The organism is Hydrogenophaga sp. PML113 (assembly GCF_001777155.1).
In the GTDB taxonomy this organism is placed as follows: Bacteria; Pseudomonadota; Gammaproteobacteria; order Burkholderiales; family Burkholderiaceae_C; genus Hydrogenophaga; species Hydrogenophaga borbori.
Genome location: NZ_MIYM01000012.1, coordinates 1 through 55,723 on the forward strand (window position 1 = coordinate 1; position 55,723 = coordinate 55,723).

Below are 55,723 nucleotides of genomic sequence, written 5' to 3' on the forward strand. Positions count from 1 at the left end.
CGGCCTGTTTGAGGAAGCCGATGATCTGTTCCTCGGTGAATCTGCTCTTCTTCATGTCCGTCATTCTCCTGGTGGTTGACGGACTTCACGAACTTCAGACTGGTACGGCTGGTGGGGGGCAGGTCATTCCTTGCAGTTGCCGGGATTGATCGGTCCGTGAACCACCCGAAGCACATGCGCTGTTTGCGTGGCGTCGGCGCTTCCATCGATGGTCGAAAACGCGCCTTGCGCTGTGGAGGCCATTGCAGCGATTTGGTCACCTCCAAAGACGTTCAGCGCGACGATCTGCTGCAGTCGACCATTCCATAAAGTCGCACATTCCATGGCATCCCGTCGTTGGCGCAGGTGCTTGGTCAACGCAATCCAAAGCCCCATGCCCACACTCTCGAAGAACTGCTTGCGAGCCGCTTCTGCGCGCAACGGAAAGTGCTGCGTGTCGTTGACCGATAGGACCGCAATGGCACGGATGACCGCCAAACAGTCTCGCGTGGACCAAGTCGAAAGCTTTGCGTCCCGCTCAGCCTCCATCGCCAAGTCGATGCACTTGAGGAGTGTTTCAGCTACCGATGCGGGAACCAGAAGTTTGGGCGGCGCACTCGCCGAAGCCGTCTCTGCGAGCACAAGCCTGGGCAGCCCATAGTTGCCCAGCGACGTCGGCGCCACTTGCCATGCACCATGAGCGAGCGCCAGATCACTCATGGCCAACTGGACCATGGCGAACGCCTCAAGCAGATAGGCGTTTCGCGTGTTTCGGCCCATCTCGTGCAGCCACTCGTTGCGAAAATTCCGAACGCTGTCATCATCGAGCTCAAGGGCCTCGAGCTCTTCGAGGACCCTGATGGCAAGTTCTGAACGCCTGGGGCTCTCCACAGGGGATGAGAGCGCTCGTCTGATCAGGCGTCGAAACGCGCCGAATCGCCGAGGTGCGTTGTTCGTGTCCGTTGCGATGAGCAGCAACGGGTGGCGGAAGCCTCGTCCGCCAATGAGTGAAGAAGTGGGTCGAGCGTCGGTGCGCTCCTTGGCATCTGCAACCATGTTCGCCTCCAAAAAGGTGGAACGGTTGCGGTGCAGGTCCTGCGGTGTTGCAGGACGTTCGGAGAGCAACCCCCGAGTCGTGGGACAAAGCGCCCACGAAGTCAGGCTACGTCACGTTGCATCGCGAAGCAAGCTTCGAGTTCGAAGTGGCCGACGAACGCGAGCGGACGACGAATTTGCGCTATCGGATACTCCGTACACGACTTCGGATATGCCGCAAATTCTGAGAGCGCGAGACACTTGTTGTCGCTCCGTTCTTTTGCCCACCTCAGACGAGGCTGCGGGCGAATTCATCGACCGTCATCACCTCGGTGCCTGCCGCGCGCGCCCGGTCGAACAGGTCGTCGGCGAGTGATTCGAATCCGGGCACCGGGCTCATGCAGTCGCGAAGCAGGACCACCCGGGGCGTGGCCGCGGGCGTCCTCCTGCCCAGGAACCGCATGAACTGGTCGTAGCTGGCCGCCACGCAGTGGCTCGAGGCCTGGCCCGCGATCGCGATCACCTCGGCACCGTCGGCCAGTGCGGTGGCCAGCGTGGTGTTGAACTGCGTGGCCGGCACCGAGGCCACGGGCGCGTCGGCCTCGAACACACCGAAGTGCTCGCTCAGTGGGTATTCACCCTTGAGCACCTTGGTGACGGCGCGCTGGTGCGCCATTTCCCAGGCCGCGAGGCTGCGCGCCAGATCGCCCTGGATGTTGTGGCCCCAGGTGCCGGTGACGCAGTGCACCGGCCAGACCACCATGCCCGCCTTGCCGGCCGCGGCCAGTTGCTCGAGCATGCCGATCACCTGTTCGGTCAGGCGGGCGTCGCGCGGCCGGTAGGAGCCGGCTCGCACATCGTCCGCGGTGATGAAGCTGAACGGCGCCACGGGCTGTCCGTCCGGGCCGAGCCAGAAGGTGGTGCGCTCGACCGCCACGCTGGCGTGCGAGTCCAGCGTGACCGTGATGCCGCCGATGCGGCTTGCGTTCGAGTCAATGAGGCCGGCCAGGCGCTTGAGGTCTTCGTTGGCGCCGGCCACCGGCAGGGCGGCGCCCTCGATGTCGCAGAAGTCGTTCTGGGGATCGATGATGAGCAGTTGGGTGCGCATGGCAGTCACTCCTTGCTGGCAGGCGATTCGACCGATCGGAAGGTGCGCGGAAAGACCGCGGCGCGCTCGCGGTCGAGGATGCGATAGCCCATGGCCGCACGCCCCGCGTCGCCCGCGATCGAACCCGCCTCGAGCAGGAACTGCGCATCGAGCATGCGCTTGCGAAACGCGCTCTTGTCCATGGGGCGGCCGAGCACGATCTCGTAGGTGCGCTGCAACTGCGGCAGCGTGAAGGGCTCCTCCAGCAGGAAGGCCGGCAGCGAGGTGTACTCCACCTTGCCGCGCAGGCGCTCCACCGCCGCGGCCAGGATCTCCGCGTGGTCGAAGGCCAGGCGCTTGCGCAGGGCCGCGTTGACCTCGATCCACTCCGACGCCGCCGACGCCATCTCCTCGCTGTCGGCGGGCGGTGGGACCAGGGCGAAGTAGACATGGGTGGTGCACCACCCGCGGGGGTCGCGCGTCGCACTGCCCCAACTGCCCAGTTGTTCCAGGTAGGGCGCGCTGAACCCGGTCTTCTCGCCCAGCTTGCGCAGCGCACAGTCGGCCAGGCTGGCGTCCAGGTCCACGTTGACGAATCCGCCCGGCAGGGCCAGGCGGCCCGGGAATGGATCGGTGGCTGCCTCCGGGCGGCGCACCAGCAGCACCTTCAACTGCTCGTCGAGCACCGTGAAGATCACGACGTCGACGGTGACCAGCGGTCGCTCGAAGTCGGGTGCCGCAACGCGAGAAGGGGATCGTTGGCTGGCCATGCTTGACATCTCCGGTTTGAGTTGTACTATACAACCCATAAGAGTTGTACAGTACAACTCAATAAGGAGCCCCAAATGCTTGGCATCCGCTTCATCAAGTCGCAGCCCACCACCCACCTCATGCAGTTCCGCGGCGGCAAGCTCGTGCGCGAAGGGGCCGGGCTGTCCTTCTTCTACTACGCACCCACCACTTCCCTGGTCGCGGTGCCGATCGCCAGCCGCGACGCCGGCTTCATGCTGGACCTGGTGACCAGCGACTTCCAGGGCGTGACGGTGCAGGGCGAGCTCACCTACCGGGTGGGCGACCCGGGCCGCATCTACAAGTTGATGGACTTCTCGCTCGAGCCCGACGGCACCACCTACGCCTCGGAGGACCCGGAGCGCCTGCAGGACCGGGTGGTGATGCAGGTGCGCGCCATCGTGCAACAGGTGATCCAGGGCCTGTCGCTGCGCAACGCGCTCAAGGCCACGGCCGAGGTCGCGCGCGCCGTTCAGGAGCAACTGGGCCGCCAGCCCGAGGTGCAGGCGCTGGGGCTGGAGATCCTGGGGGTGGCGGTGGTGGCGATCAAGCCCACGCCCGACATCGCCCGCGCGCTGGAGGCCGAGGCGCGGGAGGCCAATCTCAAGGCGGCCGACGACGCCATCTCGCAGCGGCGCATGGCCGGCGTGCAGAACGAGCGGGCCATCCGCCAGAACGAGCTGGACACCGAGATCGCGGTGGAGGTGAAGAAGCGCGAGATCCAGGAGACACAGATGGAGGCCCGGGCCGCGGCCATGCGGCGCCAGAACGAGTTGCGCGCCGAGCAGATGGGCGCCGACATCGAGCTGGAGAACCAGCGCAAGGCCTTCGTGGCCAGCGAAGCCGAGAACACGCGCCAGGCGGCCGAGGCCCAGGCGCACAAGGTGCGCGCCGTGATGGACGCGCTGGAGAAGGCCGACCCCCGGGTGGTGCAGGCGCTGGCGGCCGTGGGCATGCAGCCGGGCCAGCTCATCGCCCAGGCCTTCGGCGGCATCGCCGAGCGGGCCGAGCGAATCGGGCAGCTCAACCTGTCGCCCGAGTTGCTCAACTCCCTGTTGGGCGCGGGCGGTGGGGCCGCGGCGTCGGCGGTCACGCGGAGGTCGGCGTGACCACCGCCGCCAGCGATCGGCGGGTGGTGCTGGTGACGCGGCGCACGCGGCTCGATACCCTCATCGCGCGCCACAACACGCTCGGGCAGGCGAGGTTCTATGTGGAGCACCTGGGGGCCGACTTCTCGGACTACCTCAAGGAGAACGAGGCCTACGCGGCCAGCCTGCGGGTGACGGTGCAGGCCCTGCAGGCCTGGGGGCGCTACCAGATCGTCGACCGTTCGCTGCTGGCCAACTTCGTCTTCGCGCCGAGCGACATCGTGGTGGCCCTGGGCCAGGACGGCCTGGTGGCCAACACCATGAAGTACCTCGAGGGCCAGCCGCTGGTGGGGCTCAACCCCGAGCCCTCGCGCTGGGACGGCGTGCTGCTGCCGTTCCAGCCGGCCGATCTCGCCGCCATCCTGCCGGGCGTGGCGGCGGACCGGCGCGACACCCGCACGGTGACCATGGCCGAGGCACGACTGAGCGACGGCCAGGTGCTGCGCGCGGTGAACGACCTGTTCGTCGGTCCGCGCAGCCACACCTCGGCGCTGTACGAGCTGTCGCACGGGTCGACCACCGAGTTCCAGTCCTCCTCGGGGTTGATCGTCTCCACCGGCCTGGGCTCCACCGCCTGGCTCAAAAGCATCGTCACCGGGTCGCTCGCGATCGCGCGCAGCCTGGGCGCCAGCACCGACGACGAGGACTACCAGCCCATGCCCTGGGAGGAGCGGGCCCTGGTGTTCGCGGTGCGCGAGCCGTTCCCCACGCGCACCTCTCAGGCCACGCTGGTGCACGGGCGGGTGCTGGCGGGCGCGCCGCTGCGGGTGCGCTCGCGCATGCCGGACAACGGGGTCATCTTCTCGGACGGCATGGAGGCCGACCACTTGCAATTCACTGCGGGGATGGAGGCGAGGATTGAGCCCTCGAGGACGACCGGCAAACTGGTGCTTTGAGCAGTGTTTGGGTATCGGTGTTGAGCAAATGAGGGTCTTGTCTAGTGGGGCAGAGATGGGCCCTCATCGGGGGAATCGAGGCGCATTGCCGTGCGGCTGCCTCAAGCCAAGCCGCATCATCGTGGCCTAGAAGTGACGCTGCAGATACCGAGCTTTGCAGCACCCAGGTATTCGGACTCGGCGAGATTTGTTGGCGCTTGTCAGTGGGCGCGCGCGCCAACGCCCGGCGCGCCGCTGATCTACTTCATTGCGCCTCGTGCCTTCACCCTCGAGGCCGGTAACCTGTTTCTGGACTCCAATGGCATCAATGTCGTCTCCGGCGCCTTGCTCGCGCCTTCGCGGCTGAGCTGTGCCACACGCCGGCGCAGTTGCTGGTGCAGACGCACTGGACGCAGGACCGCATCGCCAGCCGCAGCGGTTTCCGTTCGGTGGACGCGCTGCAGCGCGCGTTCGCGCGCCAGCACGCCGTCACGCCGCAGGCCTATCGCGACGGCGCGCGGCGCCACTGAGGCTGACACGCGCTGCTTCCATTACAGTAGCGCTGGCACCTGTCCGCGCTGACTGACCTTAGGGAGGCAAGAGCTGTCATGACAAGGAAGACAAACGATGCCGTGTGCCACCCGGTGCGGGGGCAGCGTCGCGATGGATCCTTGCGCCACCGGCGCTCGCGCCTGTCGACGGCGGTGCTGGCCCTGGTCTGCGCGACCCTGGGCGCCCCATGGCGCAATCGATCACGGCCATCGGTGACGTGAATCCGGCCCCTGTCTCGACGCCGACCTGGGACGTGCCGGGTGGCGAGATCTATGTCGGCGACACCGGCGGCGTGGGCACCTTGACCATCCAGGGCGGCGCCACGGCGAGCAGCGCGACCGGCGCGCTCGGCTACACCGGGGGCGACGGCACTGTCACCGTCACGGGCAGCGATGCCAGCGGCAGCGTGTCGAGTTGGACCATGCCGGGCGATCTGGCCGTCGGCGCGGGCGGCACGGCGTCCCTCTCCATCCTGAATGGCGGCCTGGTGAGCAACGCGTTCGGCAACATCGCCTCGGGCGGCGGCACGGCATCGGCCACCGTCTCGGGCGTTGACGTCCATGGCAACCGCTCGACCTGGATCAATGCCGTTACCCTCACCGTGGGCAATGCCGGCGCGGGCTCGCTGCTCATCGAGAACGGAGGCCTGGTGCGCAGTGTCCAGGGCGCCATTGGCGGCACCACCGGCGTGGGCCCGGGCGTTTCCAGCGGTACGGTCACGGTCAGGGGCAGCGACGGCAATGGCCGCGTCTCGACCTGGGAACTCGGCAACAACCTGTATGTGGGTTTTCTGGACCCTGGTGACTTGTTCGTTGAAGACGGCGGTGCGATCACGGGCCACACCGCCTACATCGGTTACCAGGTGGGCGGCAACGGCACGGCCACGGTGTCGGGGCAAGACGCCGTCAGTGGGCGCGCGTCGAGCTTCGATTTCTCCGCGCAACTGAACGTCGGCTACGAGGGCACCGGCGAACTGACCATCGAAGACAGCGGCACGGTGCGAACGTCACTGGCCCGCATCGCCGTTCAGGCCGGCTCCACCGGCACGCTGCACCTCAACGGCAATGCGCTCGCGCGCGGCGTACTTGAAACCGACGTGGTGATCCGGGGCGACGGCGCCGCCACGCTCGACCTCAACGGCGGCATCCTGCGGGTGACCTGGGACGAGTCGGACTTTCTGCGCGGCTTCACCACACTGGCCGGGGGCGCTGAGGGCGTGTGGCTCGACACGAACAACCATGCGGTGGGCATCGGCACCGCCTTCACCGGCGCGGCCAGCTTCAACAAGCTCGGCCTGGGGGCGCTGACGATGTCCGGTCTCAGCACCTACGCGGGCGCCACCACCATCACCGCCGGCACCTTGCGCGCCGGCGTGGCCAACGCCTTCAGCGCGGCCTCCGCGCACACGGTGGCGGCCGGCGCCACGCTCGACACGGCGGGCCTGGACCAGACCGTGGCCAGCCTGGACAACGCGGGCACCGTCGCGCTGCTGGGCGCCGCGCCGGGCAGCCGGCTGACGGTGAGCGGCGCCTACGTGGGCCACAACGCGCTGCTGAGGATCGGCACCGCCTTGGGCGACAGCAGCAGCGTCAGCGACCGCCTGGTGCTCGATGGCGCCGGTGCCAGCGCCAGCGGCACCACCACCGTGCAGGTCACCAACCTCGGCGGCCTGGGCGCGTTGACCACGGGCGACGGCATCGAGGTCATCAGCGCCATCAACGGCGCCACCACCACGGCCCAGACCACCCGAGACGCCTTCCGGCTCGCGGGTGATCACGTCGACGCAGGCGCCTACGAGTACCGCCTGTACGCGGCGGACGCCAACGGCGCGGGGGAGAACTGGTTCCTGCGCTCCAGCGCGCTGGCGGCCGATGCCGCCACGCCCGCCTACCGCGTGGAGGTGCCGCTGTTCGCCGCGCTGCCCGAGCAACTGCGCCTGGGGAACGCCGTGATGCTGGGCAACTGGCACCAGCGCATCGGCGATGGCATCGCCCGCGGCGCCGAGCGTCAGACCTGGGCGCGCATCATCAGCGCGGAGCGCACCATCAGCCCCAGTTCGTGGTCAAGGTGGCGCAGCAATTTTGGGGGCACGACCCGCACACTGTTCAAGGACCGGCCGCTCATGAGCGCGAAGCCGATCTGCAGTGCCAAGCCCAGCTTGAGGCTGCCGCTGCGCCATCGCGCCAGCAACTAGTGCTCGGTGCACTGCAGCTGAAAAACGCCTGCAACTCGAACTCGCTGAGTTCGCACGCGATGTCGCGCAGGCACAGGTAAGACGTTTGCAAGCCTTGCATGGCCGCGCTCCTCGACGATTTGGGGGCCGAAAACGATTCGCTGCGGCGAAGTGAACAGCAATGTTCGAACAATCAATGACTTACCGACCACCCCCCCGCGTCAGTACTGGAGAGTTATACGTCACTTTTTGCACTGAAATCAAAAGGACCCCTTGATCGGAACCTTCGCATCTGCCGACCGGCCTCGCGCGGTGGCTGCCCAGATTCAGCCAATCGAACAGACCTATCGTCCGTGCGAAATCCTCGCCATGCTGCCCGGAGCGATGTGGCGCATGGAGTATCGAAGTCGCGCACTCGTTGACATCATGATTGCTAGCCTGAGATTGGAGAGTAGCGCGACCTTCACGACTTCAGTGCATACCATGCGACGCCGTCTCCACTCACGGCGCATTCCACGGCGCTTTCCGCGATGAGGTAGTTCATGCAAGCCACGGCCTCGCCCGTGGCGAGACTCAGTTGCTGTCCATCCTGCGCCCCTATGGCGCGGTGAAAGAGGGCGGGGAACACGTCCACGATCCGTTGCGGCCCGTTGCATAGCGATTGGCGCAGCCGCTCCAGCGCCTGGTCCTGGCTGGCCCTGAGCGAGTCCAGGCGTTGGTGCAGCCCGTAGAAGGGCTCGTTGTGGGAGGGCAACACCAGCACATCGGCGGGCACCTCCCGCGCCAGCTTGTCCAGCGACTCGTACCACTCCTTGAGCGGATTGGCCTGAGGTTCGGTGGCGAACACCGATACGTTCGACGAGATTCGCGGCAGCACTTGGTCGCCCGCGATCAGCAAATTCAGGTTGTGGCAGTACAGGCAGGCATGCTCCGGCGAATGGCCGCCGGTGGTGATGACCCGCCAGTCGTGCGGGCCCAATGGCACCAGATCGCAATCCTGCAGGCGCCGGAAGCTCTCGGGTAGCGCGTGGATGTGCTTGCCGAAGCTGCCAAAGCGGCTGCGGTAGCCTTCGATGGCCGCTTCCGACCAGCCGGCGCGGCGGTGGAACAGCACGCCGTCGGGCGGCGCCTCGCGATTCGTGTCGGCATGCATCACGCGGCAACTCAGGTATTCCAGCCGGCTCATGTGCAATGGTATGCCTGCACGGCGCGTGAACCAGCCGGCCAATCCGATGTGGTCGGGGTGCATGTGCGTGGCGTACACCCCCTGCAGGGGGCGCGCCAGCGGACCCTGCGCCATGAGGGCCAACCAGTCGGCCACGGTGGCGGGATCGTTCAGGCCGGTGTCCACCAGCACCCAGCCATCGCGCGTGTCGATGGTCCAGACGTTGATGTGGTCGAGCCGGAATGGCATCGACAGGCGGATCCAGCGCACGCCGGGGGCGAGTTCGACCGTGTGGCGCGGCGCGGGCGGCTCGAACGGGTAGGTCAGCGCAGCAGTGTCGGGCTTCGTCATGGTGCAAGGTCAGATGCCGGTGAGCCCGCCCGTGCACAGCAGGGTCTGGCCGCTCACGTAGTCAGACTCAGGAATGCAGAACAGGTAGGCCGCGCCGGCGGCCTCCTCGGGCGTGCCGGCCCGGCCCAGCGGGATGCTGCGCTCAAGCATGGCCATCAGGTCCGGGTTCACGCCCACCTTGATCGCGCGTCCATCGACCTGGATGGCGGCGCCGGCATCGGTGGTGGCCTCGGTCATGCGGGTCCCGATGAGGCCGTAGGCCACGCAGTTGACCGTGGTGTTCAGGCGACCCCACTCCTTGGCCAGCGTCATGGTCAGGCCCACGATGCCGGCCTTGGCGGCAGAGTAGTTGACCTGCCCCACGTTGCCGAAGACACCCGCGACCGAGGAGATGTTGACCACCTTGCGCACCACGCGGCGGCCGGCCTCGGCGTCGGTCCGGCTCAGCGCCCGGATCACCGGCTGCGCCGCCCGCAGAATGCGGAACGGCGCGGTCAGGTGCACGTCGATCATCGCGTGCCATTGCTCGTCGGTCATCTTCTGGATGACGTTGTCCCAGGTGTAGCCTGCGTTGTTCACAAGAATGTCCAGCCCGCCGAACGCGCTGGTGGCCGTGCCGATCAGCCGGTCCGCGAAATCTGCGTCCGCCACGCTGCCGCAGCAGGCCACCGCCTCGCCGCCCAGCGCGATGATTTCCTCGCGCACGGCCATGGCGGGCTCGTTGTCGAGGTCGTTGAGGACGAGCCGGGCGCCTTCGCTCGCGAGCTTGAGGGCCATCGCCCGGCCGATGCCCCGGCCCGATCCGGTGACCACGGCCACCTTGCCCCGCAATTTTTCCGACATGGTGTGCTTCTGTGTTTACCGGGCGGTTGCCGCCTCGGCGTCGTAGGCGTCAACGCTGCCTTGCTGGCGCAGGACGGCGCGCTGGATCTTTCCGGTCGCCGTCTTCGGCAAGCTGTCCATCTGGCGCAAGTAACGCGGCTTGGCAAAGCGCGGCAGCTGAGCGCTGGCCTGGCGGACGATGTCCGCCATGTCCAGCACCGCGCCTTCGCGGGGCACCAGGGCCAGCATCACCTCATCCTCCCCGCCCGCGCCCTGCGCCGGAACGGCGTAGGCCGCCACTTCGTGGATACCCGGCAACTGGCCCACCACGGCCTCGACTTCTGTGGCCGAGATGTTCTCGCCACGTCGGCGAATGCAGTCCTTGATGCGGTCCACGAAGGTAATGAGCCCCTGCGCGTCCCGCGTGCCGGCGTCGCCCGTGTGAAACCAGAGGTTGCGCCATGCCTCGACCGTTTTCGCCGGGACGTTCAAGTAGCCCGCCATGAAGCCGAAGGGCACCTTGGGCCGCACCAGGATTTCGCCCACCTGCCCGACCGGCACGGGTACGTCGGTCTCTGGGTCGGCGATGCAGATCTCGAATCGGTCCTCGTGCGCCCAGCCGGCCGCGTTCGGCGCCGGCTGCCCGATGCGTCCCCAGATGGGAATGCCGACCTCGGTCATGCCGAACCCGGACAGGACGTCCTTCACGCCGAAGCGCTCGCGGAACACGGCTTCGTGCTGGGCGGGGTTGGGTGCGCTCAGGCTGGCGCGCAAGCGGTGGTTGCGGTCCTGCTCCGTGGGCGGCTGATTGATGACGAACATGGCTGTGGTGCCGAGGTGGTTGGTCAGCGTGGCACCGGATTCCCGGATGTCGGCCAGCCAAGTGCTGGCGCTGAAGCGCTGCTTCAGGAAGGCCGGGATGCCCGCCAGCACCGTGGCCCCCAGTTGCAGGAACAGGCCGTTGGCATGGAACAGGGGCAGGCAGATGTAGTACTTGTCGGTTTCGGTGATTTCCAGGCTGCGTATCGACCCCAGCCCAAGCAGTGCGCAGTGGCAGTGCGGCATCAGCACGCCCTTGCTCGGCCCGGTGGTGCCGGAGGTGTACATGATGCAGAAGATGTCCTCGGGCCTCGGCGCGGGGCCCTCCCAAGGCGCGCAGGCGTTGCTGTCCGTCCAGGCCACCTGGCGCAAGTGCTCGGGCACGGCGGCGGGCGCATCGCCCACCACGATCAGGGTGCGCAGGTGGGGCAGTTCCTCCGCCAGGATGGCGATGTGTTCGACCAGCGATGCGTCCACCACTATGGTGGCCAGTTGGCAGTCGTTCAACTGGTGACGAAGGAATGAGGAGCGCAGCTCGGTGTTGAGCATCACCGCTGTGGCCCGCAGGTAGCCGATGCCGAACGTGGTCGCCACCATGGCGCAGCTGTTGAACATGAAGACGCCGACGCGCTCCTCAGGCTGCACGCCCAGTTGGTGTAGGAAGCCGGCAAACCGCTGGCTGCTCGCGAAGGCCTGCTCCGCAGTGAGGGTGCTGCCCCGGCTGTCCTCCAGCCAGGGCGCGCCAGGGTGGCTGGTGGCCCATTCGCGCAGGGCATCGGTCAGCGTGCATGCGTGGGGTTCGTGGATACGGCTGTACATGGGTCTCTTTCTCCATTCCTTGGAATATCGATGTGGGGCAGGCTCAGACTTCCAGGTTCTTGAGCCAGGGAACGTGGGCCAGCGCCTCCGAGGGAACTGGCTCCAGCACCGATCCCATCAGGCCGTTCCAGCGGTTGAACCATCCGACCATGGCCACGCAGGACACGATCTCGACGACTTCCTCCTCGGTGAAGACCTGCCGGGCCTGCCCGATGGCCTGGGCTGGTTCGCGCACCGGCAGGGTGCCGCCCGCGGTGGCGATGGCCAGCGCCTTGCGCTCCTGCCCGGTGTACCGGGGATCGTCCAAGTAGGACGGCAGCGCGGCCAGCTTGTCCCAACCGATGCCCAGGTGGTGGGCGGCATGGACGAGGTGTGTCGTCGTATAGCGGCAACGCGCGCCGCGCGCGGCTTCCGCGGCGACCAGGAAGCGCAGTGGCTCCGTGAGCAGGCCGTCGCCGCGCAGCGTCACGCCTAGCAGCTTGAGCAGCGCGGGCACCACGCCGGGCTTGCGCGCCATGGTCAGCAGCGCATTCGGGCGATAGCCGACGAAATCCACCAACTCTTCCAGCACGGGGTCTTGGGAGCGGGGGTCGTTTTCATGCAGGGGCACGATGCGCGCGGCGGTGTGGACGTTCATGGGCATGCCTTGACTTGAGATTTTTGTGAACACGGAGCGGTCACGCCGCCGCGCCCGTCGTGATGAGACCCTCGACGTGGGCGCGCTGCGCATCCAACTCCTGGGCCGTGCCGGACCAGGCGACCTGGCCGTGGTCCAGCACGTACTGACGGTGGGCCAGCTTCATCGGCACCTTGAGGTTCTGTTCCACCAGCACGATGCCGGTGCCCTGGCGATGGACCTCGCTGAACACCCGGACCAGCTGGGCTACGATGACCGGCGCCAGCCCCTCGGTGGGTTCGTCGAGCAGCAGCATGCGCGGGTTGCCCAGCAGGGCGCGCCCGATCGACAGCATCTGCTGCTCGCCGCCGGAAAGCTGGTCACCGCCAAAGTTCAGCCGCTCCCGCAACCGCGGGAACACGTCCAGCACCCGATCGAGGGTCCAGTGCCCCGGCTGGTGGGCCAGCGCGCCCATCTTCAGGTTCTCCAGCACCGAAAGGTTGGGGAAGATGCGGCGCGTGTCCGGCACCAGCGCCACGCCGAGCTTGGCGATGGCTTCCACGCCCAGGCCCGAAATGTCCTGCTCACCCAGCAGGCGCCGGCCGGCCACCAGCGGCATCAGGCCGATCAGGGCTTTCAGCAAGGTGGTCTTGCCCGCGCCGTTGCGCCCGACGATGGCGACGATCTCATGAAAATCGATCCGCACTGAGATTTCTTCCAGCGCCAGGGCCTGGCCGTACTTGATACTGGCTTTTTCGAGTTCGATCACTGCGCGTCCTCCCCGAGGTAAATCGAGCGCACCGATTCGTTCCGGCGGATAGCCTCGGGAGAGCCGCACGCAATGACCGAGCCGTTGCTCATGACCACAATTTCGTGGGAAAGCGACATCACCACGTCCATGTTGTGCTCGATCAGCAGCACCGTCCTCCCCTGCGCGGCCTTACGGATCAGGGCCAGTGCGGCCTGGATCTCATGGTGGCCGATGCCGGCCAGTGGCTCGTCCAGCAGCAGGATTTTGGGGTCGGGCAGCAGGGTCACGCCCAGCTCCAGCGAGCGCTGCAGGCCGTAGGGCAGCGTACCCGCGATGTCGTCGCGGTGGGCCGTCAGCCCCGTCAGCTCCAAAATGGCATCCAGTTGCTCGCGGAATTGCCGGTCAAAGTGGCGGCTCATCCAAAAGGGCTGGAACCCCGGCCTGCGCGACTGAGCCGCGACCATCAGGTTCTCCGCCACCGTCATCTCGCCGAAGATCTTGATGATCTGGAAGCTGCGCCCGATGCCCATGCGGGCCCGCTCGTGGGCTGGGCGCTGGCTGATGTCCCGGCCGCCGCAGTAAACCTTGCCGGAATGGCGCATCTGCCGCCCGGCGAGCACATTCAGCAGCGTCGTCTTGCCCGCGCCGTTGGGCCCGATCAGGCCGTAGATGCGGCCCTCCTGGAACTCATGGCTGACGTCGTTGACCGCCTTCAGGGCGCCGTAGCTGACGGTCACGCCCTCGCATCGCAGTGCCGCCTGGCTCATCGGGGACTTCTCCGCCGGTTCTTCTGGTACACCGCAAAGCCCTTCTCCAGTTCGCCGACGATGCCCCGCGGGAAGAATATGGTCGTGAGGATGAACACCAGGCCCAGCACGCCGTACCAGTACTCGGTCCAACTGCTCAGCCACTCCTTGAGCACCTCGAAGGCGATCACGCCGACAGTGGCGCCCCATAGCGAGCCGGAGCCGCCCAGCAGGGTCATGATGATCACGTCCCCAGAGGTCGTCCAGTGCAGCATCTGCGGGTTCATGTACATCAGCAGCGAGGCCAGCAGAGCCCCCGCCAGGCCGCTCAGGCCACCCGAGATCACGAAGGTGATCTGCTTGTATCGATTGACGTTGAAGCCCAGTTGGTCGGCGCGGGTCTCGTTGCCGCGGATCGCCGCGATCACGCGGCCGAACGGCGAGCTGCGCAGCGAGATCACCGCCAACATGACTAGGGCATACACGCCCAGCACGAACCAGTAGTAGTGGACGGGGTCGTAGAAGTCGATGCCCAGGAAACCCGGCCGCTCCACGCCCGAGATGCCGTCCGACCCGCCGGTGAAGCCGCGCAGCTTGCTGTCCGCCAGGATGAAGATCAACTGGGACAACGCCAGGGTCACCAGCGCGAAGAAAATGCCGGACACCCGCAGCGCAAAGAAGCTGAACAGCAAGGCGAACGCGGCCCCCACGATGATGGCCAGGCCGACGCCAGCGGAGAAGGGCAACCCGTACTTCTGCGTCGCCAGGGCCACGGCATAGCCGCCCACCCCGAGGAAGGTGGCGTGCCCGAACGACACCATGCCCAGCGCGCCGAAGACGAAGTCAAAGCCGACGGCGAAGATCGCCCAGATGGCCGCCAGGGTGACCAGTTGGATCAGCGCCTCCCCTGGGTGAAGGAAGGGCAGCAAGATGCCCGCCGCGGCCAGCAGCAGGCCAAAGCAGATGTCGAATCTGGTGAGTTTCATGCCGTCCTCGCCGTCCGGTAGAACAGGCCCTGCGGCCGCGTCAAAAGGGTGCCAATCAGCAGCACGAAGGTCATGATGTCCACCCAGCCGGGCAGGTACACATAGCCCAGCGCACGCACCATGCCGATCAGCATGGACGCGGCAATCGCCCCCCGGATGTTCCCGAGGCCGCCCAGGATCACGACGATGAAGCAGTCGATGATGGTGTTGGTCGCCATGCCCAATTCGATGGGGAACAGCGGCGCAGCAATTGCGCCCGCCAAGCCCGACAGGCCACAACCTGTGGCGAAGACCGCCATGCGGATCGTGCCCACCGGCAGGCCCAGGATGCGCACCATTTCCGCGTCGCTGCTGGCGGCCCGCACGAGCATGCCGAAGGTGCTTTTCTCCAGCACCAGGTACAGGCCCGCCGAGACAAGTGCGCCGAACCCGATCACGAACAGCCGGTACATCGGGATCGTGCTGCCCAGCATGTCCACGGTGCCGTTCCACAGCTGCGGAATCGCTACTTCCTGGTAGCCAGGACCCCAGACGAATCGCACCAGGTCGCTCAGGATCAGGATCAGACCGAAGGTCAGGATCAACTGGTAGAAGTGCGGGCGCTCGTAGAGCGGGCGCAGCGTCAGCTTCTCGATCACCGCGCCCGCCAGCGCGGTGAAGAACGTGGCAGCCAGCACCCCCATGAGAAACGAGCCCGTTCGCCGCCCCGTTTCATACGAGACGTAGGCGCCCAACATGTAGATGGCACCGTGGGCGAAGTTGATCACGCCCAGCATGCCGAAGATGAGCGTCAGACCCGCCGCCAACAGGAAGAGCAGCATGCCCAGGCTCAAGCCAATCACGATAGTTGACATAGTGATTCACCAAGTGCGGGGGGCCGGGGCGGCGCCCCGCAACAGCCCTCAGCTCTTGCAGGCCTCGAACAGCTTCTCTTCGGGGAAGACCTTGGTGATTTTCATCGTCAGGAGGGGGGCCGGCGGGGTGCCCTGCACCACCTCGCCCCAGAAGCCCGGCTGCAAGGCCTGGTGGTCGCAGGCGCGCATGGTCTTCTTGCCCTCCACGGAGTTCTCGCGGACGCTGGTGGCGAAGGCGTCCACCCACTTTTCCTTGTCCCAGGAGCCAGTCTTTTCCACCGTGTCCAGCCACCAGGCCATGCCGTCGTAGGCTTCCCCGGCCGTCATGCTGGGAGAGACGCCGAACTTCTTGCGGTAGGCTTCGACGAACTTGCGGTTGGCGGCGGTGTCGATGGTGTGGTCATAGCGCAAGCCGGAATTGACGCCCAGCGAGGCCGGCCCAGCGGCCGCTGCCATGGTTTCATCGGCAACCACAGGTCCGAAAAGCACCTTGCTCTTGCCCAGGTTCACCTGGCCCGCCTGTTTGAGTAGGGTGACCACGTCCGAACCCGTCAGCATCAGCAGCACGCCGTCGGCGTCGGACTTGGCGATCTTGTCCACGATCGACGAGTAGTCGCGGTTGCCCAGGGGCGGAAAGTCCTCGCCCACGATCTGTACACCGGTGGACCCGACCTGGCTCTTGATCCACTCATAGCCGTCGCGGGTGGCTTGGTAATCGGCGGTGACGGCGTAGATCTTCTTGAGCTTCTTGTCCTGCATGTACACCAGCGCCATGCGGTTTTCCATGCCCAGGTTGTTCGACGTGCGGAAGGTGTAGCGGGAGCCGCCAGGCACGGTGATTTTGTCGTCCGCCGAAATGGTGACGAGGTGGGGAACCTTGCGCTGCTTGGTCAGGTTCATGACGGCGAGCGTGGAGGCGGAGCTGAGCGCGCCGAAGATCATGTGCGAGCCCTCGGAGATCAGCTTGGTGGCCTTCTGCACGGCCGGCTGGGGCTTGGTCTCATCGTCCTCCCAGGTGATTTCGATGGGGACGCCCAGCACCTTGCCACCGCGCTCCTCGACAGCGACCTGCGCGCCTCGACGCATGTCCTCGCCCAGCAGCCCGTAGGGGCCGGACAGCGACAGCACGCCACCGATCTTGAACTTTTCCGGCTTGGTCTGGGCGTACCCGTTGGACACCAACCCCATGGCCGCCGCCGCGGCGACCACCATGCTCTTCTTGAACCATTTCGCAACGCTACCCATGATCTGTCTCCTGTCGTTGGTCACCATGAATTCCAGGTCAGCCGATGCCGGCGAAAATGCCGCCATCAACCATGATTTCAGCGGAAGTGACGTACTTGGATTCGTCACTCGCCAGCCACAGGGCCGTGTAGGCCACGTCCCATGCCTCTCCCATGCGGCCCATGGGACGCTGCCGGTCCCGCTTGGCCAGCGTTTCTTCCAGCGAGGCCTCCTGATATCCGTCCGCCAAGGCCAGTGAAGGTTGCCGAACCATGGGCGTATTCATCAGGTCGGGCATCAGCACGTTCGAGCGGATGCCTCGCTCAGCCTGCGCGCCCGTACAGGGTTACCACGGTGACGCCACCCAGGCCCGCGTTGTGCTGCAGGGCGAATCGCGCACCCTCAACCTGGCGTTCTTCGGCGCTACCGCGGATCTGGTGGGTCAGCTCGTAACACTGCGCCAGGCCGGTCGCGCCCAGCGGATGGCCTTTGGACAGCAACCCGCCCGAGGGGTTGACGACGACCGCGCCGCCATAGGTGTTGCCGTTGGCCTCGACGAAGGCCTGGGCCTCTCCGACGGGGCAGAACCCCAAGCCCTCGTAGCTGAGCAGCTCGTTCTGCGCGAAGCAGTCGTGCAGTTCGCACACGTCGATGTCCTGCGGCCCCACGCCCGCCGCCTTGTAGACCTGGTGGGCGGCCTCGCGCGTCATGTCGAAGCCCACGACGGAAATCCCCGACTTCTCGTCGAACGTGCCGGGACGGTCGGACACCAGCGACTGCGCCAGCACCTGGACGTTGGTGCCCAGCCCCATCTTCTGCGCGAACTTCTTGCTGACAAATACCGCCGCCGCGGCGCCGCAGGTTGGCGGGCAGGCCATCAGGCGGGTCATGGTGCCGGGCACCAGGGACGAGCTAGCCATCACTTCTTCCTCCGTCACCTCCTTGCGGAACAGCGCCAGCGGATTGCGCGCGGCATGGCGGCTCGCCTTGGCGCGGATCTTGGCGAAGGTTTCCAGCGAGGTGCCGTACCGGTCCATGTGCTCGCGGCCCGCCGCGGCGAAGTAGCGGATCGCCATGGGCAGCTCCGGATGGCCGAACACTTCGTCCATGACCCCGTTGAAGCGATCAAGCGGGTCGGGCCGGTCATCCCAATAGTTCTTCAGGGCACCGGAAGGCATCTGCTCGAAGCCCACCGCGAGGGCGCAGTCGACCGAGCCGTTGGCCACTGCCTTGCGCGCCAGGTACAGCGCAGTGGAGCCGGAGGCGCAATTGTTGTTGACGTTGATCACCGGCACGCCGGTCATGCCGACTTCATAGACAGCGCGCTGGCCGCTGGCCGAGTCGCCATAGACATAACCCGCATAGACGTCCTGCACGTCGGAGTAGGCGAGGCCGGCGTCCTGCAGCGCCTGGCGGATCGCCTGCGCGGCCATTTCCGGATACGGCAGGTTGTCTCCGGGTTTCTTGAAAGGGGTCATGCCGACACCGGCGACGAGAACGGGTTCTGACATTGCGATACCTCCGGGTTGATTCATCAAAACGTACGTTGAATCGAAGCGCACCGCACAATCCGCATGCTGTCCGCAACAGCGGGAAGGACGTTGTGCATGCTTTTCAGTGGGTACTATTTCGCATAAATTGGTACCATTAGATGCCCTTCATCGGTACCATGTCAAATGATTTGGTACCGAATTTGACTGGTGAAAACCCTTATGAGAAAGAATCTCACCGACGACGACTTCATGGATGCGTTGACCGATCTGCTGCTCGCGGAGGGCATCAACGGCCTGACGGTGGGCGAGATCGCCGCACGGCTGCACTGTTCGCGGCGGCGCCTCTACGACGTTGCGCAGACGAAGGAAGAGATCTTCTGCGCGGCGGCTGAGCACTTCTTCAACCGCATCCTGGGCCAGAGCGAAGCGCTGGTCGGCCGTGAGCAGGATCTGACAGCGGCGCTCGCCGCCTACCTCAACGTAGGTGTTCAGGCGGCCGGCCGGATCGGCGTCCAGTTCCTGAAGGATCTGGAATACTCCGCGACCGCCAGGAGCATCTTCGACCGCTACCAACAGGCGCGCACCATGAGGCTGTCCCAACTGATCGACGAGGGAGTGCAGCAGGGCGTGTTCGCGCCCTGCCACGGGTTGGTGGTGTCCGAACTCATCCTGGGCGCCGCGCTGAGGCTGCGCCGCCCGGCCTTCCTCGCCCAGGCCAACCTGACCATCGAGGAGGCCTTTCAGGAGTTCTACCGGGTATTGCTGGGTGGACTTCTGATCGACTCAGCCACTCCGAAAGTGACTCAGGATGGCACGCGGACAGGCCGGACTACCGCGCGGCGCACATTCGCAAAGAAAGATGTTGGTGCTGACGAGGTCGGCGCGATGTTGATGGCCGCCTGGAACCGCGATTAGTACTACAGCCGTAGCGATATCCGCTGCGGTGATGGTCTTCGAGAAGCAGGCGTTCATACCCGTCTGCAGATCTTCGGACGTCGTAGCCGTTCTGATCGTTCATCGTCTGCTCATCTTTCAGAGCTGGTCGTCCGACAATGCCAACGTGCTGGCCGCTCCATTGATCACGATGTCGCGCAGCGCGGAAGCCTCCACTAGGACGTGCGTCGCGTAGTGACTGGCCGTGATGCGCTTGGCACTCAGGAAGCCCGCATCGCCAGCGCCCGCCGCCAGTTGCGCCGTCGCGGCCTCAGCCATGCGCGCCGACAGCCAGCCCCCGATCACGGTGCCCGCCAGTCGAAGGAAGGGTACTGCGCCTGCGGCACAATCCTGCGACTGCGCATCACTGTGGACGAGCAGCCAATCAGCGCTTTCCTCCAGGGCATGAGCTGTTTTCATCAGCGCATCCCCGATTGGCTCGAGTTCCGGGTCGCGCGCATCCATCAGCCGGCGCGCATCGCTGTCGATACGAGCCAGTAACGCCTTCAGCGTGCGCCCACCCTCGCGCGCCAGCTTGCGGCCAATCAGGTCGTTGGCCTGGATGCCCGTGGTGCCTTCATAGATCGTCGTGATGCGGGCGTCGCGGAAGTACTGCGCAGCACCGGTTTCCTCGACGTAGCCCATGCCGCCATGGATCTGCACGCCGTCGGAGGTGATGCCCTGCGCGCTGTCAGTGCACCAGCCTTTGACCACTGGCGTCAGCAGGCCGACAAGGGCCTGTGCCTGCGCGCGCTCCTGGGTGTCGGGGTGACCGGCGGCACGGTCCATCTGGCCGGCGCAGAAATAGGCCAGCGCGCGCATCGCCTCGGTTCGCGCCTTCATGTCCATCAGCATGCGCCGCACGTCGGGGTGGCCGGCGATGGTGCCGCTGACGGCCAGCGCCGGCTTGCCCTGCACGCGCTCGAGCGCATAGGCCCGAGCATGCTGGTAGGCGCGCTCGGAAACGCCCACGCCCTCCAGCCCCACATTCAACCGCGCGTGGTTCATCATCGTGAACATGCAGGCCAGCCCCTGGTGCGGCTCACCGACGAGATAGCCGATGGCGCCCCCGCGCTCGCCGAAGCTCATGGACGCCGTGGGGCTGCCATGGATGCCCAGCTTGTGCTCGATCGAAGTGCAGGAAAGGTCATTGCGTTCACCCAGGGAGCCGTCGCCGTTGACCAGGAATTTCGGGCACAGGAACAGCGAGATGCCTTTGACGCCCGGCGGCGCATCGGGCAGGCGAGCGAGCACCAGGTGCACGATGTTCTCGGCCATGTCGTGCTCTCCCCAGGTGATGAAGATCTTGTTGCCGCTGATGCGGTAGTGATCCCCCTCGGGTACGGCGCGGCTGCGCAGCGCGGCCAGATCGGATCCGGCCTGCGGTTCGGTGAGATTCATGGTACCGGTCCAGCGACCTGCGATCATCGGCTCGAGAAAGCGCTGCTTGAGGGCGCCGCTGCCGTGGTGGGCGATCGCCTCCACGGCACCGAGCGTGAGCATCTGGCAGAGGCTGAAGGCCAGGTTGGACGACTTCCACATCTCCAGCACGGCGGTGGACACCAGCGTCGGCAGGCCTTGGCCGCCCCATTCGGTGGAGGCCGGCATGCCGATCCAGCCGTTCTCGCAGAAGCTGGACCAGGCTTCGCGAAATCCATCGGCAGACGTGACCTCGCCATCGTTCCAGCGCGCGCCCTGCACGTCGCCCGGACGATTCAGCGGATCCAGCACGCCAGCGGCATAGTTGGCAGCCTCCCGCAAAATTGCCTCGACCAATTCAGGCGTGGTCTCCTCATGGCCGGGCTGGGCGCAGATCGCCTCCAGGCCTCCCACTTCTTTCATCGTGAACAGCATGTCGCGCAAAGGCGCGGTGTAAACGGACATCGCTTACTCCTTGTATCCCCGCACTAGGAGTGCTTCCGATCGACCAGCAAGGGGGCATCAACGGCCAGATCGTCGGCTGATATCCATTCGATAGCGTCCAGCTTCAAACGGGTGCGTTGCTTGAAGATCTCGTGAAGAGCCTTCTCGGCCATTGCCGCCTCTCCGCCTGGGTTCAAGACGCCACGCAAGGTGATCGTTTCGCGATGCTGCTGGCTCGTGACCACCACTTGAGCTCGCTGGATAGGCGGAACCTGCGCCAACACCTCCTCGACGTTGCGCGGATAGATGAAGATTTCCCGGGCCTTTACACCCTGTCCGACCCGGCCTTCCAGAAGGTTGATGTGGCTGACGAAACCATCCGCTGAGGCGGCGCGTCCGCTGGCCACGTCGCCGGTGCCAAACCGCACGAGTGGCCAGCCACGGTTCATGGTGGTGACCACGATTTCACCGGTTTCACCCAAGGGCAGGGGAACGCCGGTTTGCGGGTCGCAGATCTGGACCAACCTTTCCGGTTGCACGGTGTAGCCTTCCTCGTCCGCTTCTTCGTAGCCGATGAGGCCGAAGTCACCGGTGGCGTATGCGGAGAAGATCTTGATGCCGTACCGGCTCTCGAGCGCGCGTCGCTTGCCCATCCAGTCGCCCATCTCCCCGCCGAGGAACGCCGACTTGAGCTTCCAGGCGCACGGCAGCGCGTGTCCCATGTTCTCCAGGGTCCGGATCAGTGTGAGAAAGAAGGCGGTGGAGGCACAGATGCAGGTGATGCCCAGTTCCAGGATCAGCTGGGCCTGCTGCTCGGCGCCACCTGGGCCGCAGGGGACGACGGTGGCGCCTGTGGCGGCGATGCCCTGATCGAGCAGCACGCCGGCGGGCACCAGGTGGTACGACCAGGTGTTCAGCACTCGGTCCTGCGGGCCGAGGCCTGCGCGCTGGAAGCAGTGGGCGAAACCGTGGCCGTCCTGGTCGTCCACCAACTGGGGTTCGTAGATGGGGCCGGGTGACACGAAGATGCGCTGGATCGCCGCTTCATCGACTGTCAGGAAGCCGCCAAAGGGCGGCGCCCGGCGTTGGCGCTCCAGTAGCGCGTCCTTGCTCGTGACGGGCAGGCGCGCCAGGTCCGCCGCGCTGCGGATGTCCTGTGGCGTCATGCGCGCGCGCTCGTAGATCTCGCGGATGGCGGGCGCCCGCTCGAAGGCGTGCTGCTGCGCCGCGCGCAGCGCGCCGAGACGATCGGATGGGAGGGAATGCGTCATGGCCCGGCGCTCCCTTACTGGCCGGTGAACCGCGGTGAGCGCTTCTCTTCGAAGGCCAGCAAGCCCTCGCGCAGATCGGCGCTGTGCGCATGCACCTCCGAGGCGAGCAGCTCTAGGCGCAGCGCGGTCTCGATGGGTTGTTGCAGGCCGTCGTCGACCAGCGCTTTCATGCGCCTCAGGCCCAGCGGGCTCTTGGCGGCAATCTTGTCCACGAGCGCCTGGGTGGCCGTTTCCAGTTCACCAGGGGCCACCACCTGGTTAACCAGGCCGGCCTCCATCAGTTCTTCCGCAGTGAGGAAGTCGCCGGTGAACAGCAGGTACTTGGCGCGTGTGGCCCCGATGATGCGGGGCAGGCGCACCGACCCCCCTCCACCAGGCAGCAAACCGTAGTTGGCGTGGGCATCGCCGATCTTGGCGCCGCGAACGGCGAGCACCAGGTCGCAGCAGAGCACCAGCTCGAGGCCGCCCGCCAGGGCCAGCCCGTTGAGTGCGGCGATCACCGGCTTGGGGAAACTGTCCAGCCGGTTCATCGTGGCCAGCACGGTGTCGAGGAAGCGGCGCGGGCCGTCCAGATCCAGATCCGATTGCGACCGAACGTACTTGAGGTCGGCCCCGGCGCAAAAAGCCCGGCCCGTGCCGGTGAGAACCACCGCGCGCACGTCTGGGTTCTTCTCGGCGTCGTTCAAGGCCTGATCGAGGCCGCCGAGCACTTCGGGCGTAAGGGCGTTCATCGCGTCCGGCCGGTTCAGGCGGATCCACATCGCACCTTGGCGGACTTCCGCGGCAACAGCGGCGGGCGGCATCGTTTCCATTTCCTGGGCTTGGTTCTTCATGGGCGGATTCTGCGATTCAAGGGTCGGTTTGGCTCTCAGGGGATTCCATTACTGCATGGTCGTTCAATTTACTTTACAGTAAAAATGATCAACAGAAAGGTCGACATGAATCCACCGATTGCATCGCAGGGATCTCCGCTGAAGGGGATCAGGATCGTTGAGTTCGAGGGCATCGGCCCGGGGCCGCTGGCCGGCCTGTTTCTGGCGCAGCTGGGCGCGGATGTCACGGTCGTGGCTCGTCCGGGTCCTGGCGCTTTGCCGAAGGACATGACGCCGCGCGAGGACGGCTTGCTGTCGCGTGGCAAGCGTCGGGTGGTTCTGAACCTGAAGCAGGAAAACGACAGGGACCGCGCGTTGGAGATCGTCGCGGCCAGCGATGGCTTGATCGAGGGCAACCGGCCGGGTGTCATGGAACGCCTAGGCCTGGGGCCCGGCGTCTGCGGGCGCTTGAACCCGCGCCTGGTATATGGGCGCATGACCGGCTGGGGACAGGACGGACCGCTGGCCCAGGCCGCCGGCCACGACATGAACTACGTGGCGCTCACGGGCCTGATGGCGCTGACGGAGCGCCCCGGCCACCCGCCCATATTGCCTCCCACGGTGCTCGGCGATGCGGCGGGCGCACTGGGCTTCTCGCTGGGCATGGTGTCGGGCCTGCTGGCCGCCAGGACGAGCGGGCAGGGCTGCGTGGTGGATGGCGCCATCGTGGATGTGCTGGCCATGCTGTCGCCGCTGGTACAGCTCGTCAGCGCCGCGGGCGGCTTCGATGCAGGCGTGCCGAGTGTGTTCCATGACTCGCCCTTCTACGACCGCTACCTCTGCGCCGATGGTCGCTACGTCACCGTGGGAGCGATCGAGCCACCGTTCTACGCACTGCTGCTGGAGCGGCTCGGGCTGAGCGACGTGGTGCTGTCCGAGCAGATGGACCGGTCCGCTTGGCCTGCATTGAAGGCGCGCATGGCGGCGCTCTTTGCATCGCGGCCCAGTGCGCACTGGACGCAGTTGCTGGAAGGCACAGACGCCTGCTACGCGCCGGTCTTGAACATGGCCGAGGCGGCCAGGCACCCTCACAACGTGGCGCGTGGCCTCTACCACGTGACACCGGCGGGCGATGTCGAGACCGTCAGAGGGCTGCGCTTCGCCGCGCTGGCGGACCGCGCCACCAGGGCCTGATCAGCCTCGGGATTTCCCTAGGCGGCTTGCGTGAATTTGACTATATAGTAAATCACTTTTATTTATAGTAGATTGGCGCTGATGCGGCGCCAACCATCGATCCAGTACAGGAGAAGCGCGTTGGAAGACATCTACGTCGTTGGTGTGGGGATGACCCCGTTTGGCCGGCATCTGAACAAGGACATCAAGCAGCTGACGCGCGAGGCCACTGAGGCGGCGTTGCTGGACGCCGGGATCCGGCGGGAGGACTTGCAGGCAGCCTTCTTCGGCAACACCTCGCAGGGCCACATGGATGGTCAGCACATGATCCGCGGGCAGATCGCCCTGCGTGCCATGGGGATCGGCCGCATTCCGGTGGTCAACGTAGAAAACGCCTGCGCCAGCGGCTCGTCCGCGTTCGTGCTGGCGTGCAACCACGTCCGCTCCGGTGCCGGCGAGGTGGCTCTGGCCATCGGTTCGGAGAAGATGTTCACCGCGGACAAGCAGAAGATGTTCTCGGTCTTCGACAGCGCCTGGGATCTGTCGAGGGCAGGCGAGATTCGCGAAAACCTGATGCTGCTCGGGCGCGACGTGGTGGTGCCGGAGGGCTCCACTTCGCCCAAGCCCTACAGCGTGTTCATGGATGTGTACGCGGCCTTCGCCCGTTCCCACATGCGCAGCTTCGGCACTACGCAGCGCCAGCTGGCGGCCGTCTCGGCCAAGAACCACGCGCATTCGGTGCACAACCCGCTGTCGCAGTACCAAGTGGCCTACAGCATCGAAGACGTGCTGGGCGCCCCGCCCATCACCTACCCTTTGACGCTGCCGATGTGCTCGCCGGTGTCGGATGGCGCCGCTGCGGTCATCGTGTGTAGCCGGTCCGCGCTCCAGCGGCTGGGCATCGACACGCGCCGGGCGATCCGGGTGCTGGCAGCCCTCGTTCAAAGCGGCTCGGACCGCAGCGAGGACGACCATGCCAGCCATTGCACCGCACTGGCGGCCCGCCGGGCGTACGAACTGGCCGGTGTGGGGCCGGACGACATCTCCGTGGCCGAAGTCCACGATGCCACGGCCATGGGCGAAATCATCCAGTCCGAAAACCTGGGCTTCTGCGAGTTCGGCCAGGGCGGTGTGATCGCCGAGCGGGGCGACACCCGCATCGGTGGGCGCATTCCCATCAACCCCTCTGGCGGCCTGGAGTCCAAGGGGCATCCGGTCGGCGCGACGGGGCTGGCACAGGTGCACGAGCTGGTGACTCAACTGCGCGCGGAAGCCGGTACCCGGCAGGTAGAAGGCGCGCGCATCGCCCTGGCAGAAAACGGCGGGGGCCTCGAGGGCATCGAGGAAGCCGTGGCCTGCATCACCATCCTGGCGCGTTGAGCGCCCTACCCAAAGCGACAAGCAACATGGACATCAAGAACACGGTAGCGCTGGTGACCGGCGCGGGATCAGGCCTCGGCCTGGCGACTTGCAAAGCCCTGGTCGAAGCAGGCGCCCAAGTGGTGGCCGTCGATCTGGACGAAGAACGCCTGGTACGCGAGATGGCCCCGCTGGGCGAGCGCGTGCACACCCTGAAAGTGGATGTGGCCGACGACGCCAGTGTGGCGGCCGCCGTGGCGTTTGCGGTCGACACCTTCGGTGGCTTGCACGTGGCCGTGAACTGCGCGGGCATCCTGGGGCCGTGCAAGACCTTGTCCAAGGGTGAGCTCTTTCCGCTGGATCTCTGGAACCGAGTGATCGGCGTCAACCTCACCGGCACCTTCAACGTCATCCGGCACGCCGCACGTGCGATGGCGGCCAACGAGCCCAACGAGGATGGAGAGCGTGGCGTGATCGTCAACACATCGTCCGGCGCGGCCTGGCAGGGGCAGATGGGGCAGGCCGCCTATAGCGCGAGCAAGGCCGCTGTCATGGGTCTGACGCTACCGGTGGCACGCGACCTGGCGTCGCACGGGGTGCGCGTCGTCGCGCTAGCGCCCGGCCTGTTCGAGACCGGCATGTCGGCCGGCATGCCGGCCAAGGTGGCGCAAAACATCATCGACAACGTGATCCTGTTCCCGAACCGCATGGGGCAGGCGCCGGAGTTCTCGGCCCTGGTTTGCCACGTGGTGGAGAACGCCTACCTGAATGCCACCACGCTAAGCATCGACGGCGGGGCCCGGCTCTGATGCCCATCGTGCAAGCGCGCCACGACCTGAACAAGGAGACCCGATGGACATGATCCAACCTGGCAAAGGTCATTCGGCATGACGGCCGCCCACCCTGCCCACCACGACGACGTCGTGCTCTCGGCCCGCAACCTGCTGCTGCAGTTCGGTGGCATCGTCGCGCTCAACGACGTGTCCATCGACGTGCGCAAGGACGAGTTGCTGGCCATCATCGGCCCGAACGGCGCGGGCAAGTCCTCGCTCATGAACTGCCTGAGCGGCTTCTACCGCCCCAAGAAAGGTGACATCACGCTCGGCGGGCGCAGCGTGCGCCAGATGGCGGTGCACGAGGTTGCGGGCCAGGGCCTGGCCAGGACCTTCCAGGGCACGCACATCTTCTCGGGCATGACGGTGGTCGAGAACCTGATGGTGGGCCGCCACCTGCACATGCGCACGAACCTGGCGCAGTCGTTCTTCTACTTTGGCGCGGCCCGGCGCGAAGAGGTGGCCCATCGGGAAGTGGTGGAGGAAATCATCGAGTTCCTGGAAATCGAGGCCATCCGCCATGCCCCGGTGGGCAGCCTCGGCTATGGCCTTCGCAAGCGCGTCGACCTGGGCCGGGCGCTGGCTCAGGATCCTCGCATCCTCTTGATGGACGAGCCCATGGCGGGCATGAACGCGGAGGAAAAAGAGGACCTGGCGCGCTTCATCCTAGACGTGCGCGAGGCCAAACGCATTCCGGTCGTACTGGTGGAGCACGACATGGGCGTGGTGATGGACCTGGCCGACCGCATTGCGGTGCTCGACTTCGGCCGCAAGATCGCCGAAGGAACCCCCAAGGAGATCCAGGCCGATCCTGCCGTCATGAAGGCCTATCTCGGGGAGGACGGGCCATGAAGCTCCAGATCGAAACCCTGCCGCAGCTGTTGCAGCGCCGTGCGCAGGCCACGCCCGATCGGCTGTCCCAACGCCACAAGCAGCGCGGCATCTGGCGCGAGTACAGCTTCTCGGCGGTGCAGCGCCATGTGCTGGAGCTGACCCTGGGGCTGCACCGCATGGGCGTGCAGCGCGGCGCCACCGTGGCCATCATGGGCGAGAACGAGCCGCAGCACTACTGGGCCGAATTCGCGGCGCACGCGCTGGGCTGCAAGGTGGTCTCGCTGTATCCAGACCTGACGGCGGAGGAAGTCCGGTACCTGCTGGAAGACAGTGAGACGGTCTGCCTGTTCGCTCAGGACCAGGAACAGGTGGACAAGGGCCTGGAGGTCAAGGACGGACTGGGGCTGCTGCGCCACATCGTGTACTGGGACGACACGGGCATGTGGTCCTACAAGGACCCCGTCCTTAGCACCTTCGGGGCGGTGCAGCAGCAAGGGCGCGAGCTGGATGCGCAGGCCCCTGAATTGTACCGCTCGCTGGTGGCGCAGGGCACGCCCGACGATGTGGCGGTGTTGTCCTACACCTCGGGCACCACCGGCAAACCCAAGGGGGTGGTGCTCACGCACCGCTTCCTGATCGACAACGCGCAGCGCCTGATCCAGGCCACCGATGCCCAGCCGGGCATGGAGTACCTGAGCTACATCGCGCCGGCCTGGGCCACTGAGCAGATCAACGGGATTTCCATGGGCCTGGGCTTGCCCATGGTGGTCAACTTCCCGGAAAGCCCCGAGCAGGTGCTGGCCAACATCCGGGAACTGGCGGTCGAGGCCATGACCTTCGCCCCGCGCCAATGGGAAAGCATGGCCTCGTCGGTGCAGGCTCACATGCTGGACGCCGGGCCGGTGCGGCGTGCCGTGTACGAATGGGGCTTGAAGGTGGGGCATGCCTTCCACGTCGGCCGCCTGGATGGCAAGCCGGTCGGCTGGCTGGATCGCCTGCAGTTCCCCCTGGCCGAAGCCCTGGTCCTGCGGCCGTTGCGCGACCAACTGGGCCTGACCCGGTTGCGAATCGCCAGTTGCGGGGGGGCCACCATGGCGCCCGACGTGTTTCGCATGTTCCACGCCATGGGCGTGCCGCTGCGGAACATCTACGGCTCCACCGAAACTGGCCTGCTCACCTGCCACCAGGGCGAGCGCTTCGATCTGGAAACCGTAGGGCACTGGATGCAGGCGCACCCGCAGGCGGGCGCACCGCTCGAATGGCGGGTGAGCTCCGACGGCGAGCTCCAGATCCGGGGTGGGAGTCCCTTTCTGGGCTACTACCGACGGGAGGGCTCGGTCGAGTCCAAGGTCAAGGCCGGCTGGTTCCACACCGGCGATGCCGTGACCAGGACCGAGCGAGGAGAGCTGGTCTTTCTGGAGCGGCTGTCCGACCTGAAGCGGCTGCGCAGCGGTGACACCTTTCCGCCCCAATTCGTCGAGACGCGCCTTCGCTTCAGCCCCTTCATCAAGGACATCATGACCGTGGGCGATGAGCAGCGCGATTTCGTGGCCGCGCTCATCAACATCGACATGGCCGTGCTGTCGCGCTGGGCCGAAGACAAGCGCATCGGTTTCTCGACCTTCACCGATCTGTCGCAGCGGCCCGAGATCGCGGCCCTGATCAGCCAGGAAATCGCGCGTGTCAACCAGTTCCTGCCTGCGCATGCGCGGGTGAAGCGATTCGCCAACTTCCCCAAGGAACTTGATCCCGACGAAGGCGAGCTGACGCGTTCGCGCAAGCTGCGGCGCGAGTTCCTGGAGGAGCGCTACGGCGCCCTGATCCAGGGCCTGTACGACGGCTCCCGTGAGGTGCGGATCGACATCCCCGTGACCTACCAGGACGGACGCCGGAGCAACTTCAACGCGAACGTGTTCATTCACGATGCCGACGGATCCGGTGCAAACACCTCGACCGAACCCCAGCGCAGGAGGCCTGCATGAGCGATTTTCTGAACTACCTCATCAACGGGGCATTGACCGGTCTTCTCTACGCCCTGATGGCCATGGGCTTCGTGGTGATCTACCGCGCGTCCAAGGTGTTCAACTTCGCGCAGGGAGAGCTGGTCGTCTTCGGTGGTTACATGGTGTGGTGGACCATCATCCAGATGGGCATGCCGATGTGGCTTGGTCTGCCCGTGGCCTTCGCGAGCGCGGCGATCTTCGGGCTGATGATCGAGCGGATCTTCTTCGCTCGCCTCGTGGGCGAATCCGTCTTCTCGATGGTGATGGTGACCATCGGGCTGCTGATCCTGATCCGCGGCATCGTGCTGGTGTTCTTTGGCCCCCAGGTGCGCGCGTTCCCGATCATCTTTCCGATCGAACCCATCATCCTGGGTGACGTGGTCATCTCCCGCTCGCTGCTGTACGGCGGCCTGCTGACTATCGCCTTCGGCTTTGGCCTGTCCTGGTTCTTCAACCGGACCCGCATGGGCTTGACGATGACGGCCGTGGCCGAAGACCACCAGGTGGCCATGTCCATGGGTATCTCGGTGCAGCGCTCGATCGCCTTCGCCTGGATGCTGGGCGCCGCGCTCTCGACGCTGGGCGCCATGGTCCACCTGAGCGGCCGCTCCATCAACATGATGAGCTCCGACATCGGGCTGGCGGCGCTGCCGGTGGCCTTGCTGGCGGGCCTGGAGTCGCTGGCCGGGCTGCTGCTGGCCGGCATTCTGGTCGGCGTCATCCAGGGGCTGGCATCGGCCTACCTCGATCCCCTGGTGGGCGGGGCGCTGGGCTCGGTCTTCCCTTTCATCATCATGCTGCTGATGTTGTTGATCCGTCCCACCGGCCTGTTCGGCTGGAAAACCATTGAGAGGGTATGAGCATGGATCCCGCAGGCGTCTTCGCGACCTCGTTTACCCAGGACCAAGCGCTGGTGCGCACGCGCCGCCAGGCCGTGACACTGGTCCTGTTCGTGCTGGCCATGTTCTCGCTGCCCTTCGTCGCCGACGCCCGCGCGGTGGCGGTGATGACGTCGATGCTGATCACCGCCGTGGTGGTGATCGGCCTGCAGATCAACACCGGCCTGGCCGGCCAGATCAACATGGGCCAGGCGGCCTTCATGGGAGTGGGCGCGTACGCCACCGCGCTGCTGGCAACCAAGGGCGGCCTGCCGTTCTGGCTCGCGCTGCCGGCGGGCGGTGTGTGCGCGGCTCTGTTCGGCCTGGTGTTCGGCTTGGCCGCCGTGCGCATCAAGGGCTTCTACCTGGCCCTGACGACGATCGCGGCACAGATCCTGTTCCATTTCATGGTGCTGAACATGCCCGCGGCCTGGCTGGGAGGCTCCAACGGCATCACGGTCGAAGCGGCCCGGCTGTTCGGCCTGGTGCTCGACACCGACACCGGCGTCTACTACCTGTGCCTGGTGGTCGCCTGCATCATGATCGCCGGCGCCTACGGCGTGGCCCGCAGCCGGCACGGTCGGATCTTCGCCGCCGTTCGCGATGACGATGTCGCCTCCGGCATGATGGGCATCAACGTGGTGCGCACCAAGGCACTGGCCTTCCTGCTGGGTGCGTTCTACGCGGGCATCGGGGGAGGGCTGTGGGCGTACTACGTGCGCTTCGTCTCGATCGACCAGTTCACCCTGATCCACTCCATCTGGTTCATCGCCATGATCATCGTGGGCGGCATGGGCTCGGTGACGGGCGCATTGATTGGCGTGTTCGTCATCCGGCTTGCGCAGGAATCCTTCACCAGCGTGGGCCCTTCGCTGGTCGAGAGCTTCTCCTTCCTGAGCGGCGACGTGGTCTTCGCCGCGATGAACATTTTCCTGGGCGGCATCATCGCCGGCTTCCTGATTTTCGAGCCGCGTGGATTGATGCACCGCTGGAACATCCTCAAGCGTTCCTACCGGATGTGGCCCTACCCCTACTGATGCCGGATCTTCGCGGCCGTCCGCTGCGCTGGAGGACGGTCGATTCGTGTTGGACAGCGTGATCAAAATCAGGAGACTTGTGTGAATACAAACAATGGATGTCTGTCGGCCCTCGCGCGTCTGGCGCAATACGGCGCCTTGGCCGCGGGTGTGTTCGGTCTGGCGGGCACGGCCCAGGCGCAGACCACGTACAACATCGCCGGCCTGGCCGACTTCACGGGGCCCTATGCCGATGTCATGAAGGACATGACGGGCTGCCGCAAGGGCGTTCTGGACTGGTGGAGCGAAGAGGTGGGCAAGGCCCAGGGCGTGGCGCTTCGCATCAAGGAGTACGACACGCGCTACGATGTCGCGCAGGTGGCCAGCCTGTGGCCCGGCATCAAATCGGAACTCGACCCCGTGGCGATCCTGGGCATCGGCGGCTCGGACGCGGCGGCACTGCAGCAGCGCCTGCCCAACGACAAGGTGCCTCAGATCCTGGCCACCGCCGGCTATGGCTTCGCCTGGAAGAGCGACAGCTGGGTGTTCAACGCACGCGCCACCTACCCGCACGAAGTGGCGGCCTTCTACACCTGGCTGCAGAAAAAATCGGGTTCCACGGCGCCGATCAAGGTCGGCGTGATCTCGTCCGAGGTTTCCCCGGCCTACGTGGACATCCACAAGGGCACCGAGAAGTTCGCGAAGGACAACCCCAAGATCCTGGAGGTCGTGGAGACGGTCTACACCGAAGCCCAGCCGACTGACCTCACCCAGCAGGTGAACCGCTTGGTCCGCAAGGGCGCGACCGTGCTCCAGGTCTTCAACAACACGGCCTCCGTGGTGGCGACCCGCCGTGCACTTCAGAGCCTGGGCAAGACCAACATCCCCATCGTCATGTCGGCCCACAACGGCCTGGTTTCCTCGGGCAAGGCCCTGGGCGGGCTGGAGCAGATGGAGGGCAACTTCGAGGTCTACGGCATGGCCATGTCCACGGACGATCCCACTCCGGCACGCGCCTACTTCGAGCAGTTGCGCACCAAGTACAAGGCGCAGGTCAGCTACACCTCGGCCTGCATCATGGGCATGAGCCAGGGACTGATCGTGGCCCGTGCCGTCGAGCAGGCGATCAAGACCAAAGGTGCCAAGGGCGTCAAGGGCGAAGACGTGCGCGCGGCGCTGCTGACCACGCCGATGCCGAGTGAACGCAGCTTCGGCGTGCTGCCCGACCTCCAGTATGGCAAGGACGCGCCCTTCCCCACCGAAGGCCTGGCCGTGAACATCGGCACGGTCGAAAAGGGCAAGTACAAGCTGCTGGAGCAGAACGTTCCCATGCCCGTGCTGAACAAGTGGTAAATGAACCCTGGCCTGGATCCGGATCGATTCCGATCCAGGCCCACTCCAATGGAGTCCCCTGTGCTTGAACTGAACAACGTCGAGGTCCTGTACAGCGATGTCATTCTCGCGGTCAAAGGCATTTCGGCCAAAGTGCCTGCCGGGCAATGCGTGACCCTCCTGGGGGCGAACGGTGCCGGCAAGAGCACCACGTTGAAGGCCATATCGAACCTGATCAAAACGGAAGACGGCCGTGTGACGGCCGGCACCATCAGTTTCGATGGTATCGACATCGCGGGGGGCAATCCGGCCGACCAAGTCCGTCGAGGCATGGTGCACGTGATGGAGGGCCGCAAGGTGCTGCGGCATATGACGGTGGAGCAGAACCTGGTGGTCGGCGGACACATGGGCTCCGGGCGCGATGCCAGGGCCCTGCTGGACGAGGTATATGGTCGCATCAAGCGGCTTGCCGCCCTGCGTCACCGCACGGCGGGCTACCTGTCCGGGGGCGAGCAGCAGTTGCTGGTGATCGGGCGTGCCCTCATGGCCAAGCCCAAGCTGGTCATGATCGATGAACCCTCGCTGGGCCTGGCCCCGCTCATGGTGGAGGAGGTCTACGGCCTGCTGTCCGAGCTCAAGGCCAGCGGCCTGACGCTGCTGATCGTCGAGCAGAACACGCGCGTCGCGCTGGAGCTGGCCGACTACGGCTATGTGATGGAGGGTGGCCGCGTCGTGCTCGAAGGCCCGTCGACCAGCCTGCGGAGCAACGAGGACGTGCGCGAGTTCTACCTGGGCCTGACGGTGGAAGGTGAACGCAAGAGCTTCAGGGACATGAAGCACTATCGCCGCCGCAAGCGGTGGTTGGGCTGAGGGCATGGCCCGTCGGAACCGACAGACAAAATTCAAGGATGAGCAATGAGCAGCGTGTCGAATGCGTTTTTGAGCGAACAGGAAGTGATGATCCGGGAGTCGGCCCGCCGCGTGGCCAACGAGGTGGTGGCCAGCACCGCTGCCGAGCGCGACCGCAGCAGCGCCTGGCCTCACGATGAAATCCGGGCGGTGGCTGAACTCGGCTTCATGGGAATGCTGGCGCCCCAGGCCTACGGCGGATCTGGGCTGTCGTTCGTGGAGTACTGCCTGGCTATTGAGGAATTCGCCGCAGCCGATGGCGGCTTTGCCACCATGATGCATGTGCACAACTCGGCCGCGCACGTGCTGCGGTCGTTTGGCACCGAGGAGCAGATGAACTCCTTTCTGCCCGAGCTGGCCAGTGCGCAACGTATCGGGGCCTTCCTGCTGTCCGAACCCCAAGCTGGATCGGACACCGCCGCCATCCGCACCACGGCCCGGCGCGAGGGCAACAGCTATGTGCTCAATGGGAGCAAGCAATGGATCTCAAACGGCAGCGAGGCCGGCTTCGCACTGGTGGTCGCCGCCACGGGCGATCCGGGCTCCCGCGACCGCTTCAGCCTCTTCATCGCGGATCCGAAGGAACCGGGGTACCAGTGCCTTCGAATCGAGAACAAGCTGGGTCAGCACACGGCTCACACCGCCCAGATCCAGTTGGACAACCTGCGTGTGCCAGCGAAGAACATGGTTGGCGAGGAAGGGCGTGGCTATGGCAAGGCGCTCTCCTTGCTGTCGGATGGCCGCATCGCGATCGCAGCGCTGTCCATCGGCATTGCCCGTGCTGCTTTGGAGGCCGCGATCCACTACGCGAAGGAGCGGGAGGCCTATGGCAAACCGATCGCCGAACTGCAGGCCGTGAGCTTTGACCTGGCGGAGATGGCCACGCAGGTGGACGTGGCCCGCCAGTTCATGCTGTACGCCGCGCGCCTGACGGATGCGAAACTGCCGTCCATCAAAGAGGCTGCGATGGCCAAGCTATTTGCCAGCGAAATGGCAGAGAAGGTCTGTTCGGCTGCGCTGCAGGTCCATGGCGGCTACGGCTACGTGAATGACTTCCCCGTCGAGCGCTATTACCGCGACGTGCGGGTGACGAAGATCTACGAAGGCACCAGCCACATCCAGAGGCTGATTATTGCGCGCCAGATCTTGGCAGGATGACTCGGGCTTGCGACTTGAAGCTGCGATTAGCCTGTCCGATATCATCGAAGCCCAGCCTGCATCCGGGTTAACGCGCAGAGGACACTGCAAGAATGAGCACGCAGATTGACGCCAAGCCTAAGTCGAGACCCCGCGGCAACGCCGCCAGACGTCCAGGCAAGGGCGTTAAGTGGAACAACGCGGTGGGTGGCGCGGATGAGCAGTACCAGCTCAAGAAGCAGGCGGTCATTGCCGAGGCTTCTCGCACCTTTGGCCGCCATGGGTACAAGAACGTGTCCCTGGACGAGATTGCCGCCGCGCTCAATGTCACCAAGCCCGCTCTCTATTACTACTTCAAGAACAAGCAGGAGCTGATCTACGAGTGCCACGAACTGTCGATGAGGCTTGGTGACCAGGTGCTGAAAGACGCCATTGCATCAGAGGGAACCGGGTATGGGCGCGTCACTACCTTCATCAAGAACTACATCTCTCTGCTGACCGACGAGATGGGGGCCCCTGCCATCCTCCACGACTTCTCTGCGATGACGGCGGCGGATCAGCGCAAGATCACCTTGAGGCGCCGCAAGTTCGATTTGGAGTTGCGCCAGGTGTTCGAAGAAGGCATACGGGATGGATCCATCGCACCGTGCGATGCCAAGCTGGCGGTCTTCTGGTTCATGGGAGCCGTCGGCGGGATTTCCCAGTGGTTCCACGCAGAAGGTCGTCTGCGTGGGGATCAGGTCGCCGACATATTCATCGGCCTGCTGGCCCATGGCATTCGACCGGCTGCGCCGGAAAAGGGCGGCGCGAGGGGGAAGTCTTGATCCGATGTTCGGAACCATTGACCGTGATCAGCCAGCCCTGAAGCGCGTAAAGAAGTCGAATGCCACAGTCGATTGACCCAGACCCTGCCGCAAAAGCGGGGCGTACCGAGCCCGAGGTCGAGCGGGCCAAGTGCGCCTTGCGGCCGCAAAGACTTAGGTCTTCGGCGGCCGCAGGTTCTCAGTTGGGAAAGTCCGCACCGCGGATGTCGTCGAAGAACCACTCGTCAACGGTCAGCTTGAGCGTACCGCGCTTCTTCATCAGTTTGGCCGCAAGCTTCGGAGACGCGTAGTTGGTGAAGTCGAACTCGAATCCCGTGCGCACGTCCCCACTGTGGTTCGTCAGTTCCATCGCCTCTGCATCGGTCAGCTCGTGCGCTTCGGCCACAGTCAGCTTGAGCTCTGCGGCCAATGCCTCAGCCAGTGTGCGATGGCGCAACTCCCCGCCCTCAAACTCGCGCCAGGCCTGACGCGCGGCGCGAACGACGTGTGAGCCGTAGCCCGCAAAGTAGTCTTCCACCTCGCGCCAGGTAGAAGCCCCGATAGGGAAGGATTTGTCACGCTGGATGTCGCCAGCGACATCACCAATTGGGTCACTGCGACCTCGCTGGCCTTCGAGCCAGCGATGGAATGGAGCGCGCGCAGCCTCTTTTGCGACCTGTGTTGCACGCAAAGGCGTCTCCAGCACGTTCGGGGCACCGTCAGGGCGGTACTTCCGGCCGCGCTCCTCGGCCGGCAAGGTGTTCCATTGAGCAAGGCTGGAGAGGAAGCGCTCGCCGTCCTTGCCGTCGGTGTGATAGCTGGTGGGCACCAGGTGGTCCAGTGGCCAAAAGACGTCACAACGGGCGCAATAGCACTTCGTAGGGTCGTCTTCCACAACGTCTCCGTGCAGGTAGTAGCGGTACGGACCGGATGGGCGCAACGGCTTCGGCGCGTCCGCGACAGCCTGCGACGAGCTATCGCTGTGCTTCGACAGCAGCGACCAGTTGGTGAAGCCGTTCTGCACCGCAATGCGGTCCAGGGCTTCGCTGTGGCAGATGGAGAGTGCGCGGCCGAGCTTCTTCGCTTCGCGGCGGAAGCGCTCGAGCTGCAAGGGAGAGAAAGATGTAGCCATGACTTGACTCCGCGGTCGCGGCAAGTCCGATGCGCCCACACACCGAGCCAGCGGCGACCATTGGAAGGTCAAGGCAGGACTCGTCTTGAAACTCGCGCTGTCAGTACGACTTCGCCTCGTGGGCGGGCAAGCCGGCGGAACGGCTTGAGCCGAAGCATAGCGACACTTGGGCCGAATTGTCTAGTACCCCTGGAGGCGTCAGCAGCGCACCAGACGCCTACCTGTTGAACGTTCGTAAAGTCGCGTGCCTGTCTCACGTACATCTAGGTGCTCAGGCCGCCATCGACCATCAGGAGACTTCCGGTAGTGAAGGAGCTCATGTCCGACGCCAGATACAACGCCGAACGTGCGATTTCCGGAGGAGTGGCATGGCGTCCCAGCGAAATCTACTCGTCAAACATGGTTGCGGCATCTCGTTGGATGGCCTGCGAAATCTGCCGCTCTATGCCGAGCTGGAAGTCATTGGAAACCGGTCCAGGGTGAAGGGTGTTCACTCGGATGCCCCGGTGGCCTGCCTCCTTCGAGATGGAGCGCATCAGACCAATCTGCGCATGCTTGGCAGTGATGTAGGCGTACACGCCCTCAGCTCCAATGACGCCTGCCACACTGCTCGTGATGATGATGCTGCCGAAGTCGGCCATGTGCGGAAGAGCGTACTTGCAGACCAGAAACGCGCCGCGAACGTGTACAGCCATCACGCTGTCAAACACGTCTTCCGGGTACTCCGCGAGCGGCGCCACGACGCCAGCATTGCCAGCGTTGCTGAACAATACGTCGATGCGGCCCCAGGCTTGGCGCGCGGCTTCGATGAACGAACGAACGTCCTCGGCGCGTCTTACATCGGTCATGTGCACGTGAACCCTGTCGTCGTTGAGTGACTTCACTGCCCAAGAATCACTTTGCCTTGGAGCAACGTCTCGGACTGAGCCTGCTTTTCGCGGTGGGCAGTTGCCGTGCCACTTCAGGCATTGTCATTCCTTCCAGCACGTGGGTGATGACTTGCCGCTCTCGTCCCGAGAGAGCCGCCATGGTGTGCCTGGAGAGCTTGGCTGTCGCTCTCTCCTGCCTCGCCACTTGCATGTGGCGTCTTACCGCGCTGCAGGTAAGTCGTGCCTTCTGAGTCAACGCAGAGATGTCTTTTCCGTCGAAATCAGGGTGGGAAAGGCTGCGGCAGAGGTTCACGGCTACGCGGCAGCCATCGCGGAACACCGCCAGCAGGGAGAGTCGTTCTCGAATTCCCGTCTCTGCGTAGCAGACGGCGCGGTACTCCTCGTTGGAGACGTGTTCGGCCAACTGGTGGCTGCACCACAACTGCAATGCGCTCGTTGGCTTCTGTCTGCCAAGCCACAGCATGTTGGAATCCTGCAGGTCGAATCCCATGCGCAGGTAGTCGACCGCGGTCATCGATGCGGCTTACATAAGGGAGTGTTCAGCACCGCATGGGTGAACTCAATCAGCGGTGCGGGCGCTTTCGGCGCAAGTGCTGCGCTCGATATCGTTTAGGTTGAAAGCACTTTTCTCCGTTGGATTTCTTGTCTCTCCCTGGTCGTTGATACGCTCTGTAGCGCACGTAGAGATTCTCTAGACCAATGGCCGATTCGATGTCCTACGGAATCAGGACGGGCCAACCCGAAAAACCTCACCGCGTCAGTAGCGAGTCGACGGTCCAGTAACTGGTCGCCGTGGCCCATGCCGCATTCGCACTCACCGTCTTGTCGCTCTCAATCTGCGGTGGGGCTGGGGGTGCTTCCACGTCAAACCAGCCGTAGAGTGGTCGGCACTGGTGCTTCAGCCTTGGGAGCGTTGTCAGCGGAGAGGCCAAGATCATGGCGACTTTGGTGGAGATTGCAAACGCACTGGTCTATGCGGGACGGACCAAGCTGAGCAGCGTCACTCTAGAAACGCGGGCGCGATGCATCGGCGTTTCGATGTTTGTAGAAGCAGACTCCTCGAAACTCGTCGTGCCTGTCTGGGACGGTCTTTTGAGGCCGAAGGGGTTGCCCGAGGACGTCCACGCCAAGCCGTTGGCCCTCGTTGTGCGCGCCATCTACTCCGACGAATTGCGCGCGTAGTTGGTGGCGTTGGGAATTGAGTGCAAGTCAAGTGTCCTGAAGAATGGACCAAGTTCTTGAGGGAGGATTCTCAGATGAGGCAGAGGCGTCATCCGCAAGGCCAACATTCCGCTCGAAAACTGAGGGTGTGGTCCCCCGAAGGCGGCAGAAGATCGGTCTACTGATCTATGTTGCTTAGACGAAGAAACGCACCAGGATGCGCAGTTCTCGACTCTATTTGCTGCAACGCAGCGGTAGGCCACGCGGACTGCGGCGGCAGTTTTCGACATTGGGCGGAGTACGATGTCCTTCGACCTTGGCGAAGACCGCATGCGCCCTAGCGGGCAGTTTGCGACATTATTTGATCAGAATAGCCTGGTGCGATCCGGCGGTGGCCCTTGGCGAATCCGCCGAGCGGATGGGGCGCTATTTCGATGCCACGGCGGGCAGTTCGTACTTGGGTTGAGGTGCGTTTCCCTGCTTCAAGGCCGCCGCCAAGGCACGGATCGAGGCCAACTCGGCATCCGACACCACGATGTCGCCCACCTGCATCTTCTGCGCTTGAGCGCGAGCGAACATCTCGATGCCCGGTGAGGGGTCTTCGCCCAGTGCGTGCAGCTCCCGCGTGGCGAATTCGGCGGCTGTCGGGTAGACACCGTCCAGGCCGAAGTAGAGGATCGACTTCGAGACGTACCGTCCGGACAGCCAACTGCCTCCCGGGATGATCGCCAGCGCCACATGCCCCGCCAAGCCAGGCACCGCCGCGATTCGCGCCTTGGTTCTGCGCGACTCGGCTTCAGGCGACGACGTGATGTACAGGCCATAGGCCGCCAGCCAGCGCAGATCGGCCGCCGTTTGGGCCTGCTTGAGCAGGTTCGTCGGGAGCTTGATGCCCGGCGACAGGTCGAACCCCAGCTGGTGCGGGTAGGGGTCGAAATAGGTGCTGTACACACCCGCTTCGCAAACCGGCTGTCCAAGCAGTTCCACCGACTGGCCATCGTCGAGCTTCACCTTGAAGGGCTGGTCTGGCTGGAGGTCATGGCGGGCTTTTCGAAGGGCCACCATGGCCGAGTAGGGTTCGTCGGGCTCAATGTCCCGGCCGTTGATGGCCACCACGACGTCGCCGACCTTGAGCTTCGGCTCAGCCGTCGGGTCCACCCACACGACACGGGCCTTGTGGTCCACGCCGAGCTGGGCATAGGCCGCGCGCAGCTCGTCGCTCAGCTGCTTGGGGTCGACGTGGCCCGTCGTCATCAGAATGAAGGGCTCGTGCGGTTGAACCGTGCTGCAGTAGCGCTGCGTTGCCATGCGCTGGGCCTGTTCGTAGACGGCGCGCAGCAGCCCGATTTCGTTGTGCAGTTGAACCCGCGCCTGTTCTTGGGCGCCGGTGGAGATCGGCATGTCTTTGGCGATGCGCTGTGAGGCGCAGCCCGTCAGTGCGAGAAGCGAAGTCGCCAAAATGAGTGTGCGCAGTGTCATTTCAGGTGGTTCGGCGCTGTCGCATGGCGGCGTCGACAGCCGGTTGTCCCGCGGTGGCGAAAGCCCGCCGTGTCGCGGGCCGTGAATCCTTGAATTTGGACCAACTATCGGCGAAGGGGCCGAAAGCTTGAGGCCTTGCCGAGCGCCCTCGGTTCAAGGCGGCGGGTCTGGCCTCACCGCGTCGCGCCCGCCCCTGCTTCCCGCCGGGGTGTTCGACGCTCGATGGCGTCTGTCAATGCTTGTGGCCATGGTGCAGGTCGGGCACGTGGGGGTGCGTGTGCACCAGTGCCGCATGGGCATGGCGATGGCTGTGGGCACCCTGTGGCATGGGCTCATGGCGGTGGTCGTGATGGCCGTCGTCGTGCGTGTGGGCGTGTTCGTGTTCGATGGGCTCGTGCGCGTGTTCGTGCTCGTGCGACTCGAGCAGATGGAGCATGACGCCCGCGAGCATGAGGGTGCCGCCCAGCACCAGCAGCAGCGATCCACCGCGTTCCCCGAGACCCCATGCACCCAGCGCGCCAATGAAGGGCGCAAAGGCGAACACGGATCCGGTGCGCGCGGCGCCAAAGCTGCGCTGGGCCAGCAGGTAGAAGCGAAGGCTCAGGCCATAGCCGCTGGCGCCGATGCCCACCAGCCCGCAGGCCACCCAACCGCCGGGCAGGGGTTCGCCGAATGCCCAGGCCAGCGTGAACGTGGCCACCGCGCCCAGACAGGATTTGCTCAGCACGACTTGCCCGGGGTCGCGGTCGGCGAGCCCTCGCGACAAGCTGTTGTCCAAGCCCCAGGCGGCCGTGGCCACCATCACCGCGACCAGGCCGAACAGTTGCGCGCGGCCCTGAACGCCTTGTTCGAGGGCGAGAACCATGCCGCCGGCCAGCAGCGACGCCATGGCCAGGACGACTCGCTTGTCGATGGTCTCTCCGTACAGGCGCCATGCCAGAAAGGCGGTGAAGAAGGCTTCGAGGGACAACGTCAACGAGGCCGAGGTGCCGCTGGTGCGCTGCAGGCCCCAGGCCAGGGCAACCGGTCCGATGACGGCGCCCGACAGCGCCATGCCCAACAAACGGCCGGCGTCGCCGAGCCTCAGGGGCGCTTCACGCTCCCGGGGGTGTCGGATGAACAGCGACACCAGGCTGGCGCCGCCGTAGAGAAGGCCGGCCGTGGTGAATGGACCGAGGCCCTGGCCCCAGCGCTGCACGAAGGGCGTGCTCAAGCCAAAGAGGGTGGCCGCCAGCAGCGCCAGCAGGCCGCCTTTGAGCACGGCGGAAAGCGGTCCGTGTGTCATGTCATGGCGACCGGTGAAAGCCGCGGCAATGAGGTGGCCCGGAGGCGAGAGGGCGGTACGCGGATTCTGCTTCCTTCTGTCGGCGATGACCGGAACGCGCGAACCCGGCGCCCGCGCCGGCCTTGGCGCGCGGCGCGCCTGCCCGCGGTCCGCCAGTCGGTGAGCGGCTCAAGATCGGCAACACGCCGTCGATACGCGAAGCACGCCCCGTTGTGTCTGGTCGAGGGGCGAGACCTACCCTTCCGCATGACATCGGTACCCCCCGCATGAAACTCAATGACCTCAAGGTCGGCAGCCGCCTGGCCTTTGCCTTTGGACTGGTTCTGCTCATCACGGCCCTCATGTCCGGCATCGGTGTGTGGCGCCTGCAGGAGCTGGCCGACACCACGCAGCGGCTCGCCACCACCGACAACGAGAAGCTCCAGCTGGCTGTGCGCTGGCGCCAGACCATCGACCTGAACTGGGTCCGCACGCGCGCCGCTGTGCTGGACTCGGACACCAGCCGCATCAGCGATTGGCAGGCCCGCATGGACAAGACCTCCGAGATCACCCTGGCCTCGCGCAAGCGGCTGGTGGAACTGGTGCAGGAGGACGAAGGCAAGCGCCTGATCGCGGCCATCGACGCCGCGCGCGAGGCCTACCGCACGCCGCGCGCGAACCTGCTCAAGCAGCGCCTGGCCGGCGAGGACGTGAGCGCCGCGCTGGAGCGCGACCTGCGCCCGCTGGCCGAGGCCTACCTGGGCTCCATCGCCAAGCTCGAGGAGTACCAGCAGTCCCTCTACGACCAGGCCCTGGCCCAGGCCCACGCCAACGCGGCCCAGGGCCGCTGGATCCTGATCGTCGGCGGCGTGTTCGCCGTGCTGCTGGGCGCGGCCGCCGCCTTCGTGCTGAGCCGCTCCATCACCGTGCCGCTGCGCCAGGCCGCCGACGGCGCGCGCCGCATCGCCGAGGGCGACCTCACCAGCCGCATCCACAGCGAAGGCCGCGACGAAGCGGCGCAACTGCTGCAGGCCCTCAAGGGCATGCAGGACAACCTGTCGCGCGTGGTCGCCAACGTGCGCGGCAACGCCGAAGGCGTGGCCTCGGCCAGCACGCAGATCGCGCAGGGCAACAGCGACCTCTCGGCCCGTACCGAGCAGCAGGCCTCGGCACTGGAAGAGACGGCCGCATCGATGGAGCAGCTCAGCTCCACCGTGCGCCTGAACGCCGACAACGCGCAGCAGGCCAACCATCTGGCGCGCAGCGCCTCCACGGTGGCCGAGCAGGGGGGCGAGGTGGTGGCCCAGGTGGTCGACACCATGAAGGGCATCAACGACAGCTCGCGCCGCATCGCCGACATCATCAGCGTGATCGACGGCATCGCCTTCCAGACCAACATCCTGGCGCTCAACGCGGCGGTGGAGGCCGCGCGCGCCGGCGAGCAGGGCCGCGGCTTCGCGGTGGTGGCGGGCGAGGTGCGCAACCTGGCCCAGCGCAGCGCCGAAGCGGCCAAGGAAATCAAGGGCCTGATCACCGCCAGCGTGGAGCGTGTCGAACAGGGCTCGGCCCTGGTGGACCGCGCCGGCGCGACCATGACCGAGGTGGTGGCCAGCATCCGCCGCGTGACCGACATCGTGGGCGAGATCAGTGCTGCCAGCAGCGAGCAAAGTTCGGGCGTGGCCCAGGTGGGCGAGGCCGTGACGCAGATGGACCAGGCCACGCAGCAGAACGCGGCGCTGGTGGAGGAAAGCGCGGCCGCGGCCGCCAGCCTCAAAACCCAGGCCGCCCAGATGGTGGAGTCGGTGGCGGTGTTCCGGCTGAACCCGGGCTGAACCGCGGCGGGTGGTGCCTGAAATAGTTGCTCAATCGGCAACTATTCATTTCCATCTGGCTTGTTTATTCCTTTGAAGGCAGTCTTTACAGTTCATCCCATGCCGAACACAAAGCGGCATCGAGATTCAAACCACTGTCTATCCGCTGTCTTCTTAAAGGAATTGTCATGAAAACCGCCAAAAACGTTGCCCTTTCGCTTGCTCTGGCCCTGGGCGCCGGTGCCGCCTTCGCTGAAGGCCCCATCGAAGGCAACGAAGTCTTCCACTTCCAATCCACGCTGAGCCGCGCCGAAGTGCAGGCCCAGGCCGTGCAAGCCAACCAGGCCGGCCTGGTGGCCCGCGGCGAAATTTTCCCGGTCGACCAGGCCGTGGCCAGCCGTGGCCTGAGCCGCGACGAGGTCCGCGCCGAAGCGATCCAGGCCCAGCGCACGGGCCGCACCGCCCGCGGCGAGATCGTGTCGGTGGAAGCGGGCGCCTGAGTCCCGCGGCGCGCGCGCCGCACCCTCGCCCGACACACACAGCGGCGGCCCTTCGGGGCCGCCGCTTTTTGCTTGGGCGGTTTACCCCCCGGGCGCCCTGGCCGGCGATGGGGGTGCGGCGGGTGGCGGTGTGAGCGCTGCCGCACGCGCCACCGCCGCGGCCGCGTCGGTGGCCAGGCGGTCCAGCAGCGCGGCGTAGGCCTGCGCCTGGGCCTGCGGCGTGTCCGCGCCGGCCGCCAGTTCGTAGTCGAGCCGCTGGCTGTTCGCCGTGCGTGGCCCGGCGCCCATGGACGCCACCATGAGGCGCGCGCTTGCCTTCAACTGCCGCTGCGCGCGCGAATAGTCCATGCGGTCGATCACCACGCGCAGCCCCGCCACCGGCGACCACTCCGAACACTGGGCCTCGCAGATGCGCCAGCCCGGTAGCCGGGCGCGCAGCCCCGAGGTGAACTCGCGCGCCAGGCCCACCTCGATGCGCTCGGCCCAGAAGGTGTCGGGCCATTCGGCCAGGGTGGCGCCGTCGGTGCGGTAGCGCACGCGCCGCGAGACGAGGTACTCCGGAATCTCCAGGCGCGCGACCGCGAGCGTGGCGTTCTCCACCGGCGGCGCGGCCGATGGCGCGGTGGCGATGGTCGGGGTGCCCGGCAGGGTCAGCAGCGTGGGCGCCCGCTCGGGCGCCGAGGCGCAGCCGGTGAGGACGGCCGCGGCGGCGGCGGCGAGCGCGAGGGCCGCGGCGCGGCGGGGGAAGGAGGGCGTGCTCATTCGCGTCGGTTCCCGAAAATGATGGCGTTGGGTTTCTCTTCGAGCAGCTCGGCGAACGAGCGCAGCCCGCGCGCGGCCTGCGACAGGTCGCGCACCGCGGTTTCCAGGTCGGCGCGCAGCGGCGCGTCCGGCGCGGAGAGGTCGGCCAGGCGGTCCATGGCCAGCTTGGCCGATTGCGTGGCCTCGCGCGCGCCGACCAGCGCGCGCTGCAGTTCCGGCCGCGCCTCCTGAATGGATTGCTCGGTGCTGCGCGACAGCCGCTCGACGGACGCCAGCGTCGCCGTCGAGCTGGCCTGCACCTGGTGGATGGTCTCCGTGGCCGCGGCCAGGGTCTGGCGCGAGGCCGCCGTCGTCAGCTTGAGCTCGGCCGAGGCTTCGGACAGCGCCACCTGCACGCCGCTCAGCGTTTTCTGCACCACCACGAGCGTGTTGCGCATCTCCTCGGCCGTGGCGCGCATCTCGCTCACGGTGTCGCGCAGCGGCAGCTCGGCCACCTGTTGGATCAGCGGGCCAAAGCGGTCCTGCAGTGCCGGGATCTCCGGGTGGCGCGAGCCGCCGTGCAGCGTGGCGGGCGTCTGCGGGGCGAAGTCGAGCTCGACCGCCTTCTGGCCGGTCACGATGCTTTCCGACACCAGCCGCGCGCGCAGGCCGCGCGCCACCAGCGCGGGCACGTCGACGCCCGCGCCCGCGAGCGCCGAGGCCTGCAGCCGCATGACCACGGGCACCGTGGTGCGCAGCGTCGCGCCATCGACGCGGATGCCGATCTCGGTGACCTGGCCGATGGCGACGCCGCGAAAGGTCACCGGCGCGCCGATCGACAGGCCGCTGACGTTGTCTTCGTAGAACACCGTGGCCTTCTGCTGGTCGCTGAACCAGTCCCTGCCGCCGAGCCAGAAGATGGCGGCCAGCACGATGAACAGGGCGGCGACGACGAAGCTGCCGATGAGCAGGGCGTAGCGTTTCATGCGGAATCTCCCCGCGCGCTGGGCGCTGGTGGGTCGGGCGGCACTTCCCTTCGCAGGAAGGCATCGACCGTGGGATGGACGTGGGCCCGCGCGAGTTCGCGCGGGCAGCCGCGCGCGATGGGCGTTTGGCTGTCGGCGTCCAGGAACAGGCCGTCGTCCGCGATGGCGAACAGGCTGGGCAGTTCGTGGCTGACCAGGACCACGGCCGCGCCGGTGCGCTGGCGGATGTCGAGGATCAGGTCGTCGAGCCGGCGTGAGCTGATCGGGTCCAGGCCCGCCGAGGGCTCGTCGAGAAACAGCAGCGGCGGCTCGGCGGCGATGGCGCGCGCCAGCCCCGCGCGTTTCTTCATGCCGCCGCTGAGCTGGGCCGGCATCTGGTGGGCGGCGTGGTCCAGGCCCACCCAGGCCAGCACCTCGCGCGCGCGCGCCTCCTGCGCCCGGGCGTCCAGCGCCGTCTGCCGCGCCAGCGCCAGGCAGACGTTGTCCAGCACGGTCATGGACGACCACAGCGCCGCGCTCTGGAACAGCATGCCGAACTTCAGCCGCATGGCCTCGCGCTCGGCCTCGCCGCTGGCCCAGTAGTCGACGCCGCCGTGGCGCACCGTGCCGCTGGCCGGCGGCAGCAGGCCCACCAGGTGCTTGAGCAGGGTGCTCTTGCCGCAGCCGCTGCCGCCCATGATGGCGAAGATGCGGCCGGCCTCCACCTCGAACGAGACGCCGCGCTGGATCAGGCGATCGCCGAAGCGCATCTCCAGGTCTTGCACGTTCAGCAGCGCCGCCATTCAGATCCCCAGCGTGTTCGCGACCAGCGCGAACACGGCGTCGATGACGATGATGGCCACGATGCTGGTCACCACCGCGCCCGTGGTGGCCAGGCCCACGCCCGCAGCGTTGCGCTGCGCGTAGAGGCCGTGGTAGCAGCCCACCATGCCGATCAGCGCGCCGAACACCAGCGACTTCGCCGCGCCCAGGCCGAGGTGCGTCCAACTGAGCGCCTCGGCCGTGCGGTGCATGTAGGCGGCGGGCGAGAGATCGAGCATCACCGAGGCCACCACCATGCCGCCCACCAGGCCCGCGAGGCAGGCGAAGACGAACAGCAGCGGCATCATCACCAGCAGCGCCGCCACGCGCGGCAGCACCAGGAAGTCCATCGCCGGCAGGCCCAGCACCTCCAGCGCGTCCACCTCCTCGTTGGTCTGCATGGTGGCCAGCTCGGCCGCGAAGGCCGCGCCGGTGCGCCCGGCGATGACCACGGCGGTGATGATGGCCGCCATCTCGCGCGCCACCGAAATGGCCACCAGGTCGGCGACGAAGATGCCGGCCCCGAACTTGAGCAACTGCACGGCGCCGACGAAGGCGAGGATGGCGCCCACCAGGAAGTTGACCAGGCAGACGATGCCCACCGCGCGGGCGCTGGTGTCGGCCAGCACGCGCAGGGCGTCCTGCACGCGGTAGCGGCGCCGTCCGCCCAGCGCCGCCACGGCCGCGAGCAGGACCTCGCCGAGAAAGGCGACGGGCCGGCGCGCGAAGGCGAGGGAGACCGGCATCAGGCGCGGACCTTTCGGCGCACGGGGGTGGCAGCGGGACGGGCTGTCATCGGTCCTATCTTATGCAGCCGCGGGCGTTTCCGGCTGTAACCGGTCTCTGCGCGCCAGCGCCGGGAACACCCGCCACCACACGGCCACCACCACCAGGGTGCCGATGCCGCCCAGCAGCACCGAGCCCACCGGCCCCAGCAGCGCCGCCGTCGCGCCCGACTCGAACTCGCCGAGCTGGTTGCTCGCGCCAATGAACACCGCGTTCACCGCGCCCACGCGGCCGCGCATCTCGTCCGGGGTTTCGAGCTGCACCAGCGACTGGCGGATCACCACGCTGAACATGTCGGCCGCGCCGCTGACGGCCAGCGCCGCGAAGGCCGCCCAGAAGCTGGTGGACAGCGCGAAGGCGATCATCGCGGCGCCGAACACCGCCACCGCGCCCAGCAGCCGGCGCCCCGCGCGGCGTGCGATGGGAAAGCGCGCCAGGCACAGGCCCACCAGCACCGCGCCCAGCGCCGGCGCCGAGCGCAGCAGCCCCAGGCCTTCGGGACCGGTGTGCAGCACATCGCGCGCGAAGATGGGCAGCAGCGCCGTGGCGCCGCCCAGCAGCACGGCGAACAGGTCCAGCGACACGGCACCCAGCAGCACCGGCCGCCGCCAGATGAAGCGCAGGCCGGCCGTGAGCTGCGACAGACCAGGCGCCGCGCGCGGTCCCGGCGCGGGCCGGTGGCGCATGCGCAGCACGCCGGCGATGGCCACCATCAGCAGCAGCCACGACAGCGCGTACACGACCGCCGCGCCCCAGTGCGCGCCTAGGGCGCCGGCCTGGCCGGCCGCGTCGGCGGCGGCCAGCGCCCGCGGGTCCATCCGCCGCGCCACCGCTGGCCCCAGGGCGTACAGCGCGCCGCCCAGCGCGGGCCCGCCGATCACGGCGGCCTGCATGGTGGAGCTGGCGGCGGCCACCGCGCGCGGCAGCAGGCCCAGCGGCACCAGCGTGGGCAGCAGCGCCTGGTGCGCGGGCATCTGCAAGGCGCGCGCCGCGCCCAGCAGCACGGACAGCAGCAGGATCACCTGCGGCCCCACCCAGCCCCCGGCGCTGGCCAGGGCCAGGCAGAAGGCGGCCAGGCATTGCAGGCCCAGGGCGCCGGCCAGCAGCAGGCGCCGGTCGTGCCGGTCCACCAGGTGGCCGGCGGGCAGGGTCAGCAGCAGCGCGGGCAGGAACTGCGCGAGCCCGACCAGGCCCAGGTACCAGGCGCTGGCGGTGAGGTCGTACATCTGCCAGCCCAGCGCCACCATCAGCATCTGGTTGGCGGCGCCGCCGGTCACGCGCGCGGCCAGCAGGCGCAGGTAGTCGCGCTGGTCGCGCAGCCGCGCCGGGACCGTGTCGGGAGGGGGCATGCGGCGAGTCTAGGCGCGTGGGCGACGCCGCCTCGGCGGCCGGGAACATGCCCATCCGGTTCACAGACCGATACAGCGGCCCGGGAACGCCGCTTGCCGCGCGGGCTTCCCACACCCATGGCAACGCCGTTCCACTTCCATCGCCGGGGCCCGGGCTTGTCGCGGGGCCGCCAGGCGCGCGCACCGCGCGGGGGGCACTGAATGGGGCCGCGGCGGCGCACGTTCATAGGCCTGGGCCTGGCCGGCGCGGCGTTGGTGGCCGCGCTGGTGGTGGCCGAGCACCGCGGCTGGCCCTTTCTGCGCGAACCGGTGCAGCGCGCGGCCACGCGCGCCGCGGCGGTGCCGGTGCGGCTGGAGGGGCCGTTTCGCCTGCACCTGTTCGGGCGCCCGCGCATCGAGGTGGGCCAGTTGAACCTCGCCTCGGCCGAGCGCTTCGGCGCGCCGCACCTGGTGGACGCGCGCGGCGTGCGCCTGTCCTGGCGCTGGGGCGACATCTGGCGCTGGTGGCGCGGCGACCGCCTGCGCCTGCAGGCGCTGAGCGCGGACGCGCTCGACGCCCGGCTGCGGCGCCTGGACGATGGCAGCGCCAACTGGCAGCTGGGCGCGCGCGAACCCCGGCCCGAGGCCGAGCCCCTGGGCGGCCTGCCGCGCTTCGGCTCGCTGGTGATCGGCCAGGGCGAGGTCGATTGGAAGGACCCCATCGCCGGCGTCGACATCGACATCCGTCTGCGCGGCCGCGAGGGCGAAGCCGAGGCCGCGAACGCCGGCTACCAGGCCTCGTTCAGCGGCCGCTACCGCGCCCTGCCGCTGCGCCTGCAGGCCCACGCGGGCGGCACGCTGCCGCTGCTCAACGACCCCGAGACCGCGCCCGACGCGCCCTGGGTGCCGGTGCGCGTGGAGGGCACGGCGGGCGCCGCTCGCCTGCGGTTCGACGGCGAGGCCGCGGCGCTGCTGGGTCTGCCGCGCCTGCGGGGCGCGCTGGCCTTGAGCGGCCCCTCGCTGGCGGCGGTGGGCCGGCCGCTGGGCATCACATTGCCGCGCACGCCGCCCTTCGAACTGCGCGGCACGCTGTCGCAGGGCGACGGCGTGTGGCGGCTGCAGGCCGAGCGCGCCCACATCGGCAGCAGCCGGCTCGCGGGCGATCTGCGGTTCCACCAGCGCGCCCGGCCGCGCCGCCTGACCGGCGAATTGCAGGGACAGCGGCTCGCGCTCGCCGACCTCGGGCCGGCGATCGGTGCCGGGGGTGCTGCCGCCGCGCCCGCCCCCCCGGGCCCGCGCCGCGTGCTGCCGCAGCACCGCTTCGACCTGCCGTCGCTGCAGGCCATGGACGCCGACGTGCGCGTGGCCATCGGGTCGCTGGACTTCGGCACGCGGGCCATGGCGCCGCTGCGTGGGCTGCGCACCCGCGTGCGATTGGCGCAGGGGGTGCTGAGGCTCGACGATCTGCGGGCCGAGGTGGCCGGCGGCCGCGTCGAGGGCATGACCCAGCTCGACGCCACGGCCAGGCCCGCCGCGTGGCGGGCGCGCCTCGAGATGAACGGCGTCGACGTCGCGGGCTGGCTGCGCGGCCTGCGCCGCGAGGGCGCGCCCGCGCCCAGCGCCGCCTCCGCCCTGAAGCGGGAGCGCGAGCGGGCGCGCCAGGGCGGCGAACAGGGCCTGAAGTCCTACCTCACCGGCGTGCTGTCGGCGCGGCTGGACGTGACGGGGGCGGGCCAGTCCACGGCCGAGATCCTGGGCTCGCTCGACGGGCCCATCGACTTGCGCCTGCGCGACGGCACCATCTCCCACGTGGCCACCGAAGCCATGGGCCTGGACCTCGCCCAGGCCCTGGGCGTGGTGGTGGGCGGCGACCGCCCGCTGCCGCTGCGCTGCGCGCGTTTCGACCTGCGCGCGCGCGAGGGCGTGGTCGAGCCGCGGCTCGCCGTGCTCGACAACCGCGACAGCACGGTGCATGTCGCGGGCCGCGTGAACCTGCGCGATGAAAGCCTGGCGCTGCGCCTGGTCACGCGGCCCAAGGACTGGTCGCCGCTGTCGCTGCGCACGCCGGTCACGGTGGGCGGCACGCTGGGCCAGCCCAAGGTCGGCATCGAGGGCGGGCGCCTGGCGGGGCGCGTGGCCGGTGCGATCGCGCTGGGGGCCGCCGCCGGCCCGGCGGCGGCGGTGATCCCTTTCATCGAGCGCGGCCGCCAGGAGGACGGCGACCCCTGCGAACCGTCGGCGCCCGCCGCGCCCGCGAACAAGCGCTGAGCCGATGCGGACCGGTGCGGGGCGGTGGGCCCGCGGGCGTCCGTCAGAATCGGCCTGCGCGGCGCGTGCCCCCGAGGCCCGTGGCCGCCGCAGCAGGAGACCCCATGGACGACCCCTCGTACGCCGAGGTGCGCGGCATCGATGTGACGATGCTGCGCGCCTTCGACGCGCTGATCCGCGAGCGCAGCGTGTCGCGCGCCGCGGCGCGGCTCTTCTTGAGCCAGCCCGCCGTCAGCGCCTGCCTCAAGCGCCTGCGCGTGGCCTTCGGCGACGAGCTGTTCGTGCGCACCCAGTACGGCGTCGAGCCCACGCCGCGCGCGCTCGCGCTGGCGCCTGGCGTGGAATCGGTGCTCTCGGATCTGCAGCGGCTCATGAGCCGCCAGCAGCCCTTCGACCCCGCCGCGTCCGACCGCATCCTGCGCGTGGCCGGCAGCGACCACCTCTGCCGCACCCTCATGCCCGGCCTGTGCCAGACGCTGGGCGCGCTGGGCTCGCGCATGCGCGTGTCCTGGTCGCTGGCCGACTACAGCAAGACCGCCGAGGAGCTGGCGCGCGGCGACATCGACCTGGCGCTGATCCCGCGCATCACGCAGGTGACCGGCGTGCAGACCTCCATCCTGTGCGAGGACTCCTATGTGGGCGTGGCGCGCCTGGGGCACCCGGTGCTGGCCAGCGGCCTCGACCTCGACGCCTTTTGCGCCTGGCGGCACGTGGTGCTGGGCCAGTCGCGCTCGGTGCTCGACGACACCATCGACAGCCAGCTCGCGCGCCTGGACCGCCGCCGCGTGGTGCAGGCCGGCGTCAACTCCTTCAGCCAGATGGTGGACCTGCTGGCCGAGACCGACCTGATCGCCGTCTTCCCGCAGCGCGTGGCGCGCCGCTACCTGCATGCGCTGGGTTCGCGGCCGCTGCCGCTGGAGCTGCCCGACTACCGCCTGCACGCCTGCTGGCACAAGCGCAGCGAGGCGGACGAGGCCGTGGTCTGGCTGCGCGGGCAGGTGATCGAGGCCATCGAGCGCACGCTCTGACGGGCGCGCCAGCGGCGCGGGTGGGGCAGCTATCAGCCCCACGCATATCTCATATCCAAACGTTTGCTTTGATCCGGCGCGCGCACCGGCCTATCGTGCGGCCCCGCATTGCACAACCCACGACGGAGACACGCATGAACCGACGCGACCTGGTGGCCCTTGGCCTGGCCTCGCCTTTCCTGGGCACGGCCCTGGCCCAGACGGCCCCCAGCTTTCCCAACCGCCACGTGCGCCTCATCGCCTTCGGCGAGCCCGGCGGCCCGCTGGACATCCTGGGCCGCGTGTTCGCCGAGCGCCTGTCCAAGGCCTGGGGCCAGCCGGTGGTGGTGGAGACCCGGCCCGGCGCGGGCGGCATGATCGCCGCCGACTTCGTCGCCAAGGCGCCGGCCGATGGGCACACCTTCCTGTTCACCATCACGCACACGCAGCTGGTGCTGCCCTTCCTGCAGAAAACGCCGTACGACCCGATCAAGGACTTCCAGCCCCTCACGCCGGTGGGCGTGGGCGGCCCGGTGCTGATGGTGCGCGCCGACTCGCCGGTGACCAACGTGCAGGAGTACGTGGCCTGGGCCAAGGCCAAGGGCCGCGCCACCTGCGCCACCTGGGGCCAGGGCACGGCCGCGCACCTCTACACCGAGCTGCTGCGCAAGCAGACCGGCGCGCCCATCGACCACGTGCCCTACAAGGGCCAGGCCGGCGCGCACATCGACCTGTTCGGCGGCGTCATCGACTCGGCCTGGGCCAACCCCGCCACCGCCAAGGTGCACCTGCAGGGCGACAAGAACTCGGGCGGCAAGCCCAAGGTGCGGGTCATCGCCATCGCCGGCAGCCAGCGCAGCGGCACCCTGCCCGACGTGCCCACGTTCGTGGAGCAGGGCTTCAAGGGCGGCTTCGAGACCGAGAGCTGGTTCGGCTTTCTCGCGCCGGCCAAGACGCCGCGCCCGGTCGTCGATCAGATCGTCAAGGGCCTGCACGAGGCCGCCAGGACCGACGAGGTGCGCCAGCGCCTGGTCGACCTCGGCCTGACGCCGCTCACGCAAAGCCCCGACGAGTTCGCCCAGTCGCAGCAGAAGGAAATGCCGCAGTGGGAGGCGCTGATCCGCGCCGCCGGCATGCGCGCCAGCTGATCGCCCCCGACCCATGAACGCACGGATCATTCCCCTCATTCCCGACCAGGGCACGGCCTACGGCCGCCCGGCGCCCAGCCACAAGAAGGAGCTCACCGAGGTGGGCCCGGGCACGCCCATGGGCGAGCTGCTGCGCCGCTACTGGCACCCCATCGGCCTGGCCGCCGACGCCACCGACACGCCGCGCCAGGTGCGCGTGCTCGGCGAAGACCTGATCCTCTTTCGCGACAAGCAGGGCCGCGCCGGCCTGGTCTACCCGCACTGCGCGCACCGCGGCACCTCGCTGCTGTACGGCAAGGTGGAAGAGAACGGCATCCGCTGCTGCTACCACGGCTGGCTGTTCTCGGCCGACGGCCGCTGCCTGGAGCAGCCGTGCGAGCCCGAGGGCGGCAAGTTCCGCGACAAGGTGCGCCAGCCCTGGTACCCGGTGCAGGAACGGTACGGCCTGGTCTGGGCCTACATGGGCCCGCCCGAGAAGAAGCCCACGCTGCCGCGCTACGAGGCGCTGGAGAACCTCGACCCGGGCGAGTTCCTGGAGGCCAACGACCGCAGCATCGGCGGCGGTGGCCCGCAGATCATCGACTGCAATTGGCTGCAGCACTACGAGAACCTGGTCGACCCCTTCCACGTGGTGGTGCTGCACTCGACCTTCAGCGGCACGCAGTTCGTCGAGCAGATGGCGCTCATGCCCCAGGTCACCTGGGACAAGGTCGAGCTGGGCGTGCGAACCACCTCGGTGCGCCAGCTCGACGACGGCAAGACCTTCCGCCGCGTGAGCCAGGCCGCCATTCCGACGCTGCGCGTGATTCCCAGCCCGCGCCTGGGCAAGTTCGGCCGCGTCGAATCGCTCGGCTGGATCCTGCCCATCGACGACCACCATTTCCGCATCTACGTGGTGGGCCGCGTGAGCGAGGCCGGTGAGCTGGCCAAGATGCGCTCGCGCCAGAACGGCAAGCTGTGGGAGGAGCTCACCGAAGAAGAGCACCGCGCCTCGCCGGGCGACTACGAGGCCATGGTCAGCCAGGGCAAGATCGCCAGGCACTCCGAGGAGCACCTGGCCACCTCCGACCGCGGCATCGTGATGCTGCGCCGCTTCCTGCAGGCTCAGGTGGAGGCCGTGCAGCGCGGCGACGACCCGGTGGGCGTGAGCTTCGACCCCGAGGCGCCGCCGGTGTTCTTCGACGCCGGCAACTTCCTGGAAGGCTGATCGCGGCGATGGGCCTGGATTTCGTGGTGAAGGTCGCGCGAAAGCGCGTGGAGGCCGAAGGCATCGTGCTGCTGGACCTGGAGGGCGAGGGCGTAGCGCTGCCGCCTTTCACCGCCGGCGCGCACATCGACGTGAAGACGCCCTCGGGCGCGGTGCGGCAGTACTCGCTGTGCGGTCCGCCCGGCCAGCCCGGGCCCTACCAGATCGCCGTGCTGCGCGAGGCGGCGGGACGCGGCGGCTCGGCGTCGATGCACGACGCGCTGGCCGAAGGCGACCGACTGGCGGTGTCTGCGCCGCGCAACCACTTCGCCTTGAGCGAGGCGCCGGGCGCCAGCCTGCTGTTCGCGGCGGGCATCGGCATCACGCCCCTGGTGGCCATGGCCGACGCGTTGCACGCCCAGGGCCGCGAGTTCACGTTGCACTACTGCGCGCGCAGCGAGGCGCGCACCGCCTTCCTGCGCCGCCTGCGCGAGCGGCCCTACGCCGATCGCGTGCGCTTCCATTTCGATGGCGGCGAGGCCAGCCGGCAACTGGACATCGCCGCCGCGCTGGCCGCGGCACCGGACGGCGCGCACGCCTACGTCTGCGGCCCCCAGCCCTTCATCGCCGCCGTGCGGGACGGCGCGGCCCGGGCCGGCTGGCCCGCGGCGCGCGTGCACTTCGAACACTTCTCGGGCGTGGCCGCCGACACCCGCGGCGACGGCTCCTTCGACGTCGTGCTGTCGCGCAGCGGGCGCACGGTGCGCATCGCGCCCGACGTGTCCATCACGCAGGCGCTCGCGGCCGAGGGCGTGGCCATCGACACCTCCTGCGAGCAAGGCGTCTGCGGCACCTGCCTGATCCGCGTGCTCGAAGGCGAGGTGGACCACCGCGACCTCTACCTCACGCCCGAGGAGCAGGCCTCGCACACGCAAATGCTGCCCTGCTGTTCGCGCGCGGCGTCGGCGCGGCTGGTGCTGGACCTGTAGGCGCGCGCCGGTGGCGCCGGCTCACGCCATTTCGGCGCCCATCAGCGCCTCCTTGCGCGATTGCAGATCGTCCTTCATGGCCACCAGGTCCAGCTGGCGCGCTGCGCGCGCCTTGGGAAATATCTGGCCACGCTCTTCCTTGACGTGGTGATCGATGTGCTCGCCCAGCACCTTGACCTTGGCGTCGAACATTTCGTCGACCTCGTCCATGGACTCGAGCTGGGTGATCAGTTCCTTGGCGCTGGCGTGCTCCACCTCGGCCTCGGCCAAGGGCGCGGTGTCCTTGAGGGCGGCGCGCAGCGCGGGGTAGAAGACTTCTTCCTCGAGGGTTGCGTGCACCGTGAGCTCGCGGCAGATCTCGCGCGCGAGATCGAGCTTGCGCTGGGCGACGCCGCGTGCGCTGGAATGGGCGATCTCCTCGTACGCCTTGAACAGCTTCTTGACCGCCTTGTGGTCGGCGTCGAGCAGGGTGCAGGCATCGGAGGCATGGCGGGTGGTGGGCATGAAGGACTCCTTGGATCGTGGGGGTGGGCCGGCCGCGTGGTACCCGGCCGGCTGGCAGGCAAATGGCGTTCCCAGGCCGCGCCCGCGCCGCGGGAGGTCGGCGGCTAGCGGGGCGGCCGCATGCCCAGTGCGTACAGGGTGTCGATCAGGGTGCGCAGCATCCAGGCGGCGAGGCGCTCCAGCCAGCCGCCCGTGGTGGCCTCGCGCGGCCGCGGCGACGGCGGGCGGACACCGGCCTCGCGCGCGCCATAGCCCAGGGCCTGCACCGCCGCGCGTTCGGCCGCGTTCGGGGTGTGGCCTGG

General features: G+C 67.2%; 51 protein-coding genes and 2 pseudogenes (1 of these 53 cut by a window edge). 24 read left to right on the forward strand and 29 right to left on the reverse strand.

The window, feature by feature from the left end; translation table 11 throughout:
* Window positions 1-123: 123 nt before the first annotated feature.
* From BHU06_RS22605 to BHU06_RS18810, 3 genes are all read right to left on the reverse strand, one after another.
* Entirely contained in the window at window positions 124-1,104 is a 981-nt protein-coding gene (locus BHU06_RS22605) for a hypothetical protein (protein ID WP_139147117.1), read from the reverse strand.
* A 199-nt stretch (window positions 1,105-1,303) separates the two neighbouring features.
* Window positions 1,304-2,122 carry an isochorismatase family protein gene (locus tag BHU06_RS18805; RefSeq protein ID WP_070400754.1) on the reverse strand — a complete coding sequence of 273 codons (819 nt, stop codon included), beginning with the start codon at window positions 2,120-2,122 and terminating at the stop codon, window positions 1,304-1,306.
* A gap of 5 nt (window positions 2,123-2,127) precedes the next feature.
* On the reverse strand, window positions 2,128-2,871 hold the full coding sequence (locus BHU06_RS18810) for an NUDIX domain-containing protein (RefSeq protein ID WP_070400755.1): 744 nt from the start codon (window positions 2,869-2,871) through the stop codon (window positions 2,128-2,130).
* A gap of 75 nt (window positions 2,872-2,946) precedes the next feature.
* Between BHU06_RS18810 and BHU06_RS18815 the strand changes: the two genes are divergently transcribed.
* The 4 genes and pseudogenes from BHU06_RS18815 (at window position 2,947) to BHU06_RS18825 (ending at window position 7,659) form a co-directional block, all read left to right on the forward strand.
* The gene (locus BHU06_RS18815) at window positions 2,947-3,999 is read left to right on the forward strand and encodes an SPFH domain-containing protein (RefSeq protein WP_070400756.1); all 1,053 of its coding nucleotides are present in this window, start codon (window positions 2,947-2,949) and stop codon (window positions 3,997-3,999) included.
* Window positions 3,996-4,934 carry a sugar kinase gene (locus BHU06_RS18820; protein ID WP_070400757.1) on the forward strand — a complete coding sequence of 313 codons (939 nt, stop codon included), beginning with the start codon at window positions 3,996-3,998 and terminating at the stop codon, window positions 4,932-4,934. The genes BHU06_RS18815 and BHU06_RS18820 overlap by 4 nt, the downstream gene beginning before the upstream one ends.
* Before the next feature lie 362 nt (window positions 4,935-5,296).
* A pseudogene (locus BHU06_RS22610) lies at window positions 5,297-5,443 on the forward strand (AraC family transcriptional regulator); the annotation flags it as partial.
* A gap of 209 nt (window positions 5,444-5,652) precedes the next feature.
* A complete protein-coding gene (locus BHU06_RS18825; protein WP_070400758.1) occupies window positions 5,653-7,659 on the forward strand; it encodes an autotransporter-associated beta strand repeat-containing protein in 2,007 nt (668 codons plus the stop codon).
* A 442-nt stretch (window positions 7,660-8,101) separates the two neighbouring features.
* On the opposite strand, the gene BHU06_RS18830 is transcribed toward BHU06_RS18825, so the two are convergent.
* Genes BHU06_RS18830 through BHU06_RS18880 form a run of 11 tightly spaced genes read right to left on the reverse strand, consistent with a single transcriptional unit; the run spans window position 8,102 to window position 18,302 of the window.
* Window positions 8,102-9,154 (reverse strand): MBL fold metallo-hydrolase, encoded by a 1,053-nt coding sequence (locus BHU06_RS18830; protein ID WP_070400759.1) that lies wholly within the window; start codon window positions 9,152-9,154, stop codon window positions 8,102-8,104.
* A gap of 9 nt (window positions 9,155-9,163) precedes the next feature.
* Complete coding sequence (locus tag BHU06_RS18835) at window positions 9,164-9,997, reverse strand: SDR family NAD(P)-dependent oxidoreductase (protein ID WP_070400760.1); 834 nt, start codon at window positions 9,995-9,997, stop codon at window positions 9,164-9,166.
* A gap of 15 nt (window positions 9,998-10,012) precedes the next feature.
* Window positions 10,013-11,614 carry an AMP-binding protein gene (locus tag BHU06_RS18840; protein WP_070400761.1) on the reverse strand — a complete coding sequence of 534 codons (1,602 nt, stop codon included), beginning with the start codon at window positions 11,612-11,614 and terminating at the stop codon, window positions 10,013-10,015.
* Between the two features lie 43 nt (window positions 11,615-11,657).
* Window positions 11,658-12,251 (reverse strand): carboxymuconolactone decarboxylase family protein, encoded by a 594-nt coding sequence (locus BHU06_RS18845; RefSeq protein ID WP_070400762.1) that lies wholly within the window; start codon window positions 12,249-12,251, stop codon window positions 11,658-11,660.
* Between the two features lie 40 nt (window positions 12,252-12,291).
* Window positions 12,292-12,999 carry an ABC transporter ATP-binding protein gene (locus BHU06_RS18850; RefSeq protein ID WP_070400763.1) on the reverse strand — a complete coding sequence of 236 codons (708 nt, stop codon included), beginning with the start codon at window positions 12,997-12,999 and terminating at the stop codon, window positions 12,292-12,294.
* Entirely contained in the window at window positions 12,996-13,748 is a 753-nt protein-coding gene (locus BHU06_RS18855) for an ABC transporter ATP-binding protein (protein ID WP_070400764.1), read from the reverse strand. The genes BHU06_RS18850 and BHU06_RS18855 overlap by 4 nt, the downstream gene beginning before the upstream one ends.
* Window positions 13,745-14,713 (reverse strand): branched-chain amino acid ABC transporter permease, encoded by a 969-nt coding sequence (locus tag BHU06_RS18860; protein ID WP_070400765.1) that lies wholly within the window; start codon window positions 14,711-14,713, stop codon window positions 13,745-13,747. The genes BHU06_RS18855 and BHU06_RS18860 overlap by 4 nt, the downstream gene beginning before the upstream one ends.
* Window positions 14,710-15,567, reverse strand: a complete 858-nt coding sequence (locus BHU06_RS18865) for a branched-chain amino acid ABC transporter permease (protein WP_070400766.1) — start codon at window positions 15,565-15,567, stop codon at window positions 14,710-14,712. Before BHU06_RS18865 ends, BHU06_RS18860 begins: the two co-directional genes overlap by 4 nt.
* 48 nt (window positions 15,568-15,615) lie before the next feature.
* Window positions 15,616-16,878, reverse strand: coding sequence for an ABC transporter substrate-binding protein (locus BHU06_RS18870; RefSeq protein ID WP_245980922.1), 1,263 nt, complete (start codon window positions 16,876-16,878; stop codon window positions 15,616-15,618).
* The gene (locus tag BHU06_RS18875) at window positions 16,850-17,089 is read right to left on the reverse strand and encodes an SDR family oxidoreductase (RefSeq protein WP_070400768.1); all 240 of its coding nucleotides are present in this window, start codon (window positions 17,087-17,089) and stop codon (window positions 16,850-16,852) included. The genes BHU06_RS18870 and BHU06_RS18875 overlap by 29 nt, the downstream gene beginning before the upstream one ends.
* Before the next feature lie 25 nt (window positions 17,090-17,114).
* Entirely contained in the window at window positions 17,115-18,302 is a 1,188-nt protein-coding gene (locus BHU06_RS18880) for a lipid-transfer protein (protein ID WP_070400769.1), read from the reverse strand.
* Between the two features lie 201 nt (window positions 18,303-18,503).
* On the opposite strand from BHU06_RS18880, the gene BHU06_RS18885 reads away from it, so the two are divergent.
* A complete protein-coding gene (locus BHU06_RS18885) occupies window positions 18,504-19,199 on the forward strand; it encodes a TetR/AcrR family transcriptional regulator (protein ID WP_070400770.1) in 696 nt (231 codons plus the stop codon).
* 117 nt (window positions 19,200-19,316) lie between these two features.
* Here the strand turns inward: BHU06_RS18885 and BHU06_RS18890 are convergent, their stop codons facing one another.
* From BHU06_RS18890 to BHU06_RS18900, 3 genes are read right to left on the reverse strand one after another with little or no spacing between them, the layout of a single operon-like run.
* Window positions 19,317-21,101: an acyl-CoA dehydrogenase gene (locus BHU06_RS18890; RefSeq protein WP_070400771.1), complete on the reverse strand. Its 1,785-nt coding sequence runs from the start codon at window positions 21,099-21,101 to the stop codon at window positions 19,317-19,319.
* Between the two features lie 23 nt (window positions 21,102-21,124).
* Window positions 21,125-22,351, reverse strand: coding sequence for a phenylacetate--CoA ligase family protein (locus BHU06_RS18895; protein ID WP_070400772.1), 1,227 nt, complete (start codon window positions 22,349-22,351; stop codon window positions 21,125-21,127).
* Between the two features lie 14 nt (window positions 22,352-22,365).
* Window positions 22,366-23,154, reverse strand: a complete 789-nt coding sequence (locus BHU06_RS18900; protein WP_083293315.1) for an enoyl-CoA hydratase/isomerase family protein — start codon at window positions 23,152-23,154, stop codon at window positions 22,366-22,368.
* Window positions 23,155-23,289: 135 nt separating this feature from the next.
* Here BHU06_RS18900 and BHU06_RS18905 point away from each other — a divergent pair, with 135 nt between their 5' ends.
* The 11 genes from BHU06_RS18905 to BHU06_RS18955 all read left to right on the forward strand — a co-directional run bounded on the left by BHU06_RS18905 (window position 23,290) and on the right by BHU06_RS18955 (window position 35,461).
* Entirely contained in the window at window positions 23,290-24,357 is a 1,068-nt protein-coding gene (locus BHU06_RS18905) for a CaiB/BaiF CoA-transferase family protein (protein WP_070400773.1), read from the forward strand.
* A 120-nt stretch (window positions 24,358-24,477) separates the two neighbouring features.
* Complete coding sequence (locus BHU06_RS18910) at window positions 24,478-25,716, forward strand: thiolase family protein (RefSeq protein WP_070400774.1); 1,239 nt, start codon at window positions 24,478-24,480, stop codon at window positions 25,714-25,716.
* A 26-nt stretch (window positions 25,717-25,742) separates the two neighbouring features.
* On the forward strand, window positions 25,743-26,504 hold the full coding sequence (locus BHU06_RS18915; protein WP_070400775.1) for an SDR family NAD(P)-dependent oxidoreductase: 762 nt from the start codon (window positions 25,743-25,745) through the stop codon (window positions 26,502-26,504).
* A 78-nt stretch (window positions 26,505-26,582) separates the two neighbouring features.
* Entirely contained in the window at window positions 26,583-27,380 is a 798-nt protein-coding gene (locus BHU06_RS18920; protein WP_070400776.1) for an ABC transporter ATP-binding protein, read from the forward strand.
* A complete protein-coding gene (locus tag BHU06_RS18925) occupies window positions 27,377-29,344 on the forward strand; it encodes a long-chain fatty acid--CoA ligase (protein ID WP_070400777.1) in 1,968 nt (655 codons plus the stop codon). Before BHU06_RS18920 ends, BHU06_RS18925 begins: the two co-directional genes overlap by 4 nt.
* A complete protein-coding gene (locus BHU06_RS18930) occupies window positions 29,341-30,225 on the forward strand; it encodes a branched-chain amino acid ABC transporter permease (RefSeq protein WP_070400778.1) in 885 nt (294 codons plus the stop codon). The genes BHU06_RS18925 and BHU06_RS18930 overlap by 4 nt, the downstream gene beginning before the upstream one ends.
* A gap of 2 nt (window positions 30,226-30,227) precedes the next feature.
* Entirely contained in the window at window positions 30,228-31,280 is a 1,053-nt protein-coding gene (locus BHU06_RS18935; RefSeq protein WP_083293316.1) for a branched-chain amino acid ABC transporter permease, read from the forward strand.
* Window positions 31,281-31,361: 81 nt separating this feature from the next.
* Window positions 31,362-32,612, forward strand: coding sequence for an ABC transporter substrate-binding protein (locus tag BHU06_RS18940; RefSeq protein WP_083293312.1), 1,251 nt, complete (start codon window positions 31,362-31,364; stop codon window positions 32,610-32,612).
* A gap of 60 nt (window positions 32,613-32,672) precedes the next feature.
* On the forward strand, window positions 32,673-33,461 hold the full coding sequence (locus BHU06_RS18945) for an ABC transporter ATP-binding protein (RefSeq protein ID WP_070400780.1): 789 nt from the start codon (window positions 32,673-32,675) through the stop codon (window positions 33,459-33,461).
* A gap of 45 nt (window positions 33,462-33,506) precedes the next feature.
* Window positions 33,507-34,658: an acyl-CoA dehydrogenase family protein gene (locus tag BHU06_RS18950; RefSeq protein WP_070400781.1), complete on the forward strand. Its 1,152-nt coding sequence runs from the start codon at window positions 33,507-33,509 to the stop codon at window positions 34,656-34,658.
* Between the two features lie 92 nt (window positions 34,659-34,750).
* Window positions 34,751-35,461, forward strand: coding sequence for a TetR/AcrR family transcriptional regulator (locus BHU06_RS18955; protein WP_083293313.1), 711 nt, complete (start codon window positions 34,751-34,753; stop codon window positions 35,459-35,461).
* A gap of 178 nt (window positions 35,462-35,639) precedes the next feature.
* Here the strand turns inward: BHU06_RS18955 and BHU06_RS18960 are convergent, their stop codons facing one another.
* From BHU06_RS18960 to BHU06_RS22620, 3 genes and pseudogenes are all read right to left on the reverse strand, one after another.
* Window positions 35,640-36,572, reverse strand: coding sequence for a YozE family protein (locus BHU06_RS18960; protein WP_070400783.1), 933 nt, complete (start codon window positions 36,570-36,572; stop codon window positions 35,640-35,642).
* Between the two features lie 263 nt (window positions 36,573-36,835).
* Window positions 36,836-37,456 (reverse strand): annotated as a pseudogene (locus BHU06_RS18965) (SDR family NAD(P)-dependent oxidoreductase).
* A gap of 10 nt (window positions 37,457-37,466) precedes the next feature.
* A complete protein-coding gene (locus BHU06_RS22620) occupies window positions 37,467-37,976 on the reverse strand; it encodes a hypothetical protein (protein ID WP_139147118.1) in 510 nt (169 codons plus the stop codon).
* Window positions 37,977-38,398: 422 nt separating this feature from the next.
* Here BHU06_RS22620 and BHU06_RS18970 point away from each other — a divergent pair, with 422 nt between their 5' ends.
* Entirely contained in the window at window positions 38,399-38,644 is a 246-nt protein-coding gene (locus tag BHU06_RS18970; RefSeq protein ID WP_070400785.1) for a hypothetical protein, read from the forward strand.
* Between the two features lie 405 nt (window positions 38,645-39,049).
* Here BHU06_RS18970 and BHU06_RS18975 read toward each other — a convergent pair whose 3' ends face one another.
* Together BHU06_RS18975 and BHU06_RS18980 are read right to left on the reverse strand one after the other, a co-directional pair.
* Window positions 39,050-40,102 carry a hypothetical protein gene (locus BHU06_RS18975; protein WP_070400786.1) on the reverse strand — a complete coding sequence of 351 codons (1,053 nt, stop codon included), beginning with the start codon at window positions 40,100-40,102 and terminating at the stop codon, window positions 39,050-39,052.
* 232 nt (window positions 40,103-40,334) lie between these two features.
* Window positions 40,335-41,387: a DMT family transporter gene (locus BHU06_RS18980; protein WP_070400787.1), complete on the reverse strand. Its 1,053-nt coding sequence runs from the start codon at window positions 41,385-41,387 to the stop codon at window positions 40,335-40,337.
* 266 nt (window positions 41,388-41,653) lie between these two features.
* On the opposite strand from BHU06_RS18980, the gene BHU06_RS18985 reads away from it, so the two are divergent.
* Together BHU06_RS18985 and BHU06_RS18990 are read left to right on the forward strand one after the other, a co-directional pair.
* Window positions 41,654-43,198 (forward strand): methyl-accepting chemotaxis protein, encoded by a 1,545-nt coding sequence (locus BHU06_RS18985; protein WP_070400788.1) that lies wholly within the window; start codon window positions 41,654-41,656, stop codon window positions 43,196-43,198.
* 167 nt (window positions 43,199-43,365) lie between these two features.
* Window positions 43,366-43,677: a DUF4148 domain-containing protein gene (locus BHU06_RS18990; protein ID WP_070400789.1), complete on the forward strand. Its 312-nt coding sequence runs from the start codon at window positions 43,366-43,368 to the stop codon at window positions 43,675-43,677.
* Between the two features lie 81 nt (window positions 43,678-43,758).
* On the opposite strand, the gene BHU06_RS18995 is transcribed toward BHU06_RS18990, so the two are convergent.
* The 5 genes from BHU06_RS18995 to BHU06_RS19015 are packed head-to-tail and all read right to left on the reverse strand — an operon-like array spanning window position 43,759 to window position 48,340.
* Entirely contained in the window at window positions 43,759-44,439 is a 681-nt protein-coding gene (locus BHU06_RS18995) for a membrane integrity-associated transporter subunit PqiC (RefSeq protein ID WP_070400790.1), read from the reverse strand.
* Window positions 44,436-45,404 (reverse strand): MlaD family protein, encoded by a 969-nt coding sequence (locus tag BHU06_RS19000; protein WP_070400791.1) that lies wholly within the window; start codon window positions 45,402-45,404, stop codon window positions 44,436-44,438. Before BHU06_RS19000 ends, BHU06_RS18995 begins: the two co-directional genes overlap by 4 nt.
* Entirely contained in the window at window positions 45,401-46,186 is a 786-nt protein-coding gene (locus BHU06_RS19005; protein ID WP_070400792.1) for an ABC transporter ATP-binding protein, read from the reverse strand. Before BHU06_RS19005 ends, BHU06_RS19000 begins: the two co-directional genes overlap by 4 nt.
* A complete protein-coding gene (locus tag BHU06_RS19010) occupies window positions 46,187-46,951 on the reverse strand; it encodes an ABC transporter permease (protein ID WP_070400793.1) in 765 nt (254 codons plus the stop codon). It lies immediately after the preceding gene.
* Between the two features lie 60 nt (window positions 46,952-47,011).
* The gene (locus BHU06_RS19015) at window positions 47,012-48,340 is read right to left on the reverse strand and encodes an MFS transporter (protein WP_175442887.1); all 1,329 of its coding nucleotides are present in this window, start codon (window positions 48,338-48,340) and stop codon (window positions 47,012-47,014) included.
* A 201-nt stretch (window positions 48,341-48,541) separates the two neighbouring features.
* Between BHU06_RS19015 and BHU06_RS19020 the strand changes: the two genes are divergently transcribed.
* The 5 genes from BHU06_RS19020 to BHU06_RS19040 all read left to right on the forward strand — a co-directional run bounded on the left by BHU06_RS19020 (window position 48,542) and on the right by BHU06_RS19040 (window position 54,917).
* Window positions 48,542-50,587: an AsmA family protein gene (locus BHU06_RS19020; protein WP_070400794.1), complete on the forward strand. Its 2,046-nt coding sequence runs from the start codon at window positions 48,542-48,544 to the stop codon at window positions 50,585-50,587.
* A gap of 104 nt (window positions 50,588-50,691) precedes the next feature.
* Window positions 50,692-51,615, forward strand: coding sequence for a LysR family transcriptional regulator (locus BHU06_RS19025; protein WP_070400795.1), 924 nt, complete (start codon window positions 50,692-50,694; stop codon window positions 51,613-51,615).
* Window positions 51,616-51,749: 134 nt separating this feature from the next.
* Complete coding sequence (locus BHU06_RS19030; protein WP_070400796.1) at window positions 51,750-52,742, forward strand: tripartite tricarboxylate transporter substrate binding protein; 993 nt, start codon at window positions 51,750-51,752, stop codon at window positions 52,740-52,742.
* A gap of 13 nt (window positions 52,743-52,755) precedes the next feature.
* Complete coding sequence (locus BHU06_RS19035; RefSeq protein ID WP_070400797.1) at window positions 52,756-53,949, forward strand: aromatic ring-hydroxylating dioxygenase subunit alpha; 1,194 nt, start codon at window positions 52,756-52,758, stop codon at window positions 53,947-53,949.
* Between the two features lie 8 nt (window positions 53,950-53,957).
* Entirely contained in the window at window positions 53,958-54,917 is a 960-nt protein-coding gene (locus BHU06_RS19040) for a PDR/VanB family oxidoreductase (protein WP_070400798.1), read from the forward strand.
* 21 nt (window positions 54,918-54,938) lie between these two features.
* On the opposite strand, the gene BHU06_RS19045 is transcribed toward BHU06_RS19040, so the two are convergent.
* Together BHU06_RS19045 and BHU06_RS19050 are read right to left on the reverse strand one after the other, a co-directional pair.
* The gene (locus BHU06_RS19045; RefSeq protein ID WP_070400799.1) at window positions 54,939-55,421 is read right to left on the reverse strand and encodes a hemerythrin domain-containing protein; all 483 of its coding nucleotides are present in this window, start codon (window positions 55,419-55,421) and stop codon (window positions 54,939-54,941) included.
* 104 nt (window positions 55,422-55,525) lie between these two features.
* A protein-coding gene (locus BHU06_RS19050; RefSeq protein WP_070400800.1) for a hypothetical protein crosses the window boundary here: on the reverse strand, window positions 55,526-55,723 show its end. Its footprint extends 351 nt past the window's final position; 198 of the gene's 549 nt are visible here — the last part of the coding sequence; its start codon lies beyond the right edge, outside the window; it ends in the stop codon at window positions 55,526-55,528.

Bases quoted from the DNA above. Each gene is read 5' to 3' on its own strand.
- BHU06_RS18805 (WP_070400754.1), bottom strand. From the start codon at position 2,122: ATGCGCACCCAACTGCTCATCATCGATCCCCAGAACGACTTCTGCGAC.
- BHU06_RS18810 (WP_070400755.1), bottom strand. From the start codon at position 2,871: ATGGCCAGCCAACGATCCCCTTCTCGCGTTGCGGCACCCGACTTCGAG.
- BHU06_RS18815 (WP_070400756.1), top strand. From the start codon at position 2,947: ATGCTTGGCATCCGCTTCATCAAGTCGCAGCCCACCACCCACCTCATG.
- BHU06_RS18825 (WP_070400758.1), top strand. From the start codon at position 5,653: ATGGCGCAATCGATCACGGCCATCGGTGACGTGAATCCGGCCCCTGTC.
- BHU06_RS18830 (WP_070400759.1), bottom strand. From the start codon at position 9,154: ATGACGAAGCCCGACACTGCTGCGCTGACCTACCCGTTCGAGCCGCCC.
- BHU06_RS18835 (WP_070400760.1), bottom strand. From the start codon at position 9,997: ATGTCGGAAAAATTGCGGGGCAAGGTGGCCGTGGTCACCGGATCGGGC.
- BHU06_RS18840 (WP_070400761.1), bottom strand. From the start codon at position 11,614: ATGTACAGCCGTATCCACGAACCCCACGCATGCACGCTGACCGATGCC.
- BHU06_RS18845 (WP_070400762.1), bottom strand. From the start codon at position 12,251: ATGAACGTCCACACCGCCGCGCGCATCGTGCCCCTGCATGAAAACGAC.
- BHU06_RS18855 (WP_070400764.1), bottom strand. From the start codon at position 13,748: ATGAGCCAGGCGGCACTGCGATGCGAGGGCGTGACCGTCAGCTACGGC.
- BHU06_RS18860 (WP_070400765.1), bottom strand. From the start codon at position 14,713: ATGAAACTCACCAGATTCGACATCTGCTTTGGCCTGCTGCTGGCCGCG.
- BHU06_RS18865 (WP_070400766.1), bottom strand. From the start codon at position 15,567: ATGTCAACTATCGTGATTGGCTTGAGCCTGGGCATGCTGCTCTTCCTG.
- BHU06_RS18870 (WP_245980922.1), bottom strand. From the start codon at position 16,878: ATGGCGGCATTTTCGCCGGCATCGGCTGACCTGGAATTCATGGTGACC.
- BHU06_RS18875 (WP_070400768.1), bottom strand. From the start codon at position 17,089: ATGCCCGACCTGATGAATACGCCCATGGTTCGGCAACCTTCACTGGCC.
- BHU06_RS18880 (WP_070400769.1), bottom strand. From the start codon at position 18,302: ATGTCAGAACCCGTTCTCGTCGCCGGTGTCGGCATGACCCCTTTCAAG.
- BHU06_RS18885 (WP_070400770.1), top strand. From the start codon at position 18,504: ATGAGAAAGAATCTCACCGACGACGACTTCATGGATGCGTTGACCGAT.
- BHU06_RS18890 (WP_070400771.1), bottom strand. From the start codon at position 21,101: ATGTCCGTTTACACCGCGCCTTTGCGCGACATGCTGTTCACGATGAAA.
- BHU06_RS18895 (WP_070400772.1), bottom strand. From the start codon at position 22,351: ATGACGCATTCCCTCCCATCCGATCGTCTCGGCGCGCTGCGCGCGGCG.
- BHU06_RS18900 (WP_083293315.1), bottom strand. From the start codon at position 23,154: ATGCCGCCCGCCGCTGTTGCCGCGGAAGTCCGCCAAGGTGCGATGTGG.
- BHU06_RS18905 (WP_070400773.1), top strand. From the start codon at position 23,290: ATGAATCCACCGATTGCATCGCAGGGATCTCCGCTGAAGGGGATCAGG.
- BHU06_RS18915 (WP_070400775.1), top strand. From the start codon at position 25,743: ATGGACATCAAGAACACGGTAGCGCTGGTGACCGGCGCGGGATCAGGC.
- BHU06_RS18920 (WP_070400776.1), top strand. From the start codon at position 26,583: ATGACGGCCGCCCACCCTGCCCACCACGACGACGTCGTGCTCTCGGCC.
- BHU06_RS18925 (WP_070400777.1), top strand. From the start codon at position 27,377: ATGAAGCTCCAGATCGAAACCCTGCCGCAGCTGTTGCAGCGCCGTGCG.
- BHU06_RS18930 (WP_070400778.1), top strand. From the start codon at position 29,341: ATGAGCGATTTTCTGAACTACCTCATCAACGGGGCATTGACCGGTCTT.
- BHU06_RS18935 (WP_083293316.1), top strand. From the start codon at position 30,228: ATGGATCCCGCAGGCGTCTTCGCGACCTCGTTTACCCAGGACCAAGCG.
- BHU06_RS18950 (WP_070400781.1), top strand. From the start codon at position 33,507: ATGAGCAGCGTGTCGAATGCGTTTTTGAGCGAACAGGAAGTGATGATC.
- BHU06_RS18955 (WP_083293313.1), top strand. From the start codon at position 34,751: ATGAGCACGCAGATTGACGCCAAGCCTAAGTCGAGACCCCGCGGCAAC.
- BHU06_RS18960 (WP_070400783.1), bottom strand. From the start codon at position 36,572: ATGGCTACATCTTTCTCTCCCTTGCAGCTCGAGCGCTTCCGCCGCGAA.
- BHU06_RS22620 (WP_139147118.1), bottom strand. From the start codon at position 37,976: ATGACCGCGGTCGACTACCTGCGCATGGGATTCGACCTGCAGGATTCC.
- BHU06_RS18970 (WP_070400785.1), top strand. From the start codon at position 38,399: ATGGCGACTTTGGTGGAGATTGCAAACGCACTGGTCTATGCGGGACGG.
- BHU06_RS18975 (WP_070400786.1), bottom strand. From the start codon at position 40,102: ATGACACTGCGCACACTCATTTTGGCGACTTCGCTTCTCGCACTGACG.
- BHU06_RS18980 (WP_070400787.1), bottom strand. From the start codon at position 41,387: ATGACACACGGACCGCTTTCCGCCGTGCTCAAAGGCGGCCTGCTGGCG.
- BHU06_RS18985 (WP_070400788.1), top strand. From the start codon at position 41,654: ATGAAACTCAATGACCTCAAGGTCGGCAGCCGCCTGGCCTTTGCCTTT.
- BHU06_RS18990 (WP_070400789.1), top strand. From the start codon at position 43,366: ATGAAAACCGCCAAAAACGTTGCCCTTTCGCTTGCTCTGGCCCTGGGC.
- BHU06_RS18995 (WP_070400790.1), bottom strand. From the start codon at position 44,439: ATGAGCACGCCCTCCTTCCCCCGCCGCGCCGCGGCCCTCGCGCTCGCC.
- BHU06_RS19000 (WP_070400791.1), bottom strand. From the start codon at position 45,404: ATGAAACGCTACGCCCTGCTCATCGGCAGCTTCGTCGTCGCCGCCCTG.
- BHU06_RS19005 (WP_070400792.1), bottom strand. From the start codon at position 46,186: ATGGCGGCGCTGCTGAACGTGCAAGACCTGGAGATGCGCTTCGGCGAT.
- BHU06_RS19010 (WP_070400793.1), bottom strand. From the start codon at position 46,951: ATGCCGGTCTCCCTCGCCTTCGCGCGCCGGCCCGTCGCCTTTCTCGGC.
- BHU06_RS19015 (WP_175442887.1), bottom strand. From the start codon at position 48,340: ATGCCCCCTCCCGACACGGTCCCGGCGCGGCTGCGCGACCAGCGCGAC.
- BHU06_RS19020 (WP_070400794.1), top strand. From the start codon at position 48,542: ATGGGGCCGCGGCGGCGCACGTTCATAGGCCTGGGCCTGGCCGGCGCG.
- BHU06_RS19025 (WP_070400795.1), top strand. From the start codon at position 50,692: ATGGACGACCCCTCGTACGCCGAGGTGCGCGGCATCGATGTGACGATG.
- BHU06_RS19030 (WP_070400796.1), top strand. From the start codon at position 51,750: ATGAACCGACGCGACCTGGTGGCCCTTGGCCTGGCCTCGCCTTTCCTG.
- BHU06_RS19035 (WP_070400797.1), top strand. From the start codon at position 52,756: ATGAACGCACGGATCATTCCCCTCATTCCCGACCAGGGCACGGCCTAC.
- BHU06_RS19040 (WP_070400798.1), top strand. From the start codon at position 53,958: ATGGGCCTGGATTTCGTGGTGAAGGTCGCGCGAAAGCGCGTGGAGGCC.
- BHU06_RS19045 (WP_070400799.1), bottom strand. From the start codon at position 55,421: ATGCCCACCACCCGCCATGCCTCCGATGCCTGCACCCTGCTCGACGCC.